Source organism: Exiguobacterium sp. s168, assembly GCF_018619035.1.
In the GTDB taxonomy this organism is placed as follows: Bacteria; Bacillota; Bacilli; order Exiguobacteriales; family Exiguobacteriaceae; genus Exiguobacterium_A; species Exiguobacterium_A acetylicum.
Genome location: NZ_JACSNE010000028.1, coordinates 1 through 41,598, shown reverse-complemented (window position 1 = coordinate 41,598; position 41,598 = coordinate 1). Strand labels below are relative to the sequence as shown.

Sequence of the window (41,598 nt, the reverse complement as noted above, 5' to 3'; positions counted from 1 at the left end):
CCGAAAGTAGTTGGGGGCTTCCCCCTGTGAGGATAGGACGTTGCCAGGCACTTGACCGATCTGCAGATTGCAGGTCGGTCTTTTTGTGTAATCATTTTAGAGGAAAAGGAGTTTTTTCATGAAACACGAACTTCCTATTGTACATGCACTTCGACGTCACTTAGATCGAACGCCCATCTCATGGCATGTTCCTGGACATAAGAATGGGACATTAACACCGCTTCCTGACTTTTTTAAATGGGACGTCACAGAATTACCTGGTCTAGATGATTTTCATCATCCGGAAGAGGCCATTGCAGACGCGATAGCTTTGTTGCGAAAAGTCTATGATGCAAAAGCGAGTCATTTCCTTGTGAATGGTTCGACTGTTGGGAATTGGGCGATGCTTGCCGCTATAGCAACAAGAGGAGAGCGTGTTTATGTACAGCGTAACTCGCATAAATCCGTGTTCAATGCGTTAGAATGGCTAGGCATCGAACCGATCTTTCTTGAACCAGATATTCATGAGGAAACGGGAATTAGTGGCCATGTTTCACGTGAAACATTAAAGGAAGCGTTTACGAAATATCCAGGAGGAGTTGGCGTGTTTATCACTTCACCGACCTATTACGGGGAAGCAGCTGATATCATGTCACTCGTTCAGCTCACAGCGTCGCATGAATTCCCTTTATTAGTGGATGAAGCACACGGTGCACACTTCGGTGAAGCATTTGGTGTGCGCTCAGCATTTGAATTAGGAGCAACCGCGGTCGTTCAATCTGCCCATAAAACGCTTCCCGCACTAACGATGGGAGCATGGATGCACGAGCGATTTTCAGAAAAGACGAGAAGGAAGTTACAGCGAGCGCTTCAAGCGTTTCAGACCTCAAGTCCTTCATATTTACTTCTGGCTTCATTAGACTATGCGCGTTCCTATCGTGAACAATGGACAGTTAAAGGTATGTCAGATATTCAGGCTAGTCATGATGCATTCATCGAAGCACTTCAACGGTTCGATCATATGACGGTCCTTCGCTTCGATGATTGGTCACGGATGACATTAACGTATGAGGGATATTCAGGAGATGCGTTGCTGCACGCGTTACGAGCTGTTCAACTCGATGCGGAATTTGCTCTAGGAGATCACGTCGTCTGTATTTTGCCACTTCGTCCGCTAGCAAAGTCTGAGCAGAATGACTGGGTCCATCGTGTCGAACGAGCCATTCAAATGATGAAATCAGAAGGAATTCCTTTGAAAAGGTATATCGAGCAACCAATTATGGGTAAAATACAGGTATCTGCTTTATCTTGTTCTTATGAACAGTTAGAACAAGCAACAGGTACGTTCCGTCAGCTGGATGAGTGTATCGGTCATGTTTCACTCGAAACGATTATTCCGTACCCGCCAGGCATTCCGTTGATCGTCAGAGGAGAACGTATTACGGCGGAACAGGTATTACGTTTACGACATTATCAAACCGTAGCCGTTCATTTGCAAGGAGGCGAACAATTGCAACGAGGAGCGTTACGCGTCATAGAGGAAGGGTTTGAAGAATGAAAGGTACGTTCATTACTGTCGAAGGACCGGATGGTGCCGGTAAAACGACACAACTACAATTGCTTGGCGATGTGTTAAAAGAAAAGGGCTATAACGTCATGACGACCCGCGAGCCAGGTGGCACACGCGTTGGAAACGAAATTCGTTCGTTGATTTTGAATCCTGATTTTGAAGAGATGAAAGAGATGACGGAAATTCTGCTGTATGCAGCGTCTCGTGCCCAGCATGTCGAGGAATTGATTCGACCGGCGTTAGAGGCAGGCACAATCGTCTTATGTGACCGATTCGTCGATGCGTCACTTGCGTATCAAGGATATGGTCTTGGACATCCGATTGATCTCGTGCGTCAAATCAATGATTCTGCAACAGGCGGGTTGGCGCCAGACCGGACGTATTTGTTTGATTTAACGGTAAAAGATTCTAAAAAACGAATGATGGATCGGGGAGCACTTGATCGAATCGAGCAACGAGATGATGCGTTTCGTGCCCGCGTCTATGATGGTTTTCAGCAGATTGCGGCGTCGGATCCAGAACGGGTACAGATCGTACAAGCCAATCGGTCGATTGAAGCGATTCATCAGGACTTAGTGGAAGATGTCATTACGTATTTAGAAGAAAAGGAGAGATTCTCATGAAAATGGTCATTACGATCGTTCAAGATAAAGATAGCTTACGTTTGGCGGAAGCACTTGTCGAGCATGATTTCCGAGCAACGAAACTGGCAACGACAGGTGGTTTTCTTAAAGAAGGGAACACGACGTTCATGATTGGTGTACAGAGTGAGCGTCTCGATGATTTGTTACGATTGATCAAAAAGAACTGTTCGAGCCGCGAACAGATGGTCTCTCCAATCTCACCAATGGGTGGTCATGCCGATTCTTATATCCCGTATCCCGTTGAAGTCCAGGTAGGCGGGGCAACGGTCTTCGTCTTGCCAATCGAAGGGTTTCATCAATTCTGATGCAGACGTTTCATGAACTGGAACAGACACAATCGGTCATTTCGACGATTCTTCAAAATTCGTTACGGAACGATCGAATCAATCACGCTTATATCTTCACCGGAGACTATGAGCCGCTTCTACTTGAAGCGGCTCACTTGTTCGCGAAAAGCCTTTTTTGTGAGGCACCGGTCGATGTAGAACCGTGTGGTGTCTGTCGTAGCTGTCGGCGGATGGAAAGTGGCAACTTGGTCGATTATTATGAAATCGAACCAGATGGCGCGACCATCAAAAAAGAACAGATTCAACAATTGATGCATGATCTCTCACTCCGAGGACTCGAAGGCGATCGTCAGATTTATGTCATTACCCAGTCCCATAAGATGACTCCGCAGGCAGCGAACAGTTTGCTGAAGTTCTTTGAGGAACCAGGAGAAGGAAAAGTAGCCTTATTGTTGACGAATCAACCTCAACTCCTTTTACCGACGATTCGATCGCGGGGACAGTTATTAAGTTTTCGCCCAGCGGATCGTCAAATGATTGGCGAGGTTTTATCTGAAAAAACGGGACGGGACCACGAGTTGACGCAACTGGCAGCGCGTGTCTATCCAAAAGTCGAGGATGCGGAAGAAGCATTACTCGAAGACTGGTTTGTAAATGCGCGAGCGTCAGTGTTACAATTGATGGAGGAATTAGCGAATCGTCCGGCTGATTTACCGCTGTTCGTACAAGAGAAATGGATGGGACAATTCAAGAACCGTCAGGATGTCCGAATCGGTCTTGAACTCGTCACCTGTTTCTTCGAGGATGTCTTACGTCTGAAACTGAATCCGGCGTGGGAAGGTATGACCTATACGAATAGTAAACCCCAACTTGAACAGATGGGGTCTAAGAGCCAGACGACGATCACCCGCTGGTTGCAAGCTGTGCTTGCTGCAGTCCGACGGGTCGAAGCGAATGTTAATCCCCAATTAACAGTTGAGCGTCTCATGTTTGACTTACAGAAAGGGTAGAGCGACATGCTAGAAGTAGTAGGCGTTCGCTTTAAAGAAGCGGGCAAAATTTATTATTTTGCACCTGGACAAGAGTCATTATCACGAGGACAAGCAGTCATCGTTGAGACGGTACGGGGCATTGAATATGGCGAAGTGGTCATCGCCGATAAACAAATGGACGAAGAAGATGTGGTGTTGCCACTGAAATCCATTCTTCGAATTGCTGACGATAAGGATGCAATGATCGTCCGCGAAAATAAAGTCGCAGCGCTTGATGCGCATGCGGTATGTGTCGAAAAAATCCGTGAACATAAACTCGATATGAAATTGGTCGATGTCGAGTACACGTTTGACCGCAATAAGGTCATCTTCTACTTCACGGCAGAAGGACGTGTCGATTTCCGTGAGCTCGTCAAAGATTTAGCGGCTGTCTTCCGGACACGCATCGAACTCCGTCAAATCGGTGTTCGGGATGAAGCGAAGTTACTTGGAGGCATCGGTCCGTGTGGTCGTGTCTTATGTTGTTCATCTTTCCTTGGTGAGTTCGAACCGGTCTCGATCAAGATGGCAAAAGATCAAAACCTGTCGTTGAATCCGACGAAGATTTCAGGAGTATGTGGTCGTTTGATGTGCTGCTTGAAATATGAGAACGATACGTATGAAGAGATGCGCCGTGATTTGCCGGACTACGGAAAACGTTTGACGGTACCTGAAGGCGAAGGACGCGTCGTTGGCTTGAACATCCTCGATCAAGTCGTTCAAATCGAACTGAAGGATCGTTCCCGCGTCTTGACGTATTCGATGGAAGAACTATTATCCGTTGGTGCCGTAAAACCAAAACGACCAAAAGAATAACGGGGTGCATACGCGTGGAGAGAGTCGATAAAAAAGAAATCATTACGCGTGTCGATGCGATTGAGCAACAGATTCATTTGCTGACTGAGCATCTGAGCGTGTTAAAGGATCAGCTGGCTTACATGATGGAAGAGAACCAACATCTGTATCTGGAGAATCATCATCTTCGGGAAAAAGTCGAACGCGATGAACAACAGCCGGTCACGGAAGCGGAAGAAGCGGAAGCGGGCGTCGGTGCGGGCTACGATAATCTCGGACGATTGTACCAGGAAGGGTTCCACATCTGTAACTTGCATTATGGACAAGTACGAAAAGACGGCGATTGCCTCTTTTGCTTATCCATGTTAACGAAACATTGAGAGGCTGACTTCTACATGAGTCAGTCTTTTTTTCGGAAAGGAAGGCACGACATGTTTGAACTATTACCAGACGAACGACTTGATTATCTCTTAGGACAAGAAGGGAAAATCATTCAAAGTCCATCCGTCTTCTCGTATTCACTCGACGCGGCACTGCTCGCACGATTTGCGTGGGTCCCGATTCAACAGGGACGGATTGCCGATCTCTGTTCGGGAAACGGTGCGATTCCACTCTTTTTATCCTACCGGACGAAAGGGCAGATCACGGGTCTTGAAATTCAACCGCGACTAGCGGAGATGGCACGACGTAGCGTCAACTTGAATGAACTGAACAATCGGATTGAGATGATTGAAGGGGACGTCAAAGAGGCGGGTACGCGTCTTGGATACGGCATCTATGATGCTGTCACCTGTAATCCTCCTTATTTTTTAGCAAACGAGACATCGAACCAAAACCAAAGTGAACATTATACGATTGCAAGACATGAAGTCCTCTGTACACTCGAAGACTGTATTCGAGGTGCATCTGATTTGTTGAAACAAGGCGGGAAAGCAGCGTTCGTCCATCGACCGGAACGACTGCTTGATATCGTTACCTTGATGCGGGCGTATCGCTTGGAACCGAAACGGATGCAGCTGATTTATCCGAAAGCAGGGAAGGAAGCGAACATGCTCTTGATCGAGGGGATCAAGGATGCAAAACCTGGACTAAAGGTCCTTCCCCCATTCATCGTCTATGAAGCGGACAACTCGTATGCGGCTCAGATGAAGGAGCTGTTCGATGTCTGAGCATGCAGTCTATATCGTTCGTTGCCAAGATGATACGTATTATACGGGTTACGCGGTAGACGTCACGCAACGCATCGCGACACATAACGCAGGTAAGGGTGCGAAGTATACACGTGCCCGTCTACCGGTCGTCCTCGTTCATCAGGAGATATTCGCAACGAAGTCAGAGGCAATGAAGCGGGAATATGCGATTAAACAATTAACACGTTCACAAAAAGAACGTTTGATTCAAGGAGGAACCTCATGAAAGCGACGAGTAGCTATCAACAGCAAGGAGCCGGTCTCTATATCGTCCCGACACCAATCGGCAATTTAGAAGACATGACGTATCGGGCCGTCCGGATCTTACAGGAATCCGATATCGTCGCAGCAGAAGATACCCGGCAGACGATGAAACTGTTTCGGCACTTTTCGATTGAGACGAAGCTTGTCAGTTACCACGAACACAATAAACAAACGAGCGGAGAACGACTCCTCGCTGATTTAGAGGCAGGAAAACAAATCGCTCTCGTCTCCGATGCCGGCATGCCAGGTATCTCGGACCCGGGAAGTGATTTGATTCGTCAAGCGATTGCAGCAGACATTCCTGTCATCGTTCTTCCGGGTGCAAACGCTGCGTTAACAGCTCTTGTCGCGTCTGGTCTTTCGACAGAACGCTTTTTGTATTACGGCTTTTTGCCACGGAAGAAAAAAGAGCGTCGCGAAGCGTTAGAGCAATTGAAATACGAAACAGGAACGCTCGTCTTTTATGAAGCACCGCATCGTTTGAAAGAGATGTTACAAGGGGTCGAGGAAGTACTTGGTGATCGTCACGTGACGTTAGCTCGGGAACTAACGAAACGGTATGAAGAATACATTCGGGGGAGCGTGAGTGAATTACGCGCTTGGGCAGCAGAAGACGTTCGGGGCGAGTTCGTCGTTCTTGTCGAAGGATCAAACGAAGAACGACCGGATGCTGTCATCCAAGACAGTGATCCGCTCGAGCAAATCCGCCGGTACATCGAAGAAGGCGAAAAGCCGAATGCGGCGTTGAAGCGTGTCGCAAAGGAACGGGGACTGGACCGTCAGGAACTGTACCTCGCGTTTCACGAAGCAGATTAAAAAAGGAAGCCCCGTCAGGAGCTTCCTTTTGTGTTTATTCGTTGCTTGCGTAGTGACGATCGAGGAAATCTTTTAATTCAACGAGAACGCGTTGTGCGCCATCTGGTGAAAGAATCAATTTACCATCAGCCAATTTGAAGTTATCTTCTGAAACTTCTCCTGTGACTTGGCAAGTCATGTTTGGTTTATATTTTTTAAGGATGATCTGTTCGTTATCGACATAGATCTCGAGGGCATCCTTTTCTGCGATTTGAAGTGTACGGCGTAATTCGATTGGAATTACGACACGACCGAGCTCGTCTACTTTACGTACAATACCTGTTGATTTCATTTTGTTGTTCCTCCTTTGATGTCATGGATCTCTTTTTCTTTTGAAAAATCGTCAAAATTCGACATCGTTTCTATAGAATGTAGAATACTAGACTTTCCAAAAGTAGTCAACCAATCTGAATAGTTTGAAATCAAAATGTCATTTATTTCTCAAAAACACCATATTTGAAACGATTTATTAATGCATTTTCCCTTTTTAAAGGAAATGAAACTATAGAGTGTGTTTTTTTGTAATTTGATGTCTGATGTCAAAAAATGTTTCGATTCGACAAAAAGTGAGTTTCGACATCAGTCCCGTAACAGCGTATAATAGCCTATAATGAAGATGGAAATCAGAGAACGGAGGAATAACATGGCAAAGACATTTTATATCACGACCCCGATTTATTATCCAAGTGCAAAACTACATATCGGTCACGCGTACACGACGGTGGCTGGAGATGCGATGGCACGGTACAAACGACTTCAAGGATTCGACGTCCGGTATTTGACAGGTAGCGATGAGCACGGTCAAAAGATCCAGGAAAAAGCAGCAGAAGCAGGGATCTCGGAACAGGCATTCGTCGACGGTGTCGTCGAGCAGATTAAAGTCTTATGGGATCGTCTCGACATCTCGTACGATGATTATATCCGGACGACAGAACCACGTCACAAGAAAGTCGTCGAAAAAGTGTTCGAAACACTTCTTGAATCAGGCGATATCTATTTAGGTGAATACGAAGGTTGGTATTCGATTCCGGATGAGACGTACTATACCGAATCACAACTCGTCGACGGGAAGAGCCCTGACAGTGGACACCCGGTCGAACTCGTTCGCGAAGAATGTTACTTCTTCCGGATCAGCAAGTACGCGGACCGTCTACTTGAGTACTTTGAAGCGAATCCGTCATTCATCTTGCCAGAATCACGTAAACACGAAATGATCAATAACTTCATTAAACCAGGTCTTCAAGACTTAGCGGTCTCACGGACGACATTCAACTGGGGTGTACAAGTCCCGTCGAATCCGAAGCACGTCGTCTACGTCTGGATCGATGCGTTGACGAACTATATCTCGTCACTCGGTTATGGTACGGATGATCATGGTAACTTCGATAAGTACTGGCCAGCAGATGTTCATCTCGTCGGAAAAGAAATCGTTCGTTTCCACACGATTATCTGGCCGGCACTCTTGATGGCGCTTGACCTCCCATTACCGAAGAAAGTCTTCGCACATGGTTGGTTATTGATGAAAGACGGAAAAATGTCGAAATCAAAAGGAAACGTCGTCGATCCGATTCCGTTGACGGATCGTTACGGTCTCGATGCCCTTCGTTACTACCTCTTACGGGAAGTGCCATTCGGTTCGGACGGTATGTTCACACCTGAAGCATTCGTTGAGCGGATGAACTACGATTTAGCGAACGACCTCGGGAACTTACTCAACCGGACGATCGCGATGGTCACGAAATACTTTGACGGTGAGATCCCAGCCTATACAGGTAATGTGACACCGTTTGATGCGACACTGTCGGATCTTGCAAAAGAAACGGTCACGAAAGTCGAAGCATCGATGGAACACATGGAATTCTCTGTCGTGCTATCGAACATTTGGCAATTGATCAGCCGTGCCAATAAATACATTGATGAGACACAACCGTGGGTGCTTGCAAAAGACGAATCCAAAACGGCGGAACTCGGTTCAGTCATGGTGCATCTCGTCGGCGTCTTACGTCACGTGGCGATCATGTTGCAACCGTTCATGACGCGTTCACCAAAAGAGATCTTCGCGCAACTTGGTCTCTCTGGACAAGCGATGGACTGGGCGGCGCTCGAGAAGTTCGCAGACATCACACCAGGAACAAAAGTTGGAACAGCGACACCGATTTTCCCACGTCTCGACGTCAAAGAAGAAGTCGAAGCAATCGTCGACATGATGCGTCAAGCTTCTGCAGCACGTGTTGAGGAAGAGGAAGTCGAAGAGGCGGATGAAGATGTCCGTCCGGAAACGACGATCGATGTCTTTGACCAAATCGAATTACGTGTTGGTGAAGTCGTGACGGCTGAGAAAATCAAAAAGGCGAAAAAACTATTGAAGCTACAAGTCGATATGGGGAATGAAACACGCCAAATCGTCTCCGGTATCGCTCAGTGGTATGAGCCGGAAGATTTAGTCGGACGAAAAGTCATCGTCGTGGCGAACTTGAAACCGGTCACGTTACGTGGCGAACTCTCACAAGGAATGGTCCTTGCTGCTGAAAAAGCAGGAAAACTTGAACTGGCGACGGTCCCGTCAACGATGGCGAACGGCGCAAGCGTAAAATAAAACCGATGCCTGTGGACTTCATGTCACAGGCATTTTTTTAAAGAAGGAGTCGAATAGCTATGTTAATCGATACACATACTCACTTGAATGCAGACCAATTTGCGGATGACGTCCACGAGACGATCGAGCGGGCACGCGCGAACGGCGTCTCACCGATGATCGTCGTAGGATTTGATCATAAGACGATTGATCGCGCGATGGAGCTCGTCGAAGCGTATGACGATCTCTATGCGGTCATCGGCTGGCATCCTGTCGACTCGATTGATTTTGATGAGGAAGCTTATCAAAAGGTCGAACGGTTGATGGACCATGAAAAAGTCGTCGCGCTTGGAGAAATCGGGCTCGACTATCACTGGGACACGTCACCGAAGGACGTGCAGCAGGAAGCTTTCCGTAAACAGATCCGTCTCGCGAAGCAGAAGAAGAAGCCAATCGTCATCCATAACCGGGAAGCGACAGAAGATACGTTACGAATTCTTGAAGAAGAGGATGCAAAAGAAGTCGGGGGGATTCTGCACAGTTACAGCATGAGTGCTGAATTGCTACCACGATGCCTGGCGATGAACTTCTACATTTCACTCGGTGGTCCCGTGACGTTTAAGAATGCGAAGATGCCGAAGCGTGTCGCACAGGAAGTACCGCTCGATCGTTTACTCGTTGAGACGGATTGTCCGTATCTGACACCGACACCGCACCGCGGAAAACGCAACGAACCAGCTTACGTCCGGTTCGTCGCTGAAGAGATTGCGCAGCTCCGTGGCATGATGTATGCCGATGTGGAAGCGGCGACGACAGAAAATGCAAAACGGGTCTTCCGTCTGCCATGATGCGTTCGTTGACATTCGTTACGATCGGGTGCAGCCTGCTACTTGCGGCTGCACTCGTCTATGGGATGATGGATCATCCACAGACTGTGACTGTCTTGATTGATGGTCAAGAACAGCAAATTGAAACGACAGCTGACTCTGTCTATGGAGCACTCGAAGAAGCTGGTATTACGACGCGTGACAATGATGTGATTGAACCGGCTCTTAGTGCCGACTTGCCGGAAAAACGATTGATCGTCATTCAGCGGGCAAAAGAAATCACGCTGATCATGGGATATGGTGAATCACGTCGGGTTCGGACGCAGGCACGGCAAGTGAAGGATTTGCTTGCAGAACGCGGCATCAAGAAAGCAGACACCGATGATATCTATCCGTCCTCTGATGCTGTATTGACGAACGGCATGACGGTGCGGTACCGGGAAGCTTTTCCCGTTGATCTCGTCGTCGGTGGAAAAGCCCGACAAATCTACACGTATGAGACGTCCGTCCGCGAATTGTTAGCGCGAGAAGGAATCCGCTTGCAAAAAGAAGACCGGGTCGCTCCGGATCCCGACACCCGCGTGACGGAAGGTACGTTGATTACCGTCAACACGACACGTCGTGCGACGTTGACGCAAGAACAGCTCGTTCCGTTTGAAATTGAAGAAGTCGAGGATCCGACCTTACCGGAAGGCGAGCAACTCGTGACGGCATCTGGTCGTCCAGGTGTCCGAACGAAAAAGTATCAATTGACATTAGCTGACGGTCTTAGCAAAGAGAAGAAACTGATTGATGACCAAGTGACACGGACACCTATCAAACAAGTCGTCAAGGTCGGAACAAAACCAATCGAGACGCCTACTGAAGCACCCGTCTTTAACGAAGAGCAGGCGACGAATCCACTAACTGAAACACCGAAAGCCGATGCGGACCTTGATTTTTCGAGTGCGAAGAGTTTGATGGTCGAAGCGACGGCGTATACGAACGATCCAGCTTCGAACGGCAGTCGTTTGTACAACGGACGTGCCTTGACAGCGACCGGGTATGACGTGACGGATACGATTACTTATCAAGGGATGCCGATCATCGCGGTTGATCCGAAAGTCATTCCGCTTGGAACGAAGGTCTACGTCGAAGGAGTGGGTCTTGCGATCGCCCTCGATACCGGTGGAGCCATCAAAGGAAATAAGATCGATGTCTTGGTCGACGGAGAACAAAAAGCGAAGACGTTCGGTCGAAAACAACTGCAAGTCTGGGTCATTCCTAGTGCAACGGAAGCGGACACGTGACGCTTCCTTGTTTTTTTCGTGGAAACAGGTACAATTACGAGAGTGTTTGAAGAAGGTGGAGAGATCATGCGGAAACGCTTAAAAGAAGTCATCGTCGTCGAAGGACGGGATGATACGACACGATTACAAGAAGTCTTTGATGTCGATACAATTGAAACGAACGGTTCAGCCGTTAATGAACAAACGATGCAACGCATCGAGAAGGCACTGGAACGACGCGGTGTCATCATCTTCACGGACCCTGATTTTCCAGGAGATCGTATCCGTGCCCGAATCAATGAACGCGTACCAGGCTGTAAACACGCCTATCTTCCTCGTGCCCAAGCAAAAGATAAGCGAGGGAAAATTGGTGTGGAGCATGCCTCACCTGCCGCAATCGAAGAGGCGCTCGCTGCTGTCTATGAGACGGAAGAAGCACCGGTTGCCGAAGTGACACGTGAGATGATTCTAGCAGCCGATTTGATTGGTGGACCAGCAGCCTCGATCCGTCGTCGTCGTCTCGGTCAGATTCTTGCGATTGGTGAACCGAATGCAAAACAACTCGTCAAACGCGTCGCATCGATCCGAATCACGCGGGCGGAATGGGAAGCGGCATTGAAACAATTAGAGGAGGAAGAAGTTTGAAAGACATTGCTACATTGCACCGGACGAAAGAAATTTTAGCGAAACATGGCTTTTCGTTTAAAAAATCGTTGGGACAAAACTTTTTAATCGATTTAAACGTATTAGGAAACATCGTCGGGGCAGCTGGATTAACGCCTGAAAGCGGAGTACTCGAGATCGGACCAGGAATCGGCTCATTGACGGAACAATCGGCGAAACAGGCGAAAAAAGTCGTCGCTCTTGAAATCGATCAGCGGTTGCTACCGATTCTTGACGATACACTTTCACCGTATCCTCATACGAAGGTCATTCACGGCGATGCTCTTGAACTTGATCTTTCGACGATCGTCGCAGAAGAGTTCACGCAAGAAGGCATCACTGACATTGCCGTCGTCGCGAACCTCCCGTATTACGTCACGACACCGATCATCATGCGGATTCTCGAAGCGAAAGCACCGTTTCGGACGCTCGTCATGATGATTCAAAAGGAAGTCGCTGAACGAATTGGTGCAAAACCGGGCACGAAAGCATACGGTTCTCTATCGATCGCGATTCAGTATTATGCGGAAGCTGAAGTCTGCTTCACGGTTCCAAAACAAGTCTTCATTCCGGCACCAAATGTCGATTCAGCAGTCATCCGTTTGAACATTCGAAAAGAGCCGGCGGTACAGACACAGGATGAGGCATTATTCTTCGAAATCGTCCGAGCAAGTTTTGCACAACGCCGGAAAACGATTTTGAACAACTTGACGACACACTTCGGGAAGACGGAAAAGGCGGCGGTCGAAGCGGCATTGTTGGAAGCTGGAATCGAACCACGTCGTCGCGGAGAAACGCTCAGCCTGCAGGAATTCGCACAGTTAGCGGATGCACTTTTGCCAATTAAAAAACGTTGACGGATACGATTAGAACAGATATAATATTTCCCCTTTCTAATATTTATTTAATATGCTATAATAAATATTAGTGAGGTGAAGCGTATGCCAAAGACGTTGAACGAAATCAGACATGTTTTCGAAACACATGTTGGTGAAAGACTGACGCTAAAAGCAAGCGGCGGTCGTAAAAAGGTCGTAACCCGAATCGGAACGCTCGTTGAGACGTATCCTTCGGTGTTTGTAGTCAAGCTAGACGCAGAGCGCCACAATGTCGAGCGAGTTTCTTATAGCTACGCCGACGTGCTAACAGACTCCGTACAAATCGAATTTGCGAATTCGTAAACTTACCTTCCGAAGCGGACAAAATGTTCGCTTCTTTTTTTGTGGAAAGGTTGATACAATTCCTACAGGAAACGAACTAGAGGAGGAACGGCACGATGACGATTATTGTAAAGGCTCCGGCCAAGATCAACCTAGTCCTGGATGCGACGGCAAAGCGCCCGGACGGCTATCACGATGTACATATGGTGATGACGACAGTCGATTTGGCAGACCGTCTAGAATTGACGGAGCTGCCGTCAGGAGAAATTCGAATGAATGCCCAGCATGCTTACGTTCCGAACGACGAACGTAATCTTGCGTATAAAGCAGCAGCGATCTTAAAAGAAAAATACGACGTCAAGACAGGGGTCGAAATCTTCTTAGAAAAACACATCCCGGTCGCAGCGGGACTTGCAGGTGGTTCTAGTGATGCAGCAGCGACATTACGTGGTTTGAACGAGTTATGGCAACTTGGCTTGACGCTGGAAGAGTTGGCGGAAGTCGGGGCAGCGGTTGGCTCTGACGTCCCATTTTGTGTCATGGGAGGAACGGCGATTGCAACGGGTCGCGGAGAGAAGCTAGAAAAACTTGTTTCACCACCCCCATGCTGGGTCGTTCTTGCTAAACCGACGATTGGTGTCTCGACGGCTGACGTCTATGGTGCCCTTGACTTGAACACGGCAAAACGTCCGAACGTCGAAGCGATGATCGATGCGGTGAAGGCGCAAGATTTCCAAGGCATTTGCCAGTCACTCGGTAATGTTCTCGAATCGGTCACGTTGCCGATGCACCCGGAAGTCGAGCAGATCAAGGAATTCATGGCGAGTTGTGGCGCAGAAGGCGTCTTGATGAGCGGAAGTGGTCCGACGGTCTTTGCGTTGACGGAACACGAGAATCGGGCACAACGTCTCTATAATGGATTACGCGGCTTTTGTAACGAAGTCTACGTCGTTCGTCTTTTAGGCGAAAACCATTGATAATATCCGTATGAAAATGATATATTCACTATTGAATATTCGGAATTACGGAGAGGTGGAACAAAACAAATGAAAATTCGGAGAAGTGGTCGATTGGTCGACATGACGCGGTACTTGCTTGACCATCCCCATCATCTCGTCTCATTGACGATTTTTGCAGAACGCTATAAATCGGCGAAATCGTCGATCAGTGAAGATTTAGATATCGTCAGCGAGATGTTAGAGCATGAGGGAACGGGACGTCTCGTCACGGTACCAGGTGCTGCGGGTGGCGTCATGTTCATCCCGACGTGGAGCAGTAAGAAGGCGTTACCGTTCATCGACGATCTATGTGAACGTGTCGCACGTCCAGATCGACTGTTGCCAGGGGGATACCTTTATTTGACGGACTTACTAGGGGATCCGAAGATGGTCAAACAAATGGGGCAAGTGTTTGCATCTGTCTTTAGCCAAAAGAAAGTCGATGTCGTCATGACAATCGCGACGAAAGGGATTCCACTTGCTTATGCGGTCGCTGAGCAACTTGGTGTGCCGTTCGTCATCGTGCGTTCGGATAGTCGCGTGACAGAAGGTTCAACGGTCAGTATCAACTATGTCTCAGGTTCTTCAAAAGCGATTCGGACGATGGCACTTGCGCGTCGGAGTTTACCACGCGGGGCGAACGTCTTATTGATCGATGACTTCATGAAAGCCGGCGGAACGATTCGCGGAATGATGAGTCTCTTGAGCGAGTTCGAAGCAAAGGTCGCAGGTGTGGGTGTCTTGATCGAGGCAGAGGGTGCCGAGAAGAAGATGGTCAACGAATACGTCAGCTTAATGAAATTAGCGGACGTCGACGTCGATCTTGGTCAAATTCAAGTCAAGCGTGGAAACGTCGATCACTATTTCTCGGAAGTAGAGACTACCTGAAATTGACAGCCGCATGGATTGTAACTATACTGTAATTATCAAACTTTTGGAAATTATGCGTAAAAAGATTGGGAAAGACTAAACCTTTGTTTGTTTTAAGCCGTAAGTAGAAGTAGACAACGAAGAGTTGTGACAACGGTTAAAGGGGTGCGGACAAAATGAACGTTACGGACGTTAAAATTCGTCGCGTCGTGGCAGAGGGTCGAATGAAAGCACTTGCCTCTATTACGCTCGACCACGAATTCGTGGTACATGATTTGCGTGTGATCGAAGGGAACAGTGGTCTCTTCGTCGCCATGCCAAGCAAACGAACGCAAGAAGGTATCTTCCGGGATGTCGCTCATCCAATCAATGCATTAATGCGAAAAAAGGTCGAAGATTCGGTACTCGAAGCCTATGCGGCACGTGAGGATCAAGAAGAAGGTCTCGGTTACGAAGTCTCTTCTGCCCAAACGACAGATCAAGCATAAGAAAAAGACAGGTTTTCTCTTCTTGGGAAAAGCTGTCTTTTTTCTCGTTTTTCCTCGATTCCGCTTCGTCCCATCATTGAATAACGATGCCATTTTCGTTATAGTTGGAACGAGTGTACTATTTCAGAACGAAATCAACACTAATTTACGTGGAGGAGCGACAAGGATGAATCATTTCGCGGTAATTCTAGCAGCGGGTAAAGGAACTCGGATGAAATCGAAGCTTTACAAAGTACTTCACCCAGTCGCTGGGAAACCTATGGTACAGCACGTCGTCGATCAATTAGCGACGCTCGGCGTCAAGCGACAGGTCGTCATCGTCGGTCACGGTGCGGAATCCGTCAAAGAAGTGCTTGGCACATCGGTGGAATACGCACTTCAAAGTGAGCAGCTTGGCACAGGTCATGCTGTTCAAATGGCAGAACCCGTACTCGGGAACGAACAGGGAGCAACACTCGTCGTCTGTGGCGATACACCACTCTTGACGAGCGAGACACTGTCTTCATTGTTACAACATCATACGGATACGAACGCAAAAGTGACTGTCTTGACGGCACTCGCTGACGATCCGACAGGTTACGGACGAATCGTGCGTGGCGAAGATGGAAACGTCTCGAAAATCGTCGAGCACAAGGATGCGAATGCAGAAGAACTTGCACTTCGGGAAATCAATACAGGTACGTATGTATTTGATAACGAGATGTTGTTCGCAACGCTGAAGCAGGTCAAGAACGATAACGCGCAAGGTGAGTATTACTTACCAGACGTGATTGAGATTGCTAAAGCAGCAGGCGAAACGATCGCAGCGTATGCGGCACCTACGTTCGAAGAGACAATCGGTGTCAACGATCGCGTCGCACTTGCGCAAGCGGAAACATCGATGCGTAAGCGGACGAACGAGTACTGGATGCGTCAGGGTGTCACATTCGTTGACCCGTCTTCGACGTATATCGGACCGGACGTCACGATTGGTTCAGATACTGTTCTTTATCCGGGAACGCAATTACTCGGTCGCACGGTCATTGGTTCAGAATGTACGATTGGTCCGAACTCGGATATTCGCAATAGTGAAGTGGCAGATGGTGCCATTGTTCGTCAATCCGTCGTCACGGATAGCAAGATTGGTCCAGCGGCACAAGTCGGTCCATTCGCGCATTTACGTCAGCAAGCGGTTCTCGGTGCGAACACACGCGTCGGAAACTTTGTTGAGATCAAGAAATCAACATTTGGCGAAGGTAGCAAATCAGCACACCTGAGCTATGTCGGAGATGCGACGATCGGAGAGAACGTCAACCTCGGTTGTGGATCAATCACGGTCAACTACGATGGAAAAAATAAATTCCAGACGATCATTGAAGACGATGCCTTCATCGGCTGTAACGTCAACTTGATTGCACCGGTCACGGTCGGCAAGAACGCCCTTGTTGCTGCCGGATCAACCGTCACGGATGATGTGCCGGAAAACGGTCTCGCGATCGCACGGGAACGTCAAACGACGAAACCTGATTATCGTTAATTCATTACTTGTCGCTCTACTCGTCTAAACCCAAACAAATGGAGGCCACCTACACATGTCTACTGTCTTAGAACATGAAATTCGTATTTTCGCACTCAACTCGAACAAACCACTGGCAGAGGAAATCGCTAAAGTCATCGGAATCCCGGTGAGCGAAAGTTCAGTCAAACACTTCAGTGATGGCGAAATTTCGATGAACATCGAAGAAAGTGTCCGGGGGGATGATATTTACATCATTCAATCGACAAGCCAACCAGTCAACGAAAACCTGATGGAACTTCTCATCATGATCGATGCACTGAAACGGGCGTCTGCACGGACAATCAACGTCGTCATTCCATATTACGGTTATGCGCGTCAAGACCGCAAAGCACGTTCACGTGAGCCAATCACGGCGAAACTCGTTGCGAACTTGCTTGAAGTAGCAGGGGCGACACGCGTCGTGACGATGGATCTCCATGCAGCACAAATCCAAGGGTTCTTCGATATTCCAGTAGATCAATTGATGGGTGTACCGCTTCTCGCTTCATACTTCGAGAAAAAGAACATCGATCCAAACGAACTCGTCATCGTTTCTCCAGACCATGGCGGTGTCACACGGGCACGTAAATTAGCAGAACAATTAAAAGCACCGATCGCGATCATCGACAAACGCCGTCCGAAACCGAACGTCGCAGAAGTCATGAACATCGTCGGTCAAGTCGATGGCAAGATTGCCATCATCATCGATGACATCATCGATACAGCGGGTACGATCACACTTGCAGCGAACGCTTTGATCGAAAACGGAGCGAAACAAGTCTATGCATGTTGTACACACCCTGTTCTTTCGGGTCCAGCAATGGAGCGAATCGAGAACTCAGCGATCGAAGAACTCGTCGTCTTGAACACGATTGACTTGACACAACGCGAATGTGCAAGCAAAATCAAACAAATCTCTGTGGCACGCTTGCTTGCAGAAGCAATCATCCGTGTACACGAACAGAAATCAATCAGCCCGCTCTTCAGCTGATTGCTTGATGCATACGAACGACGTGGTCCGGTTTATTGAAATCGGACCCTTGTTCGTTTACTTTTTTAAACAGAAATGAGGAATCGATATGAAATGTATCGTCGGATTAGGGAATCCTGGAGCAAAGTATGCGAATACGCGCCACAACATCGGTTTTCTCGCGATTGATGCCTTAGCGGAGAAGCACGGGATCAAGCTCTCAGAATCGAAGTTTAAAGCCCTCTTCGGAACGGGAATGATAAACGGAGAGCGTGTCGTACTCGTGAAGCCATTAACGTATATGAACTTATCAGGTGAAGCGGTTCGACCTTTGCTTGATTTTTATAAGATCGCGGTCGAGGATGTTCTCGTTATCTATGATGATCTGGATTTACCGCTTGAGAAATTACGCTTGCGTTCAAAAGGAAGTGCAGGCGGTCATAATGGCGTCAAGTCCTTGATCCAGCATCTCGGTACGCAGGAGATCAAGCGCCTTAAGCTCGGCGTCGGTCGACCACCGGCACCCATCCAAGTCATTGACTGGGTGTTGATGAACTTTTCGAAGGCGGAACAAGGAAGTTTGCAACACGTACTCAATGCGTCTGTCGATGTAGCGACGGACTTCATAGACACACCGTTTCTCGCTTTGATGAATCGGTATAACTGAACGCAACGCTTTGGGGCTCCAAAGCGTTTTTGCTGTCGTGTTTTAGGAGGAAGAAGATGAAACAATTACAAGAACTCTTACTAGCGATTCCTGAAATCAAGACGGTTCGGGAACGCTTCCGGGACGGTGTCAACGCCCAGTTGATCACCGGTCTGATGAACAGTGGGAAAGCATTGTTCGTCGCCGGGATTTATCAGGAGACGAAACGTCGATTCGTACTCGTGACACATAATATGTTCCAAGCGCAAAAACTGTACGATGATTTGATTGAACTCGTACCGGAAGAAGACGTCATGCTCTATCCAGTCGATGAGACGTTAGCAGCAGAACTTTCTTATGGCGCCAGTCCAGAACTGCGGGCGACGCGGATCGAGACCCGCCATCGTTTACTGACGACAGACGACGGGATCCTGATCATTCCGCTCGTTGGCTTGCGTCGATATGTTCCAGATGCACAGACGTTCCTGTCACACGTCAAACAGGTGAAGCCGGGCGACATCTTATCGATTCCGGACTTCGTCCAGGATTTAGTCGATGCGGGGTACGAACGGACAGCGACGGTGACGACACCAGGTGAGTTTGCTGTTCGCGGAAGTATCATCGATATTTATCCGCTCACGGTCGAACGTCCGTACCGGCTCGATCTATTTGACGAGGAAGTCGACTCGATCTATACATTTGATGCGGAGACTCAACGTTCGCTCGGTGTCGTCGCAGAAGCATGTTTGATGCCAGCAGCCGAACACTTCGCGACGAAGGATCAGTTGAAGGACGCGGGTGAAAAAGTCCGTCGTCTTTATGAGGCGACGAAAGAGCGCGTCCAAAGTACGGAGGTCCTCGCGGCACTTGAAGAGGGAATCGCCTATGACGTCGAGTTGTTAGAAAACGGCGATCGTCCGAAACAGTTCGCGAAGTATGCACCGATTCTCTACACGTCGACGTTACGTCAAGACGTGACGGGAAGCGTCTTGATCGTCGATGAAGTCGCACGGGTCGAAGAAGCGGCGGAAGTCCAGGATGCAGAGGAAGCAGAATGGATGGCGTCTCTCATTGAACGCGGACAAAGCGTCAGTGATTACGTCCTGTCTGTTCCGATGGCACATGTCTTTGAAGGACAACCATTGTTGTATCTCTCGCTCCTACCGACCCGCCGGAGTGGGGTACCGGAAAGTGCGGCAATCCATTTCAGCATCAAACCGATTGCACCGTTCCATGGTCAGATGGAACGCCTGAAGCAAGAAGTCGAGCGATATCGTCGCGCTGACATGTGGATGGTTTTCTTAGCGAGTAACCGAGAACGTGCCGAGCGGATGCGTCAGACGTTATCCGATTATGGGGTCGAAGCCTCGATCGTAACGAAAGAAGGCATCACTCGTGGTCAACCAGCGATCCTGATTGGGGGAATTCATGGTGGATTCGAGATGACGAATGCGCGTCTCGTCGTCATCACGGAAGAAGAAGTCTTCAAGCAACCAGCGCGTCGCCGGAAGCAAACGACGAAGCTGACGAACGCTGAACGGATTAAGAGCTACCAAGAATTGAAGACAGGCGATTACGTCGTTCATATTCATCATGGGATTGGTCGGTACCACGGCATCAAGACGATTGATGTAGCCGGTAATCATCAGGACTATCTCCATCTCGTTTACGCGGGAGAGGACTCTTTGTATGTTCCTGTCGATCAGATCGACTTGATTCAAAAGTATGTCGGGGCTGAAGGGAAAGAGCCGAAGATCTATAAACTCGGCGGGACGGAATGGAAAAAGGTCAAAGCGAAGGTTCAAAAATCGGTCGAAGATATCGCTGATGAATTGATCAAGCTCTATGCTGCTCGTGAAGCTGCCGTCGGTTTTGCGTTCCCAGAGGACGACGATAACATGCAAGCGTTCGAGGCTTCCTTCCCGTATGAGGAAACGGTCGATCAATTGCGATCGATTGCCGAGATCAAGAAAGATATGGAACGTCCGCGTCCGATGGATCGTCTATTATGTGGCGACGTTGGATACGGAAAAACAGAAGTGGCGATTCGGGCAGCGTTCAAAGCGGTCATGTCTGGAAAACAAGTTGCGTTGCTCGTACCGACGACCGTCCTTGCACAACAACACTACGAAACGATGCTTGAGCGATTCAGTGAATGGCCGATTCGTGTGTCGGTCATGAGCCGGTTCCGTTCGCCAGCAGAATTAAAGGCGACGAAACAAGGACTAAAAGAGGGGACGATCGATGTCGTCGTCGGAACACACCGTGTGCTGTCGAAAGACGTCCAGTTCGCTGATATCGGATTGTTGATCATTGATGAAGAGCAACGTTTCGGCGTTAAACATAAAGAACGTCTGAAACAGTTGAAGACGAACGTCGACGTCTTGACGTTGACGGCGACACCGATTCCAAGGACATTGCACATGTCGATGATCGGAATCCGTGATCTCTCGGTCCTTGAGACACCGCCGGAAAACCGTTACCCGGTCCAAACGTATGTCATGGAATACGACGGAATCGTCATGCGGGAAGCACTCGAGCGGGAACTCGGTCGAGGGGGACAAGCGTTCTTCCTCTATAACCGGGTCGAAGGCATCGAGCGAAAGGCAGAAGAGATTCGTGCGCTCGTACCGGAAGCGCGAATCGTGACGGCGCACGGTCGGATGACGGAAACCGAACTCGAGAGTCAGTTAATCGCGTTCTTCGAAGGGGACGCGGATGTTCTTGTCAGTACGACAATCATCGAGACAGGAATCGACATTCCGAACGTCAATACGTTGATTGTTCATGACGCGGATCAAATGGGACTATCCCAACTGTATCAATTACGCGGTCGTGTCGGTCGGTCAAGCCGCGTCGCCTATTCGTACTTTACGTACCGTCCGCAAAAACGATTGACGGAAGTCGCGGAAAGTCGTCTACAGGCGATCAAGGAATTCACAGAGCTCGGTAGCGGCTTTAAGATCGCGATGCGCGACTTATCGATTCGCGGTGCCGGGAACTTACTTGGTTCCCAACAATCGGGCTTCATTGATTCGGTCGGTTTCGATCTTTATTCGCAGATGCTGGCAGAAGCAGTTGAAGAACGCAAAGAACGAATGAAAGGTAAAAAACGCGTCCAGAAATTCGTGCCGGAGTTCACGTTCAGTCTTGATGCGTATATTCCATCACACTACATGACGGACTCCGAGCTGAAAATCGAGTTTTACAAACGCTTGAAATATGTCGATACCGTCGATAGTCTCGAACAGCTCGAAACAGAGATACTCGAACGATTCGGTGAGTTCCCAGATGAGGTTGCTCGTTTAATCCAATTGACACGGATGAGGATTTTTGCCGAACGGGCGCGTGTCGAGCGTGTCAAACAAACCGATCCGAAAATCGAAATCGTTTTGTCGCTCGAATCCACACAGCAGCTTGACGTGGCGGACTTCGTTAAATGGACTGTTCCGCTAGGACGTGGTCTAGGCATGGGACAACAAGAACAGAAACTCGTCTTGACCCTGAACCGGAATAAACAGTCGACGCAACAGATGACGATGCAGGCAGAACAGTTGCTAGCAGAGCTTGATCGTCGGCTCGTCGCGCGATGAATAGACGAACGATTGCGCAAGGCGCAGCACTACTTGCGATCTCTAGCTATATCTCGAAATTGCTCAGCTTCTTTTACCGGATTCCATATCAGAATCTCGCCGGCGATTTCGGATTGTACGTCTATCAGACGGTCTATCCCTTATTCGCGATAGCGGCAGCGCTTGGCATTTATGCGCTGCCCGTCATCGTGGCGAAGTTGACGCTCCATCATCCAGACGAGAAACGAGAAGTCTTGTGGTCGATTTTCTATGTCTTGCTTGCGATGACAGTCTTCTTCGGATTACTTGGTTGGTGGATCGCCCCAACGCTCGCAGGGTGGTTCGGGGATGAGAAACTGGTCGTTCCCTTGCGTGCGGTGACATGTACGTTTTATTTACTACCCGTGATTGCCGTTCTTAGAGGTATGTTTCAAGCAGATCTCGAGATGCGACCGACGGCTGTATCCCAAGTCTCTGAAAATGCCGTCCGCGTCGGACTATTGTTGCTCGTGACCTATATCGGTGTCTCGATGCAGGCGGACCCTTACTGGATTGGTGCCAGTGCCCATCTGACAGCGATCGGCGGTAGCATCGTTTCGTTATTCGTCCTGTTACGTTTTGCGAAAGGAAAAATCGGTCGCCCTGTATTTTCAAGTATTCACGTACGGCGGGTCGGAAAGGTGCTCGTGACAAGCGGGGTGGCGGTCAGTATCGCCTCACTTGCTTTATTGCTGATGCAATTGATCGATGGATTGACGTTCGTCAATCTACTTGGCAATACGACGGAGACGAAAATTGAAAAAGGGGTGCTCGACCGTGGGTATCCGTTACTCCAATTTGCGATTCTCTTTGCAACGTCGATGAGTCTTGCGAGTGTTCCGTCCTTATCGACCGCATATCGTAAACACGATTCGCAGATGATGCGTCAACAACTGGAGACATTACTCCGTTCCGGTCTATTGATTGCCGCTGCAGCGACGATCGGACTAATGGGTGTGATGCGTCCGCTCAATATTGCGTTATATCAAGATGACCAAGGAACAGCAGGACTGATTTGGCTCGCGGCGACGGCATTTGCTGCTTCGATTGCGATGATGATCGTCTCTTGTCTCCAGTCGGTCGATGCTGAAAAGTATGCGCTCGTTGGTGTTCTTGTCGGATTAGGGGCGAAGCTCGCTCTGAATCTCTATTTCATTCCCCGATATGGTATGATCGGGGCGGGTATGGCGACATTTGGCGGTTTTGCCGTCATGGCGGCAGCACAATGGATTTTATTGAACCGGAAGTTTGGTCGCGTATCGGCAGGAAACACGTTCTACCGACGACTGGTCTTACCTGTGCTCGCCATGGGTGTGTTTCTGTATCTGATCGAAACGTTCTTTCAGCTGTTTGAGCTTGAGACACGAATCGGTGCGGCACTCGAAGTCGGCGTCCTTGTCGTCGGTGGTGCCATCATTTATGGCAGTATGGCGTTACGCGTCCGTGCATTAACAGAACAAGAGTGGGCGCTATTGCCTTTAGGAGATAAGTTATATCAGATGTACCAACGTAGGAGGAGCATATGACACACCGAATCAAAATCGTCGGTCTTGGCGTCGGCGAACTCGAACAATTGCCGTTTGGCATCTATCGATTATTAAAAAACACGACACAGCCTGTCTATTTACGGACAATGGATCATCCAGTCGTTTCAGAACTCGCAGCAGAGGGAATGAAGTTTACATCATTTGACTCGGTTTACGAACGACATAGTCGGTTTGAAGACGTATACACAGAAATCGTTGAGGAATTGCTTCGTCTCTCAAAGACGACGGACATCATTTATGCCGTCCCAGGTCATCCACTGGTCGCGGAGAGTACCGTCCAGCAGTTATTAGAGCGGACGGACGCGGTCGACGTCATAGGCGGACAAAGTTTTCTTGATCCGATGTTCGCAGCGCTTGGTGTGGATCCAATTGAAGGATTCCAGTTGCTTGATGCAACAGCGTTTGCCGTCGATGAAGCACAGATCCGTCAGCATCTACTAATTGGACAAGTTTATGATGCGCTCGTCGCGGGCGACTTAAAGGTCCAGTTGATGGAACGTTATCCGGACGAACATCTAGTCACTTTGGTCACGGCAGCGGGTACAAGCAAACAGTCCGTCCAAAGCGTACCGTTATATGAACTCGATCATGTGACGACGCTCAGTAACTTGACGACAGTCTACGTGCCACCGGTCACGGATGAGCAGACGTTGAACCGTGACTTCGCGACACTAAAAGAGATCATCGCGCGATTACGCGGTGAAGGCGGTTGTCCATGGGATCAAGAGCAGACGCATGAGTCCTTAAAACGTCATTTAATCGAAGAATCTTACGAATTACTGGAAGCAATCGACCTTCAGGACGATAACTTAATGATAGAAGAGCTAGGAGACGTCCTTTTACAGGTCATGCTCCACGCACAAATTGGTCTAGATGAAGGGTATTTTGATATTCGAGACGTCATCGGAAGCGTCAGTGATAAGATGATTCGTCGCCATCCGCATGTCTTTGGGGAAACAACAGTCGATTCTTCAGCAGACGTCGTTTCGAACTGGCAAGACATCAAAGCACAAGAAAAGCCGGAGCGGACTTCCTTGCTCGATGGTGTGACAAAAGGAGCACCCGCTTTGATGCGCGCAGAAGACATTCAAAAGAAAGTGGCGAAAGTCGGTTTTGAATGGAGTGACGTCGAGGGTGCACTTGAAAAAGTAATCGAAGAGTTACGTGAATTGAAGGAAGCCGCACCAGAAGAACGACTAGGTGAATTCGGAGATGTTCTGTTTTCGATGACGCTCGTCGGGAAATACCTCGGTCTCTCGGCAGAAGAGGGGCTACAACAGACGAATGATAAATTCATCCGTCGCTTTACGCGAATGGAACAACTAGCGGACCGACCGCTCGTTGAGATGACGCTTGAAGAGCAAGATTCACTCTGGCATCAAGCGAAGCAGGAGGAACAGTCATGAGACTTGATAAATTTTTAAAAGTATCGCGTCTGATCAAACGACGGACGCTTGCAAAAGAAGTAGCGGATCAAGGTCGGATCACGATCAATGGTAATGTGGCGAAAGCAAGTAGCACGGTAGCAGCAGGTGATGAGATGACAATCCGGTTCGGAAACAAGATTGTCACGGTTGCGATTTCGAGCATTAAAGAACATGCCAAAAAAGAAGAAGCGTCTGATATGTATGAGATCATCCGTGAAGAAAAGGTGAATTCCGAAGAATCGATGTAATTTACCGGAAAAAGGAAGTATACTAAAGAGTGTCAGGGATGACCACTCAGAAAGAGGAGGGATGATATGCCAACACCGCTCGAATCAGGGCGTCCAGCGCCAAAGATCAAGCCGCTCAATGACCGTAAGAAGCAGTTGAGTCAGAATGCCATCGAAAACCGTCGACGCCTCAAAAATCGCTTTTTCTTGTGTCTGACCGTCTTTTTGCTCATCTTTTCCCTCATGGGGTGGTCATACATGGAAAAACGGCAATTGATCGCTGAACAAAAGCAGTCGTTTCAAGTCGCTGAACAAGAGCAGACGAAAGCAAAAAAAGAGACCGCCCGTCTGAAGGAAGAAATCAATCGTCTCAATGATAAAGAGTATGTAGCGAACTTAGCTCGGAGCGAGTTGCTCTATTCGAAAAAAGGGGAAACGATCTTCTACTTTTCACCGGAAGACTAATTGAAGGTTGCCGATTGATTGAAAAAAGAATGAATCACTCGTATAATAAGAAACGAATCAACTAAAAAGGAGCAATACAATTTATGTCGATTGAAGTAGGCAGCAAAGTGCAAGGGAAAGTAACAGGCATCACGAATTTCGGAGCGTTCGTTGAGTTACCAACAGGGAAAACTGGTCTTGTTCACATCAGTGAAGTGGCAGATTCTTACGTTAAAGACATCAATGATGTGTTGACGGTTGGTCAAGAAATCACCGTCAAAGTCTTAAGTGTTGAAAACGATGGTAAGATTGGTCTTTCCATCAAAAAAGCCGTCGATCGTCCAGAAGGCGAACGTCCTCGTCCTGCACGTCAGTTCGACCGTGGACCACGTCCAGCAGGACAAGATCGTGGACCACGTTCGTTCGATAACAAAGGACCACGTGGAGGCGGTAACCGTGGAGGCTTCAACAAAGGCGGCCGTGGTACACCACCACCGCGCAAAGAACAATCGTTCGATACGCTGATGTCTAGTTTCCTGAAAGATAGTGAAGATCGTCTTGCTACATTGAAACGTCAAACGGATTCAAAACGTGGCGGACGCGGCGCAAAACGTCAATAACTTGCTGACCTGTTCTTTATAAGAATAGAGATGGAATGACGCCGTTCATTCCATCTTTTATTTTTTTGAAATTATTTTTAGAAAAAGCGTTGACTTTCATTTGACCTGCCCGTATTATAGAAAATGTGCTTAAGACGCACGAGTTAAAAATATGGCGGTGTAGCTCAGCTGGCTAGAGCGTACGGTTCATACCCGTGAGGTCGTGGGTTCGACTCCCTCCGCCGCTACCATATTTTTTTGGCCCGTTGGTCAAGCGGTTAAGACACCGCCCTTTCACGGCGGTAACACGGGTTCGAATCCCGTACGGGTCATTCTCAAAAGCTATCTCTATTATATAGAGATAGCTTTTTTTAGGTTTTAACGGAAAGGGGGAAATCGCTATGGAAGGTATGCCGTTCGAACCACTTTTAGTAGGTGTTTCGGGAGGTTGTGATTCGATGGTACTCGTCGATCGGTTGTACAAAGAAGGTTACGATATCGCGATTGCGCATGTGCATCATGGATTACGAGAGGCGTCCGACGAAGAAGCGTGCTTTATTAAGGAGTGGGCAACGGCCCGAAAGATATCTTTTTTCATGACGCGTTTAGAATGGACAGGACGTACGAGCTCTCAAGCAGCTTGTCGCGAAGAGAGATATGCGTTTTTTGAACGAATCATGGAAGAGACCGGGCGCTCGCGTCTGATTCTCGCCCATCATCAAGACGATCAAATTGAGACGCTACTCATTCAGCTCATTCGTGGAGAAGCGCAGGTTGATGGTATTCCCGTCGTTCGTCCGTTTGGTAACGGTTGGTTGCATCGACCGTTGCTACATGAATCGAAGCAGGCTTTGCTCGAGTATGCGTTGCAACATGAAGTTCCGTGGCGAGAAGATGCGTCAAATGCAGAAACTACTTATTTGCGCAATCAAATCCGACATATGATTGTTCCGCCACTCCGAGAAATTCGTCCGGAGTTTGAACAAGCAACAGCAGCTGCAGCACATGCGCGACAGCAAATCATGCGTGAGCAGGTGACATTCGTCGCGACGTATCTCGACCGATGTAAGGAAGCGAACGGAATTCCGGTAGCACGTATTTTAGAATTACCGACGGATTTACAGCGGCTTGTCTTGCCGACGCTAACGGGAGAAACGTTTTCTTCAGAAACGATTCGTCACTTCATCACGTGGCTTCGGGTGGATAAGGGCTCGGACGAAGTGTATTATGGAAACTGGAGGATGCGACGTGCATATGGCTTTTTGATGCAGGATCGTGTGATACGGTCAATGAATGACGATTTACCGTTTCAAGTAGGGGAGAATTTGGGAACGTATCATTATGGTGAACAAATGGTTCGCTTCTCAATCGGAAACCAAGGTATCCCGCTGGACGCGATTGCGTTCCCGTTGACGGTGCGCCCGCCATGTCCGGGAGATCGAATCCAGCTTGCTGTGGGTTCGAAAAAAGTCAGTCGAATTCTGATTGATGCTAAGGTTCCGCGTTATCTCCGGGAACAGGTTCCGGTCGTCGTCGATGCAAATGGAGTGATTTTAGCCGTCATTGGACATCGAATTGCAATATTCGGGTCATTTGAACTCCTCGCAAAATCTTATTTAATGATAGAATGGTAATGTAGTGTTTATTATGGAGGAGGAATACCTAGCATGACCTTGATGAACGATATGGAAAAAGTACTGATTTCAGAAGAAGAGATCCAAAATAAAGTGGGCGAACTCGCCGGCGAATTGACAGCGGATTATCACGATCGTTTTCCGTTGCTTGTGTGTGTCTTAAAAGGCGCAATGCCTTTCATGTCTGATCTTGTGAAAAAGATGGATATGCATCTTGAAATGGACTTCATGGACGTTTCAACGTATCACGGTGGGACAACATCAACAGGTGAAGTCAAGATTGAAAAAGATTTGAACACATCGGTAGAAGGACGCGACATCTTGATTGTCGAAGATATCATCGACAGCGGATTGACGCTTGGTTACCTCGTCGACCTCTTCAAGTACCGGAAAGCGAAGTCTGTTAAGATCGTGACGTTGCTCGACAAACCAACAGGACGGAAGAATGACTTGCATGCAGATTACAGCGGCTTCGTCATTCCACACGAATTCGTCGTCGGTTATGGTCTGGATTACGAAGAGAAATACCGTAACCTTCCGTATGTAGGTGTCTTGAAACCTGCAGTCTATGGCGGCTAATTATTTTTAATCTCGTCTGTCCCATGATAAGATGAAACCAATTACAAAGCGCGCCCTGTCGCGCCAGGATTCGTATTCATCCACTAGAAAAACGAGATGGATGCGGAGAGGAGGCATAAGATGAACCGAGCAGTGAAGAATACCCTCGTGTTTGGGGTCATTTTTCTAGCTTTGATCTTGTTTCTGCAATACTTGCAGAGTCCAGTGAACAAAAGCAAAGAAATCAATTACACACAGTTTGTCGAGTCTGTTGAAAAAGGTGAAATCAAGACGGCTACCTTCCAATATGAAGGGCAGACGTATAATGTGACAGGAGATTTGCGTGAAAAAGATTCGACGTATGAGACAGTCGTACCGGCTGTTGATACGGAATTAACGGATCTCTATACGCAACTCAGAAGCCAAGGAGTCAAATTGGACTTCAAGGCAGCAGAAACGAATGGTGGTTGGATCGCGTTACTGACGACGATCGTTCCATTCATCATCATCTTCATCCTCTTCTTCTTCTTGATTAATCAAGCACAAGGTGGCGGTGGTGGCGGTCGCGTCATGAACTTCGGGAAATCGAAGGCACGCCTCTATGATACAGAGAAGAAAAAGATCACGTTTGATGATGTAGCCGGCGCAGACGAAGAGAAACAAGAACTCGTCGAAGTCGTCGAATTCTTGAAAGATCCACGTAAATTCGCGAAACTCGGTGCCCGTATTCCGAAAGGTGTCCTCCTCGTAGGTCCTCCAGGTACAGGTAAGACGTTGCTCGCGCGTGCTGCAGCTGGTGAAGCTGGCGTACCATTCTTCTCGATTTCAGGTTCTGACTTCGTTGAGATGTTCGTCGGTGTCGGGGCATCACGTGTCCGTGACTTGTTCGAAAACGCGAAGAAAAATGCACCATGTATCATCTTCATCGATGAAATCGATGCTGTCGGTCGTCAACGGGGCGCAGGTCTCGGTGGTGGACACGATGAGCGTGAGCAGACATTGAACCAACTTCTCGTTGAGATGGATGGATTCAGTGAAAACGAAGGCATCATCATGATCGCAGCAACGAACCGTGCTGATATTCTTGACCCAGCATTACTCCGTCCAGGTCGTTTTGACCGTCAAATCACGGTTGACCGTCCAGATGTCGTCGGTCGTGAAGCAGTCTTGAAAGTTCACGCACGGAATAAACCGCTCGATTCAACGGTTGATTTGAAAGCTATCGCACAGCGGACACCTGGATTCTCAGGTGCGGATCTTGAGAACCTTCTGAATGAAGCAGCACTTGTTGCAGCACGTTCAGACCGTGATAAAGTGTCGATCGTTGATCTCGAAGAAGCGATTGACCGTGTCATCGCGGGACCAGCGAAGAAGAGCCGGATCATCTCGCCGAAAGAGAAAAAGATTGTCGCATGGCACGAAGCAGGACATACGATCATTGGTGTCACGCTCGACGATGCGGATGAAGTACACAAAGTAACGATCGTTCCTCGCGGTAACGCGGGTGGATATGTCGTCATGTTGCCAAAAGAAGATCGTTACTTCATGACGAAGCCGGAACTCGAAGATAAGATTACTGGATTGCTCGGTGGTCGCGTCGCAGAGGACATCGTCTTCGGAGAAGTCTCGACTGGAGCAAGCAATGACTTCCAGCGTGCGACAGGTCTTGCACGGAAAATGGTCATGGAGTTCGGGATGAGTGAAAAACTCGGACCGCTTCAATTCGGATCAGGTCAAAGCGGTAACGTCTTCCTCGGTCGTGATTTCCAAAACGAACAGAATTACTCGGATGCAATTGCACACGAGATCGATACGGAAATCCAAGCGATCATCAACCGCTGTTACCAAAAAGCGAAAGATATCCTGACTGAGAAACGCGATCAGCTCGACTTGATTGCAACAACGTTGCTTGAAGTTGAAACACTTGATCAAAAACAAATTCACCATCTCCTAGAGACAGGCGAATACAAAAAACATGAACCAGAAGCAACGACTCCAACAGCAGAAGAGAAAGCACCGGAATCGACAGATGCAACTGTTGATCAACCGACAGAGTCTCCAACGCAAATGGGTTCAGTCGTTGACGAAGGGAAAAATGTAGATACGGATACACCAGATACGCCGCGTCGCGACGATCAAGTGTAAACGGATGGAACGGATTCGATTGATATCGAATCCGTTCTTTTTTGTGGCAGATCGAGCGAATACACATCGGTAGGTGTGACCATACGAGCATGGTATAATCACAACGTATATAGTTCCGATCGTGAAACAACGGAATACAATAGAAGCATGAAAATTGAGAAGAAGCGGGGAAATAAGCAAATGATTTTAGTCATCGATGTCGGAAATACGAATATCGTCTTAGGTGTCTATCAAGGACAAGAGTTGATTGAGCATTGGCGGATTGCGACAGACCGGACACGGACGACGGACGAATACGGTATGCTCGTCAAAGCGTTGTTCCGTGACGCAGAGCTAAACGTGGAAGAAATCGAGGGAATCGTGTTATCATCTGTCGTACCCCCCGTCGTGTTTCCACTAGAAAATATGTGTGTGCGTTACTTTAAACGTCGTCCGTTCTTGATTGGACCAGGAATCAAGACAGGACTCGATTTAAAAGTCGATAATCCACGGGAAGTGGGAGCCGATCGAATCGTCAATGCAGTAGCGGCGACGGCGAAATACGAGGGGCCGATGATCATCGTCGATTTCGGAACAGCGACGACGTATTGTTACATCGATGCACAAAAACGGTATTACGGTGGCATCATCTCACCCGGTGTGATGGTTGCAACCGAGGCACTCTATAATAAGGCAGCAAAATTGCCGCGAATCGAAATCGCGAAACCGCAGTCAGCGATTGGACGGAATACGATCCATGCGATGCAGTCGGGGACCTATTTCGGATATGTGGCACAGGTGGACGGACTCGTTCACCGGATGAAAGAAGAAATGGGAGAAGCGAAGGTCATTGCGACTGGTGGCTTAGCCCGATTAATCAGCGAGGAATCCACGATGATTGAGATCGTCGATCCATTCTTGACGTTAGATGGATTACGGATTATCTACGAAAGAAATAAGTGAGGGAATCAAGATGAAACGTGAAGAATTATTAGCACAATTAAAAGATGACTATTTAGTACGGGCGTTAGGTTTCAATGGAGAAGTCCGTGCGTTTGCGATCCGTTCGACAAAAACGGTCTATGAAGCGCAACTGCGTCACCAGACGACACCGGTCGTCACGGCAGCGCTCGGTCGAACACTGACAATCGGCGCAATGATGGGTACGATGCAAAAGGGCGATACACGAGTCACATTAAAAGTCGAAGGCGATGGACCGATTGGGAAAATCATCGTCGATGCTGACGCAAAAGGTGTCGTTCGTGGATATGTCAGTCGTCCCCGTGTCGAAATGGATACGTACGTTAATGCAGACGGTCTGACGAAACTAAAAGTCGGTGAAGCGGTCGGTCGCGGAAACATCTCTGTCATCAAAGACCTCGGGTTGCGTGACTTCGTCGGTGGTCAATCGCCGATTCAAACAGGTGAGATCAGCGAAGACTTCACGTATTACTTCGCTGTATCGGAACAAAGCCCATCGGTCGTTGGAGCTGGCGTTCTCGTCTATCCGGAAGACGAATCAGTCATTGCAGCAGGTGGCTTGATCGTTCAATTGATGCCAGGTGCGTCGGAAGAGACGATCTCAGCACTTGAAAAACGTGTTGGAGCCCTTAAACCGATCTCGATTCTCGTCGGTGAGGAAAAAACACCAGAAGAAATGTTAGAACTCGTTCTCGGTGACTACGAACATCTTGATACGATTCCGGTATCATTCGAATGTACGTGTGACCGTGAAAAATTAGCGACAGCGATCATCGCTCTTGGACCAGATGAGATTCAAGCGATGATTGATGAAGATGGTGGTGCGGAAGCGGTTTGTCACTTCTGTTCAGAGCATTATCACTATGATGTTCCAGAATTAGAGGAACTTCGTGAAAAATCACTCGAAAGAGCATAAGAGGGATCTAATATGGGGAATGTACAACCTAAGTACTTGTGGATGTTGATCTTCATCTTAATGTTGACGAATTTCATGACCGGTGCTTACGCCTTCATGGGTGAGCTCCCAAAGGTCGATTCTCCTAAAATCGTTCAAGACAGCATCGGTGGTCCGCTCGAGGATGTCGTCGCCGAAGTCGGTGATGAGAAAATCACGCGCGCGATGGTCTATCAGACGATGCGAACGGAACAGGAAAAACAGACGATTGATCGTTTGATTCAAGAAGCGGTCGAACGCCAGACGAAGGATGGAAAAAAGCCGGAAGTCAAACGCTTTGATTGACAGATTTCATCCAGTCCGCTGATAATTAGTCTATCGGATTACTTGGAATTCAAGCGGTTCACTAATGAGGAGGAATGGTCATGCGTATTGCGAATTCAGTATTAGATTTAGTCGGTCGGACCCCGATCGTCAAGTTACATCATCTAACGGGTCCTGAGGATGCAGATGTGTATCTGAAATTGGAGTACATGAACCCTGGATCAAGCGTAAAAGACCGGATCGCGTTATCCATGATTGAGGCAGCAGAAGAAGCGGGTCAACTTAAAGAAGGAGACACGATCATCGAGCCGACGAGTGGGAACACAGGCATCGGACTAGCGATGGTCGCTTCGGCGAAAGGATATCGCGCCATTCTCGTCATGCCGGAAACGATGAGCATGGAGCGCCGGACGTTGCTCCGCGCCTATGGTGCGGAATTGATTCTGACACCGGGTCCTGAAGGAATGAAGGGTGCGATCGCTCGCGCGACAGCGGAAGCAGAAGAACACGGTTACTTCATGCCACAACAATTCAATAACGGTGCCAATCCAGTCGTTCATGAAAAAACGACAGGTCCTGAAATCGTCGAAGCGTTCGAAGGCATGCAACTCGATGCATTCATCGCGGGAATTGGAACGGGTGGAACGATCACCGGTGCTGGTAAAGTGTTACGCGATGCCTTCCAAGGGATTGAAATCATTGCTGTTGAACCAACGGATTCACCTGTCTTATCGGGTGGTAAACCGGGACCGCACAAACTGCAAGGAATCGGTGCTGGATTCGTGCCGTCGATTCTTGATACTGAGATTTATGATGGTGTTGAGCAGATCACGACGGAAGAAGCATTTGATCACGCACGGCGAGCAGCGAAGACGAACGGTGTCTTAGGTGGTATCTCGTCAGGTGCTGCGATTGCAGCAGCGCTCAAGACGGCGAAACGTCTCGGGAAAGGGAAAAACGTTCTCGCGATCATTCCTTCGAATGGGGAGCGGTACTTAAGTACACCGCTGTATCAAATCGAGGAAGAAGCAGACCAATCGAAGTAATCAACTGGACGTACACGGAAGTCATTCGGCTTCCGTGTACTTTTTTGCGTATAATGAGAGCAGAATAGTGTGAAGTGGGGGACGCGTATGCGACAGACGAAATACAAAGCAGTACCATGGACGAAAGAACAATTCTACAATCGATATGTTGAACAGACGAATGGAACAGCGGGACACGTCTGGCTCGAAAGCGGTCGAATCGGACGGTATACGATGGCGGCGACTCGTCCTGTCGGATACGTCCGGACGAAGGACGGGATGACGACGATTGAGACAGATGGAAAAGTCGAGATGTCGACGGCGAATCCGTTTGATGTACTCGAACAGCTCCGCGTCGAACGTGAATCGATCCGACCGGATGGAATGCCACCTTTCTTTGGTGGATTTGCCGGTTACGTCAGTTATGATGCCGTTCGTTATTTAGAAAAGCTACCGGAGCGAGCGGTGGATGATTTGCAAACACCCGATCTGTCATTTTACTGGTACGATGAAGTCGCTGTGTTTGATGAGGAGACGAAGCAGTTGTTCATTGCCGTGACACGAGACACGGCAAAAGAAGCAGAGCGAGTTCTTGAAACGGAAGTCGCGCGTTGGTGCATCGAGACGGACGCACCTCAATTTACAGCGACTGGTTCATCAGGTGAGCGGGAACGGGCTTTCGGGCAGGAAGCGTTCATGACAGCGGCACACCGGATTAAATCCTATATTGAGGACGGTGACGTTTTCCAAATTAATTTGTCCGTCCGTCAACAAGAGCCGCTTGGGACGACAGCGGAACATTTGTATGATGTATTACGACAAGTCAATCCTTCTCCGTACATGGGCTACTTTGCGGATGAAGATTTAACACTCGTGTCCGCCTCACCCGAGTTGCTCGTTGAAAAAATCGGTGATGCGTTAGCGACACGCCCGATCGCGGGAACACGGCCACGCGGGAAGGATGAAGCAGAGGATTTACGACTTGCGAAAACCTTACTCGATAACGAAAAAGAACGGGCAGAACATGTGATGCTTGTTGATTTAGAGCGGAATGATTTAGGACGCGTCAGTCGTTATGGTACGGTTCATGTCGATGAGTTGATGGTGATTGAGAAATACTCGCACGTGCAGCACATCGTCTCAAACGTCAGAGGGGAAGTAGCTCCGGAACACTCGGGGAGTCAGGTGCTCGCTGCGATGTTCCCAGGTGGTACGATCACTGGCGCACCAAAAATCCGGACGATGGAAATCATTGAAGAACTGGAACCGGTCCGGCGTGGTATCTATACTGGGTCGCTTGGCTTCATCAGTTGGGCGGATGATGTCATTTTCAATATCTTGATCCGGACACTCGTCGCAAAAGACGGGATGGCATATGTTCAAGCAGGTGCTGGAGTCGTCACAGATTCGGACGCAGCACGTGAATACGAAGAGTCACTTAGTAAAGCCAAAGCGTTATGGGTGACAAAAGAAACAGCGGAGGTAACGCAATGATTGTATTAATTGATAACTATGATTCCTTTACGTACAACTTAGTCCAGTATTTCGGCGAACTTGGGCAAGACATCCGGGTATTTCGCAACGACGCGATCACGCTTGCGGAAATCGAAGCGTTGCAACCTGATCATCTTGTCATCTCACCAGGTCCTTGTACGCCGAATGAAGCGGGGATCAGTTTAGAGGCGATTGCTTACTTTGCTGGGAAGGTGCCGATACTAGGGGTCTGCTTAGGTCATCAAGCGATTGGACAAGTATTCGGTGGTAAAGTCGTCCGAGCGAAGGAATTGATGCACGGAAAAGTCTCGCCACTGGCGCATGACGGACAAGGCATCTTTGAACGGATCCCACAAGCGACACCGGTGACACGTTATCACTCACTCGTCGTTGAACGCGAAACATTCCCGGAAGTGCTCGAAGTGACGGCGGAAGCAGGTGGAGAAATCATGGCACTCCGTCACCGGACGTTGCCGATTCTCGGTGTCCAGTTCCATCCGGAAGCGATTTTGACGCGAGACGGTAAGCAGATGTTAAAAAATTTCTTGGAGTTGACGCATTATGTATCTCTGGCATGACGGAACTATTAAACGAGAAGAAGAGGTACGCATCTCCCCACTCGATCACGGATTCGTCTACGGGATGGGTGTGTTCGAGACGTTTCGGACGTATAATGGACATCCGTTTTTGTTTGATGACCATATCGAACGTTTACGGATGAGTTGTGTCGCACTCGGGATCCAGTTAGGATATGACCGGGAAACCTTACGGCAAGCGATCCAAGATTTGTATGCAGCATATGAGGCGAACGATTTATACATTCGGTTGAATGTCTCGGCCGGTCCACGCGAGATCGGGTTATCAATCGATCCTTACGACACGCCGACCGTGTTGATCTATGCGAAACCAATCGCTCCGCGAAAACGGGCGGAACGGGCACTCGAGACGATTCGTTTACCGCGTAGTACACCGGAGACGACATACCGCTTGAAGTCGCATCATTACATGAACAATCTAGTGGCGAAACGCCAATTGTTCAATCCGGAAGCAGAAGGGCTGTTTTTAACGAAGGAAGGTCATGTCTGTGAAGGGATTACGTCAAATATTTTTTGGCGTTACGGAAGTACATGGTATACGTCACCGCTTGAGACCGGTGCACTGAACGGAATTACTCGTCAGTTCCTCATGCAACATTTACCGGTCGAAGAACGCCTGGCGTATTTACCACAGCTCGAAGAAGCAGACGAGATCATCTATACGAATTCCGTTCAGGAAGCGGTCGCGATTTCGTCACTTGACGGACGTCCTTTCCCCGGAATCAACGGATTAGGATATGCACAAATCATGACGCTGTTCGATCAATCCGTCGAACATGTGACGACAAGGAGGGAACAACGATGACCTACATCATGGGTATCTTGAATGTGACGCCGGACTCCTTTTCAGACGGTGGACAATATGTCGATGTCGAACAAGCGATGCGGCAAGCGCGTCAGCTCGTCGCGGACGGAGCGGATGCGATCGATGTCGGTGGAGAGTCGACACGACCGGGTGCAGCGTTCGTATCAGTCGAAGAAGAACTCGCTCGTGTTTTACCGATCATCAAGCGAATCAAACGAGAGCTGAACGTCCTCGTGTCGATCGATACGTACAAACCGGTCGTCGCAGAAGCTGCTATTCAAGCAGGAGCGGACATCATCAACGATGTTTGGGGCTCGAAGTGGGGCGATCGTTCGATGGTCAACGTCGCAGCACGATACAGTGTACCCATCATTTTGATGCATAACCGGGAGACGGCGCATGGGGAAGATATGCTTGCAGAAGTTCGGGCTGACCTTGAGGAATCAATCCGATTAGCGAAACAGGCAGGTGTGGCGGAAGAGCACATTTGGCTCGACCCGGGGATTGGGTTCATGAAGACGCATGAAGAGAACTTGTACCTAATGCGTCATCTATCGATCGTAACGGACTTCGGATATCCAGTTTTACTCGGAACGTCTCGTAAATCGATGATCGGTCTCGCGCTTGGATTACCGACGGAAGAACGACTCGAAGGAACGATTGCGACGGTTTGCTACGGGATTCAACAAGGATGTGACTGGGTGCGTGTGCATGACGTCAAAGAAGTCAAACGGGCAGCGCAGATGATGGACATCATGTTGGCTGCGACGAAGGGGGAATAACGGTGGATCGAATTCACGTAACAGGAATGCGTTTTTATGGGTATCACGGTGTATTCGCAGAAGAGACGAAACTCGGTCAACGCTTTAATGTCGACTTATCGATCGGACTTGCATTGGCAGAAGCCGGTCGGACGGATGATTTGACGAAAAGTGTCAATTACGCCGAATTGTATGAAGCGACGAAACGTGTCGTCGAAGGAGAACCGCTCCAACTCGTCGAAGCCTTGGCGGATCGTATCGCAAAAGAAGTCTTTGCGTTAGATGAGCGAATTCAAGAAGCGTCGATCAAGGTCATCAAACCGGATCCGCCGATTGCCGGTCATTATGAACATGTGGCGGTCGAGATCAATCGCCTTCGGGAGGACTATGCATGAAGGAAGCTTATATTGCACTCGGTTCGAACATCGGTGATAAAGCGGCTCACTTAAGAGCAGCGATTGCTCGCCTAAGAGCGTTACCGTCCGTTCATGACGTAAAGACCTCTTCCATTTATGAGACTGTACCTGTCGGGTATCTCGATCAGGATTTATTCTATAATATGGTCGTCGCAGTTCGAACGACGGATGAGGCAGATGTCTTACTTGGACGACTGCAGGAAATTGAACAGCTAGAAGGACGCGAGCGTCTGTTCAAAAATGGACCACGGACGCTTGACTTAGATATTTTGCTGTATGAGGAAGAACGCATTGACCTCGAAGGATTAACCGTTCCGCATCCGCGGATGCAAGAGCGGGCATTCGTTCTCGCACCATTACGTGAGCTCGCAGCAACATTCGTCGTACCTGGTCTTGGGCAAAGTGTCGAGCGGTTGTATCAGCAGTTACCGGAGACAGAACGAAACGGTGTGCGACGCTTAGGTGGTCTTTTAGAAGCGGAGGAACAATAATGGAATTTAACATTGGCGATGTCAAACTGAAGAATCAAGTCATCTTGGCGCCGATGGCAGGCGTCTGTAATCCGGCGTTTCGATTAATCGCAAAAGAATTCGGTGCAGGACTTGTCTGTGCGGAGATGGTCAGCGATAAAGGCATCTTGTATGAGAACGAACGGACGCTACAGATGCTCTATGTGGATGAGCGGGAAAAACCGCTGAGTCTTCAAATCTATGGTGGTTCAAAAGAGACGCTCGTTCAAGCAGCACGATATGTCGAAGCGAACACGAATGCCGACATCATTGATATCAATATGGGCTGTCCGGTTCCGAAAGTCACGAAAAGTGATGCTGGAGCGAAATGGTTGCTTGATCCCGATAAGGTGTATGAGATGGTCCATGCGGTAACGCAAGCGATCGATAAACCGGTGACGGTCAAGATGCGGACCGGCTGGGACAGTCATCACATCTATTGTGTCGATAATGTCAAAGCGGCAGAAGCGGGTGGTGCGAAAGCCGTTGCCATCCACGGGCGAACACGTTCTCAAAAGTACGAAGGTGTCGCAGACTGGAACATCATTGGGGAAGCCAAAAAAGCGGTCAACATTCCAATCATCGGAAATGGAGATGTTCAGACTCCGCAAGATGCAAAACGGATGATTGACGAGATCGGCGTCGACGGTGTCATGATCGGACGGGCAGCTCTCGGGAACCCATGGATGTTGTATCAGACGATCCAGTATCTCGAATCAGGAACGCTTCCGGCAGAACCGACAGCGCGCGAGAAGATTGATATTTGTCTTTTGCACGCCACGCGACTGGTCGCGCTAAAGGGAGAAGAACTCGCCGTGCGCGAAATGCGGACACACGTCGCTTGGTACTTGAAAGGAATGAAGGGGAACGGTCGCGTTCGCAATGCGTTGTTTAATATCGATACGCACGCGGGACTCGTTGAACTCTTACAGCAGTACTTGCGGACACTCGAAGAAGACGTAGCATATGCCTAACAGGTAAAGTATGGTCGGACAGAGTCGTTTTGTGGTACGCTAGTTGCATTGAAGATGAGCGTATCGGTTTTCTAAAGGGCTGTCGGTCATTCCGGCAGCTTTTTATTCGAGAGAATCGTCGTGAACCATTATTAAAAGGAGTGAAGACAGTGAGTCAGGATATGGAAATGAACGATCAAATGCAGGTGCGTCTCGGTAAGATGAACGCCATGCGTGAACAAGGTCTCGATCCATTCGGCGCACGTTTTGAACGTTCGACGGATACTGCGAGCATTCGTGCATCATTTGGTGAACATACAAAAGAAGAGTTGGCTGAACTGAAACCGGAAGTTGCCATCGCGGGTCGTGTCATGACGACACGTCGTAAAGGAAAGGTTGGCTTTACGAACGTCCAGGATGTACAAGGTCAAATTCAGTTGTATGTCCGTAAAGATGATGTCGGTGAAGATGCCTATGAGATTTATAAGACATGTGACTTAGGTGACATCGTCGGGATCCAAGGTTACGTGTTCAAGACGAATGTTGGTGAACTCTCTGTTCACGTCACAGCATTTACGTTATTAACGAAAGCGTTACGTCCACTTCCGGATAAATATCACGGATTAAAAGATATCGAACAACGTTACCGTCAGCGTTACCTCGACCTTATTACGAACCAAGAATCACGTGAGACATTCATCGCACGGAGTAAAGTCATTCGTGGAATCCGTCAATATCTCGATAACCTCGGATACTTGGAAGTCGAAACACCAATGTTGCACACGATTGCGGGTGGAGCATCGGCTCGTCCGTTCATCACGCATCATAATGCACTCGACATGACGCTTTACATGCGGATTGCGATCGAGCTCCATTTGAAACGTTTGATCGTCGGTGGACTTGAGAAAGTCTACGAAATCGGTCGTGTGTTCCGTAATGAAGGAATCTCAACACGCCATAACCCAGAATTCACGATGATCGAACTCTATGAAGCGTATGCGGATTATAAAGACATCATGAACTTAACAGAGAATCTGATCGCTCACGTCGCACAAGAAGTACTCGGTACGACACAAGTCACTTACGGAGAAGACGTCATCGATCTATCTGTCGGTTGGAAACGAGCACACATGGTAGATCTCGTTAAAGAAGCAACAGGTGTCGACTTCTTCGAACAGATTTCAAACGAACGTGCCCTTGAACTGGCACATGAACACGCTGTTGAAGTCCAGTCGCACATGACGACGGGACATATCTTGAATGAGTTCTTCGAACAAAAAGTAGAAGAAACACTCGTCCAACCAACATTCGTCTATGGTCACCCTGTTGAAGTATCACCGCTGGCGAAGAAAAATCCAGAGGATCCACGTTTTACGGATCGCTTTGAATTATTCATCGTCCGTCGTGAGCATGCGAATGCCTTCACGGAATTGAACGATCCAATCGATCAACGTGAACGTTTCGAAGCACAACTCGTCGAAAAAGAAGCAGGAAACGACGAAGCACATGAAATGGATACAGACTTCATTGAAGCACTCGAGTACGGTATGCCGCCAACGGGTGGTCTTGGAATCGGGATCGATCGTCTCGTCATGCTGTTGACGAATGCGCCATCGATTCGTGATGTGTTACTCTTCCCGACGATGCGTCATCAACAAAATTAATGAGTAGAGCTCCGTTCCTTCTATACCTTATAGAAGGAACGGAGCGTTCTTTTTGAAGTCAATGTAGGGATAAACGAGTCAAAAAACGGGTAAATGAAAGTTTTTAAATGTTTTTCTAATAAAATGCTTGTACGATTCAAAAAGCCATGGTATATTACTTCTTGTGCCGCGAATGGTCGTGACACACAAAAATAAATATCAAAAAAGTTGTTGACAATCGGGTTGATAACTTGTTAAGATATTAAAGTTGCTGAAAACGACACGACGAACTTTGAAAACTGAACGATGAGGCAAAAATCGTATTCTACGGAATACAAACATGAATGAAGCGCAAGCTTCGTCAATCGTGACTTCGGTCACAAAAACGAGCAAGTCAAACACTTCATG

Annotated in this window: 44 protein-coding genes and 2 tRNA genes; 44 read left to right on the top strand and 2 right to left on the bottom strand. The window is 48.5% G+C overall.

The genetic code is table 11. The features are described from left to right. The first annotated feature begins 118 nt into the window (after nt 1-118). Genes KNQ15_RS14135 through rsmI form a run of 9 tightly spaced genes read left to right on the top strand, consistent with a single transcriptional unit; the run spans nt 119 to nt 6,576 of the window. Nucleotides 119-1,537, top strand: a complete 1,419-nt coding sequence (locus KNQ15_RS14135) for an aminotransferase class I/II-fold pyridoxal phosphate-dependent enzyme (RefSeq protein WP_069940136.1) — start codon at nt 119-121, stop codon at nt 1,535-1,537. Then, nucleotides 1,534-2,172: a dTMP kinase gene (gene tmk, locus KNQ15_RS14130; RefSeq protein WP_029343042.1), complete on the top strand. Its 639-nt coding sequence runs from the start codon at nt 1,534-1,536 to the stop codon at nt 2,170-2,172. The genes KNQ15_RS14135 and tmk overlap by 4 nt, the downstream gene beginning before the upstream one ends. Further along, nucleotides 2,169-2,498 carry a cyclic-di-AMP receptor gene (locus KNQ15_RS14125; RefSeq protein WP_023466519.1) on the top strand — a complete coding sequence of 110 codons (330 nt, stop codon included), beginning with the start codon at nt 2,169-2,171 and terminating at the stop codon, nt 2,496-2,498. Before tmk ends, KNQ15_RS14125 begins: the two co-directional genes overlap by 4 nt. Continuing rightward, complete coding sequence (locus KNQ15_RS14120; RefSeq protein ID WP_050677360.1) at nt 2,498-3,490, top strand: DNA polymerase; 993 nt, start codon at nt 2,498-2,500, stop codon at nt 3,488-3,490. The genes KNQ15_RS14125 and KNQ15_RS14120 overlap by 1 nt, the downstream gene beginning before the upstream one ends. A gap of 6 nt (nt 3,491-3,496) precedes the next feature. After that, nucleotides 3,497-4,327, top strand: a complete 831-nt coding sequence (locus tag KNQ15_RS14115; RefSeq protein ID WP_029343044.1) for a PSP1 domain-containing protein — start codon at nt 3,497-3,499, stop codon at nt 4,325-4,327. An 8-nt stretch (nt 4,328-4,335) separates the two neighbouring features. Then, the gene (yabA, locus tag KNQ15_RS14110) at nt 4,336-4,686 is read left to right on the top strand and encodes a DNA replication initiation control protein YabA (protein WP_119182633.1); all 351 of its coding nucleotides are present in this window, start codon (nt 4,336-4,338) and stop codon (nt 4,684-4,686) included. 51 nt (nt 4,687-4,737) lie between these two features. Continuing rightward, on the top strand, nt 4,738-5,475 hold the full coding sequence (locus tag KNQ15_RS14105) for a tRNA1(Val) (adenine(37)-N6)-methyltransferase (protein WP_029343046.1): 738 nt from the start codon (nt 4,738-4,740) through the stop codon (nt 5,473-5,475). Beyond that, on the top strand, nt 5,468-5,722 hold the full coding sequence (locus tag KNQ15_RS14100; protein WP_029343047.1) for a GIY-YIG nuclease family protein: 255 nt from the start codon (nt 5,468-5,470) through the stop codon (nt 5,720-5,722). Before KNQ15_RS14105 ends, KNQ15_RS14100 begins: the two co-directional genes overlap by 8 nt. Then, complete coding sequence (gene rsmI / locus KNQ15_RS14095; RefSeq protein ID WP_047392712.1) at nt 5,719-6,576, top strand: 16S rRNA (cytidine(1402)-2'-O)-methyltransferase; 858 nt, start codon at nt 5,719-5,721, stop codon at nt 6,574-6,576. The genes KNQ15_RS14100 and rsmI overlap by 4 nt, the downstream gene beginning before the upstream one ends. 34 nt (nt 6,577-6,610) lie before the next feature. Here the strand turns inward: rsmI and KNQ15_RS14090 are convergent, their stop codons facing one another. Then, the gene (locus KNQ15_RS14090) at nt 6,611-6,907 is read right to left on the bottom strand and encodes a transition state genes transcriptional regulator AbrB (protein ID WP_023466531.1); all 297 of its coding nucleotides are present in this window, start codon (nt 6,905-6,907) and stop codon (nt 6,611-6,613) included. Nucleotides 6,908-7,231: 324 nt separating this feature from the next. On the opposite strand from KNQ15_RS14090, the gene metG reads away from it, so the two are divergent. The 35 genes from metG (at nt 7,232) to lysS (ending at nt 41,211) form a co-directional block, all read left to right on the top strand. Beyond that, entirely contained in the window at nt 7,232-9,211 is a 1,980-nt protein-coding gene (metG, locus tag KNQ15_RS14085) for a methionine--tRNA ligase (protein ID WP_256375370.1), read from the top strand. 59 nt (nt 9,212-9,270) lie between these two features. After that, entirely contained in the window at nt 9,271-10,038 is a 768-nt protein-coding gene (locus tag KNQ15_RS14080; protein ID WP_023466535.1) for a TatD family hydrolase, read from the top strand. Continuing rightward, nucleotides 10,035-11,306, top strand: coding sequence for a 3D domain-containing protein (locus KNQ15_RS16965; RefSeq protein WP_047392709.1), 1,272 nt, complete (start codon nt 10,035-10,037; stop codon nt 11,304-11,306). Before KNQ15_RS14080 ends, KNQ15_RS16965 begins: the two co-directional genes overlap by 4 nt. A gap of 66 nt (nt 11,307-11,372) precedes the next feature. Further along, nucleotides 11,373-11,930 carry a ribonuclease M5 gene (gene rnmV / locus KNQ15_RS14070; RefSeq protein WP_023466539.1) on the top strand — a complete coding sequence of 186 codons (558 nt, stop codon included), beginning with the start codon at nt 11,373-11,375 and terminating at the stop codon, nt 11,928-11,930. Beyond that, entirely contained in the window at nt 11,927-12,805 is an 879-nt protein-coding gene (rsmA, locus tag KNQ15_RS14065; protein ID WP_023466540.1) for a 16S rRNA (adenine(1518)-N(6)/adenine(1519)-N(6))-dimethyltransferase RsmA, read from the top strand. Before rnmV ends, rsmA begins: the two co-directional genes overlap by 4 nt. An 84-nt stretch (nt 12,806-12,889) precedes the next feature. Then, complete coding sequence (locus KNQ15_RS14060; RefSeq protein WP_012368950.1) at nt 12,890-13,129, top strand: Veg family protein; 240 nt, start codon at nt 12,890-12,892, stop codon at nt 13,127-13,129. A 95-nt stretch (nt 13,130-13,224) separates the two neighbouring features. Beyond that, nucleotides 13,225-14,085 carry a 4-(cytidine 5'-diphospho)-2-C-methyl-D-erythritol kinase gene (gene ispE / locus KNQ15_RS14055; RefSeq protein WP_023466542.1) on the top strand — a complete coding sequence of 287 codons (861 nt, stop codon included), beginning with the start codon at nt 13,225-13,227 and terminating at the stop codon, nt 14,083-14,085. A gap of 69 nt (nt 14,086-14,154) precedes the next feature. Continuing rightward, nucleotides 14,155-14,994, top strand: coding sequence for a pur operon repressor (gene purR, locus KNQ15_RS14050; protein WP_053454586.1), 840 nt, complete (start codon nt 14,155-14,157; stop codon nt 14,992-14,994). Nucleotides 14,995-15,152: 158 nt separating this feature from the next. Then, the gene (spoVG, locus tag KNQ15_RS14045) at nt 15,153-15,464 is read left to right on the top strand and encodes a septation regulator SpoVG (RefSeq protein WP_064301046.1); all 312 of its coding nucleotides are present in this window, start codon (nt 15,153-15,155) and stop codon (nt 15,462-15,464) included. 166 nt (nt 15,465-15,630) lie between these two features. Then, entirely contained in the window at nt 15,631-16,980 is a 1,350-nt protein-coding gene (glmU, locus tag KNQ15_RS14040; RefSeq protein ID WP_047392689.1) for a bifunctional UDP-N-acetylglucosamine diphosphorylase/glucosamine-1-phosphate N-acetyltransferase GlmU, read from the top strand. A gap of 55 nt (nt 16,981-17,035) precedes the next feature. Further along, nucleotides 17,036-17,992, top strand: coding sequence for a ribose-phosphate diphosphokinase (locus KNQ15_RS14035; RefSeq protein ID WP_012368955.1), 957 nt, complete (start codon nt 17,036-17,038; stop codon nt 17,990-17,992). 88 nt (nt 17,993-18,080) lie between these two features. Continuing rightward, complete coding sequence (pth, locus tag KNQ15_RS14030) at nt 18,081-18,638, top strand: aminoacyl-tRNA hydrolase (protein ID WP_023466549.1); 558 nt, start codon at nt 18,081-18,083, stop codon at nt 18,636-18,638. 56 nt (nt 18,639-18,694) lie between these two features. Then, nucleotides 18,695-22,210, top strand: coding sequence for a transcription-repair coupling factor (gene mfd, locus KNQ15_RS14025; protein WP_214729821.1), 3,516 nt, complete (start codon nt 18,695-18,697; stop codon nt 22,208-22,210). Next, entirely contained in the window at nt 22,207-23,754 is a 1,548-nt protein-coding gene (locus tag KNQ15_RS14020) for a putative polysaccharide biosynthesis protein (RefSeq protein ID WP_069940140.1), read from the top strand. Before mfd ends, KNQ15_RS14020 begins: the two co-directional genes overlap by 4 nt. Further along, entirely contained in the window at nt 23,751-25,181 is a 1,431-nt protein-coding gene (gene yabN / locus KNQ15_RS14015; protein ID WP_069940141.1) for a bifunctional methyltransferase/pyrophosphohydrolase YabN, read from the top strand. Before KNQ15_RS14020 ends, yabN begins: the two co-directional genes overlap by 4 nt. After that, the gene (locus tag KNQ15_RS14010) at nt 25,178-25,450 is read left to right on the top strand and encodes an RNA-binding S4 domain-containing protein (protein WP_023466556.1); all 273 of its coding nucleotides are present in this window, start codon (nt 25,178-25,180) and stop codon (nt 25,448-25,450) included. The genes yabN and KNQ15_RS14010 overlap by 4 nt, the downstream gene beginning before the upstream one ends. A gap of 66 nt (nt 25,451-25,516) precedes the next feature. Beyond that, entirely contained in the window at nt 25,517-25,894 is a 378-nt protein-coding gene (locus tag KNQ15_RS14005; protein ID WP_023466557.1) for an FtsB family cell division protein, read from the top strand. A gap of 83 nt (nt 25,895-25,977) precedes the next feature. Continuing rightward, the gene (locus KNQ15_RS14000; RefSeq protein WP_023466558.1) at nt 25,978-26,493 is read left to right on the top strand and encodes a S1 domain-containing RNA-binding protein; all 516 of its coding nucleotides are present in this window, start codon (nt 25,978-25,980) and stop codon (nt 26,491-26,493) included. 153 nt (nt 26,494-26,646) lie between these two features. Beyond that, a tRNA-Met gene (locus KNQ15_RS13995) sits at nt 26,647-26,723 on the top strand. 9 nt (nt 26,724-26,732) lie between these two features. Further along, nucleotides 26,733-26,804 (top strand) — tRNA-Glu (locus KNQ15_RS13990). Between the two features lie 69 nt (nt 26,805-26,873). Next, nucleotides 26,874-28,106, top strand: a complete 1,233-nt coding sequence (gene tilS / locus KNQ15_RS13985) for a tRNA lysidine(34) synthetase TilS (RefSeq protein ID WP_069940142.1) — start codon at nt 26,874-26,876, stop codon at nt 28,104-28,106. A 33-nt stretch (nt 28,107-28,139) separates the two neighbouring features. Then, the gene (gene hpt, locus KNQ15_RS13980) at nt 28,140-28,685 is read left to right on the top strand and encodes a hypoxanthine phosphoribosyltransferase (RefSeq protein WP_023466560.1); all 546 of its coding nucleotides are present in this window, start codon (nt 28,140-28,142) and stop codon (nt 28,683-28,685) included. Nucleotides 28,686-28,805: 120 nt separating this feature from the next. Beyond that, on the top strand, nt 28,806-30,809 hold the full coding sequence (gene ftsH / locus KNQ15_RS13975) for an ATP-dependent zinc metalloprotease FtsH (protein ID WP_214729820.1): 2,004 nt from the start codon (nt 28,806-28,808) through the stop codon (nt 30,807-30,809). A 180-nt stretch (nt 30,810-30,989) separates the two neighbouring features. Further along, the gene (locus tag KNQ15_RS13970; RefSeq protein ID WP_035399500.1) at nt 30,990-31,751 is read left to right on the top strand and encodes a type III pantothenate kinase; all 762 of its coding nucleotides are present in this window, start codon (nt 30,990-30,992) and stop codon (nt 31,749-31,751) included. Between the two features lie 10 nt (nt 31,752-31,761). Further along, nucleotides 31,762-32,685 (top strand): Hsp33 family molecular chaperone HslO, encoded by a 924-nt coding sequence (gene hslO / locus KNQ15_RS13965; RefSeq protein ID WP_029343062.1) that lies wholly within the window; start codon nt 31,762-31,764, stop codon nt 32,683-32,685. A gap of 12 nt (nt 32,686-32,697) precedes the next feature. After that, a complete protein-coding gene (locus KNQ15_RS13960; protein WP_023466564.1) occupies nt 32,698-33,009 on the top strand; it encodes a SurA N-terminal domain-containing protein in 312 nt (103 codons plus the stop codon). A gap of 80 nt (nt 33,010-33,089) precedes the next feature. Further along, the gene (cysK, locus tag KNQ15_RS13955) at nt 33,090-34,034 is read left to right on the top strand and encodes a cysteine synthase A (RefSeq protein WP_023466565.1); all 945 of its coding nucleotides are present in this window, start codon (nt 33,090-33,092) and stop codon (nt 34,032-34,034) included. 87 nt (nt 34,035-34,121) lie between these two features. Further along, nucleotides 34,122-35,507 (top strand): anthranilate synthase component I family protein, encoded by a 1,386-nt coding sequence (locus tag KNQ15_RS13950; protein ID WP_214729819.1) that lies wholly within the window; start codon nt 34,122-34,124, stop codon nt 35,505-35,507. Continuing rightward, the gene (locus KNQ15_RS13945; RefSeq protein ID WP_058703631.1) at nt 35,504-36,085 is read left to right on the top strand and encodes an anthranilate synthase component II; all 582 of its coding nucleotides are present in this window, start codon (nt 35,504-35,506) and stop codon (nt 36,083-36,085) included. Before KNQ15_RS13950 ends, KNQ15_RS13945 begins: the two co-directional genes overlap by 4 nt. Beyond that, on the top strand, nt 36,069-36,908 hold the full coding sequence (locus KNQ15_RS13940; RefSeq protein ID WP_214729818.1) for an aminotransferase class IV: 840 nt from the start codon (nt 36,069-36,071) through the stop codon (nt 36,906-36,908). Before KNQ15_RS13945 ends, KNQ15_RS13940 begins: the two co-directional genes overlap by 17 nt. Continuing rightward, nucleotides 36,905-37,690, top strand: coding sequence for a dihydropteroate synthase (folP, locus tag KNQ15_RS13935; RefSeq protein WP_214729817.1), 786 nt, complete (start codon nt 36,905-36,907; stop codon nt 37,688-37,690). The genes KNQ15_RS13940 and folP overlap by 4 nt, the downstream gene beginning before the upstream one ends. A gap of 2 nt (nt 37,691-37,692) precedes the next feature. After that, complete coding sequence (folB, locus tag KNQ15_RS13930) at nt 37,693-38,064, top strand: dihydroneopterin aldolase (protein ID WP_029343068.1); 372 nt, start codon at nt 37,693-37,695, stop codon at nt 38,062-38,064. Next, nucleotides 38,061-38,576, top strand: a complete 516-nt coding sequence (gene folK / locus KNQ15_RS13925; protein ID WP_047392671.1) for a 2-amino-4-hydroxy-6-hydroxymethyldihydropteridine diphosphokinase — start codon at nt 38,061-38,063, stop codon at nt 38,574-38,576. Before folB ends, folK begins: the two co-directional genes overlap by 4 nt. Then, nucleotides 38,576-39,568: a tRNA dihydrouridine synthase DusB gene (gene dusB, locus KNQ15_RS13920; RefSeq protein WP_069940144.1), complete on the top strand. Its 993-nt coding sequence runs from the start codon at nt 38,576-38,578 to the stop codon at nt 39,566-39,568. Before folK ends, dusB begins: the two co-directional genes overlap by 1 nt. Nucleotides 39,569-39,729: 161 nt before the next feature. Further along, on the top strand, nt 39,730-41,211 hold the full coding sequence (gene lysS / locus KNQ15_RS13915; protein WP_214729822.1) for a lysine--tRNA ligase: 1,482 nt from the start codon (nt 39,730-39,732) through the stop codon (nt 41,209-41,211). A gap of 198 nt (nt 41,212-41,409) precedes the next feature. On the opposite strand, the gene KNQ15_RS13910 is transcribed toward lysS, so the two are convergent. Further along, on the bottom strand, nt 41,410-41,598 hold a 189-nt coding region (locus tag KNQ15_RS13910), incomplete at its 5' end, for a hypothetical protein (protein ID WP_214729816.1).

Bases quoted from the DNA above. Each gene is read 5' to 3' on its own strand.
- KNQ15_RS14105 (WP_029343046.1), top strand. From the start codon at position 4,738: ATGTTTGAACTATTACCAGACGAACGACTTGATTATCTCTTAGGACAA.
- tmk (WP_029343042.1), top strand. From the start codon at position 1,534: ATGAAAGGTACGTTCATTACTGTCGAAGGACCGGATGGTGCCGGTAAA.
- hslO (WP_029343062.1), top strand. From the start codon at position 31,762: ATGAAACGTGAAGAATTATTAGCACAATTAAAAGATGACTATTTAGTA.
- KNQ15_RS13945 (WP_058703631.1), top strand. From the start codon at position 35,504: ATGATTGTATTAATTGATAACTATGATTCCTTTACGTACAACTTAGTC.
- ispE (WP_023466542.1), top strand. From the start codon at position 13,225: ATGACGATTATTGTAAAGGCTCCGGCCAAGATCAACCTAGTCCTGGAT.
- hpt (WP_023466560.1), top strand. From the start codon at position 28,140: ATGACCTTGATGAACGATATGGAAAAAGTACTGATTTCAGAAGAAGAG.
- pth (WP_023466549.1), top strand. From the start codon at position 18,081: ATGAAATGTATCGTCGGATTAGGGAATCCTGGAGCAAAGTATGCGAAT.
- rsmI (WP_047392712.1), top strand. From the start codon at position 5,719: ATGAAAGCGACGAGTAGCTATCAACAGCAAGGAGCCGGTCTCTATATC.
- KNQ15_RS14010 (WP_023466556.1), top strand. From the start codon at position 25,178: ATGAGACTTGATAAATTTTTAAAAGTATCGCGTCTGATCAAACGACGG.
- dusB (WP_069940144.1), top strand. From the start codon at position 38,576: ATGGAATTTAACATTGGCGATGTCAAACTGAAGAATCAAGTCATCTTG.
- KNQ15_RS14035 (WP_012368955.1), top strand. From the start codon at position 17,036: ATGTCTACTGTCTTAGAACATGAAATTCGTATTTTCGCACTCAACTCG.
- KNQ15_RS14115 (WP_029343044.1), top strand. From the start codon at position 3,497: ATGCTAGAAGTAGTAGGCGTTCGCTTTAAAGAAGCGGGCAAAATTTAT.
- cysK (WP_023466565.1), top strand. From the start codon at position 33,090: ATGCGTATTGCGAATTCAGTATTAGATTTAGTCGGTCGGACCCCGATC.
- KNQ15_RS14000 (WP_023466558.1), top strand. From the start codon at position 25,978: ATGTCGATTGAAGTAGGCAGCAAAGTGCAAGGGAAAGTAACAGGCATC.
- ftsH (WP_214729820.1), top strand. From the start codon at position 28,806: ATGAACCGAGCAGTGAAGAATACCCTCGTGTTTGGGGTCATTTTTCTA.
- KNQ15_RS14060 (WP_012368950.1), top strand. From the start codon at position 12,890: ATGCCAAAGACGTTGAACGAAATCAGACATGTTTTCGAAACACATGTT.
- mfd (WP_214729821.1), top strand. From the start codon at position 18,695: ATGAAACAATTACAAGAACTCTTACTAGCGATTCCTGAAATCAAGACG.
- KNQ15_RS13960 (WP_023466564.1), top strand. From the start codon at position 32,698: ATGGGGAATGTACAACCTAAGTACTTGTGGATGTTGATCTTCATCTTA.
- folK (WP_047392671.1), top strand. From the start codon at position 38,061: ATGAAGGAAGCTTATATTGCACTCGGTTCGAACATCGGTGATAAAGCG.
- glmU (WP_047392689.1), top strand. From the start codon at position 15,631: ATGAATCATTTCGCGGTAATTCTAGCAGCGGGTAAAGGAACTCGGATG.
- metG (WP_256375370.1), top strand. From the start codon at position 7,232: ATGGAAATCAGAGAACGGAGGAATAACATGGCAAAGACATTTTATATC.
- KNQ15_RS14100 (WP_029343047.1), top strand. From the start codon at position 5,468: ATGTCTGAGCATGCAGTCTATATCGTTCGTTGCCAAGATGATACGTAT.
- KNQ15_RS13950 (WP_214729819.1), top strand. From the start codon at position 34,122: ATGCGACAGACGAAATACAAAGCAGTACCATGGACGAAAGAACAATTC.
- KNQ15_RS14125 (WP_023466519.1), top strand. From the start codon at position 2,169: ATGAAAATGGTCATTACGATCGTTCAAGATAAAGATAGCTTACGTTTG.
- KNQ15_RS14090 (WP_023466531.1), bottom strand. From the start codon at position 6,907: ATGAAATCAACAGGTATTGTACGTAAAGTAGACGAGCTCGGTCGTGTC.
- KNQ15_RS14080 (WP_023466535.1), top strand. From the start codon at position 9,271: ATGTTAATCGATACACATACTCACTTGAATGCAGACCAATTTGCGGAT.
- spoVG (WP_064301046.1), top strand. From the start codon at position 15,153: ATGAACGTTACGGACGTTAAAATTCGTCGCGTCGTGGCAGAGGGTCGA.
- tilS (WP_069940142.1), top strand. From the start codon at position 26,874: ATGGAAGGTATGCCGTTCGAACCACTTTTAGTAGGTGTTTCGGGAGGT.
- purR (WP_053454586.1), top strand. From the start codon at position 14,155: ATGAAAATTCGGAGAAGTGGTCGATTGGTCGACATGACGCGGTACTTG.
- KNQ15_RS14135 (WP_069940136.1), top strand. From the start codon at position 119: ATGAAACACGAACTTCCTATTGTACATGCACTTCGACGTCACTTAGAT.
- yabN (WP_069940141.1), top strand. From the start codon at position 23,751: ATGACACACCGAATCAAAATCGTCGGTCTTGGCGTCGGCGAACTCGAA.
- lysS (WP_214729822.1), top strand. From the start codon at position 39,730: ATGGAAATGAACGATCAAATGCAGGTGCGTCTCGGTAAGATGAACGCC.
- KNQ15_RS14120 (WP_050677360.1), top strand. From the start codon at position 2,498: ATGCAGACGTTTCATGAACTGGAACAGACACAATCGGTCATTTCGACG.
- KNQ15_RS13940 (WP_214729818.1), top strand. From the start codon at position 36,069: ATGTATCTCTGGCATGACGGAACTATTAAACGAGAAGAAGAGGTACGC.
- KNQ15_RS14020 (WP_069940140.1), top strand. From the start codon at position 22,207: ATGAATAGACGAACGATTGCGCAAGGCGCAGCACTACTTGCGATCTCT.
- KNQ15_RS14005 (WP_023466557.1), top strand. From the start codon at position 25,517: ATGCCAACACCGCTCGAATCAGGGCGTCCAGCGCCAAAGATCAAGCCG.
- KNQ15_RS13970 (WP_035399500.1), top strand. From the start codon at position 30,990: ATGATTTTAGTCATCGATGTCGGAAATACGAATATCGTCTTAGGTGTC.
- folP (WP_214729817.1), top strand. From the start codon at position 36,905: ATGACCTACATCATGGGTATCTTGAATGTGACGCCGGACTCCTTTTCA.
- KNQ15_RS16965 (WP_047392709.1), top strand. From the start codon at position 10,035: ATGATGCGTTCGTTGACATTCGTTACGATCGGGTGCAGCCTGCTACTT.
- rnmV (WP_023466539.1), top strand. From the start codon at position 11,373: ATGCGGAAACGCTTAAAAGAAGTCATCGTCGTCGAAGGACGGGATGAT.